The organism is Pedobacter sp. UBA4863 (genome assembly GCF_002399615.1).
Lineage (GTDB): Bacteria > Bacteroidota > Bacteroidia > Sphingobacteriales > Sphingobacteriaceae > Pedobacter.
The window spans coordinates 58,360-116,030 of sequence record NZ_DHDZ01000029.1 but is presented as its reverse complement, the minus strand read 5'-3'; the positions used below and the strand labels follow the sequence as shown (position 1 = coordinate 116,030).

The 57,671-nt window shown below is 37.1% G+C and carries 45 protein-coding genes (2 of these 45 only partly in view); 23 read left to right on the top strand and 22 right to left on the bottom strand.

Translation table 11 applies throughout. The features are described from left to right. On the bottom strand, nt 1-1,285 hold the beginning of the coding sequence (locus tag B3I52_RS05880; protein ID WP_293299506.1) for a SusC/RagA family TonB-linked outer membrane protein. The gene continues 2,027 nt to the left of window position 1, outside the view; only the first 1,285 of its 3,312 coding nucleotides appear in the window; the start codon lies at nt 1,283-1,285; the stop codon falls past the left edge of the window. Between the two features lie 383 nt (nt 1,286-1,668). Then, entirely contained in the window at nt 1,669-2,430 is a 762-nt protein-coding gene (locus tag B3I52_RS05875; protein WP_293299574.1) for a DeoR/GlpR family DNA-binding transcription regulator, read from the bottom strand. Nucleotides 2,431-2,578: 148 nt separating this feature from the next. Between B3I52_RS05875 and B3I52_RS05870 the strand changes: the two genes are divergently transcribed. The 3 genes from B3I52_RS05870 to B3I52_RS05860 all read left to right on the top strand — a co-directional run bounded on the left by B3I52_RS05870 (nt 2,579) and on the right by B3I52_RS05860 (nt 6,493). Then, nucleotides 2,579-4,171, top strand: a complete 1,593-nt coding sequence (locus B3I52_RS05870; protein ID WP_293299505.1) for a glycerol-3-phosphate dehydrogenase/oxidase — start codon at nt 2,579-2,581, stop codon at nt 4,169-4,171. 22 nt (nt 4,172-4,193) lie between these two features. Further along, nucleotides 4,194-5,678, top strand: a complete 1,485-nt coding sequence (gene glpK, locus B3I52_RS05865) for a glycerol kinase GlpK (protein WP_293299504.1) — start codon at nt 4,194-4,196, stop codon at nt 5,676-5,678. Between the two features lie 86 nt (nt 5,679-5,764). Next, nucleotides 5,765-6,493 (top strand): MIP/aquaporin family protein, encoded by a 729-nt coding sequence (locus B3I52_RS05860; RefSeq protein ID WP_293299503.1) that lies wholly within the window; start codon nt 5,765-5,767, stop codon nt 6,491-6,493. An 18-nt stretch (nt 6,494-6,511) separates the two neighbouring features. On the opposite strand, the gene B3I52_RS05855 is transcribed toward B3I52_RS05860, so the two are convergent. The 4 genes from B3I52_RS05855 to B3I52_RS05840 form a co-directional block, all read right to left on the bottom strand. Then, nucleotides 6,512-8,293: an ATP-binding protein gene (locus B3I52_RS05855; protein ID WP_293299502.1), complete on the bottom strand. Its 1,782-nt coding sequence runs from the start codon at nt 8,291-8,293 to the stop codon at nt 6,512-6,514. A gap of 279 nt (nt 8,294-8,572) precedes the next feature. Next, complete coding sequence (locus B3I52_RS05850; protein ID WP_293299501.1) at nt 8,573-9,460, bottom strand: CPBP family intramembrane glutamic endopeptidase; 888 nt, start codon at nt 9,458-9,460, stop codon at nt 8,573-8,575. Further along, nucleotides 9,453-9,896, bottom strand: a complete 444-nt coding sequence (locus B3I52_RS05845) for an NUDIX domain-containing protein (RefSeq protein ID WP_293299500.1) — start codon at nt 9,894-9,896, stop codon at nt 9,453-9,455. The genes B3I52_RS05850 and B3I52_RS05845 overlap by 8 nt, the downstream gene beginning before the upstream one ends. Beyond that, nucleotides 9,893-10,870 (bottom strand): cation diffusion facilitator family transporter, encoded by a 978-nt coding sequence (locus B3I52_RS05840; RefSeq protein WP_293299499.1) that lies wholly within the window; start codon nt 10,868-10,870, stop codon nt 9,893-9,895. The genes B3I52_RS05845 and B3I52_RS05840 overlap by 4 nt, the downstream gene beginning before the upstream one ends. A gap of 453 nt (nt 10,871-11,323) precedes the next feature. Between B3I52_RS05840 and B3I52_RS05835 the strand changes: the two genes are divergently transcribed. Further along, complete coding sequence (locus B3I52_RS05835; RefSeq protein WP_293299498.1) at nt 11,324-12,520, top strand: pyridoxal phosphate-dependent aminotransferase; 1,197 nt, start codon at nt 11,324-11,326, stop codon at nt 12,518-12,520. Between the two features lie 126 nt (nt 12,521-12,646). Here the strand turns inward: B3I52_RS05835 and B3I52_RS05830 are convergent, their stop codons facing one another. Further along, nucleotides 12,647-13,891, bottom strand: a complete 1,245-nt coding sequence (locus B3I52_RS05830; RefSeq protein WP_293299573.1) for an ABC transporter permease — start codon at nt 13,889-13,891, stop codon at nt 12,647-12,649. A gap of 451 nt (nt 13,892-14,342) precedes the next feature. Here B3I52_RS05830 and queA point away from each other — a divergent pair, with 451 nt between their 5' ends. Together queA and B3I52_RS05820 are read left to right on the top strand one after the other, a co-directional pair. Then, entirely contained in the window at nt 14,343-15,392 is a 1,050-nt protein-coding gene (gene queA / locus B3I52_RS05825; RefSeq protein WP_293299497.1) for a tRNA preQ1(34) S-adenosylmethionine ribosyltransferase-isomerase QueA, read from the top strand. A 121-nt stretch (nt 15,393-15,513) separates the two neighbouring features. Next, a complete protein-coding gene (locus B3I52_RS05820) occupies nt 15,514-16,191 on the top strand; it encodes a 2-C-methyl-D-erythritol 4-phosphate cytidylyltransferase (protein ID WP_293299496.1) in 678 nt (225 codons plus the stop codon). Between the two features lie 71 nt (nt 16,192-16,262). Here the strand turns inward: B3I52_RS05820 and fabF are convergent, their stop codons facing one another. From fabF to gatB, 4 genes are all read right to left on the bottom strand, one after another. Continuing rightward, nucleotides 16,263-17,501 (bottom strand): beta-ketoacyl-ACP synthase II, encoded by a 1,239-nt coding sequence (fabF, locus tag B3I52_RS05815; RefSeq protein WP_293299495.1) that lies wholly within the window; start codon nt 17,499-17,501, stop codon nt 16,263-16,265. 224 nt (nt 17,502-17,725) lie between these two features. Then, on the bottom strand, nt 17,726-18,415 hold the full coding sequence (locus B3I52_RS05810) for a response regulator transcription factor (RefSeq protein ID WP_293299494.1): 690 nt from the start codon (nt 18,413-18,415) through the stop codon (nt 17,726-17,728). 98 nt (nt 18,416-18,513) lie between these two features. Continuing rightward, on the bottom strand, nt 18,514-19,632 hold the full coding sequence (locus tag B3I52_RS05805) for a TlpA disulfide reductase family protein (protein WP_293299493.1): 1,119 nt from the start codon (nt 19,630-19,632) through the stop codon (nt 18,514-18,516). A 71-nt stretch (nt 19,633-19,703) separates the two neighbouring features. Next, nucleotides 19,704-21,170, bottom strand: a complete 1,467-nt coding sequence (gene gatB, locus B3I52_RS05800) for an Asp-tRNA(Asn)/Glu-tRNA(Gln) amidotransferase subunit GatB (protein ID WP_293299492.1) — start codon at nt 21,168-21,170, stop codon at nt 19,704-19,706. A gap of 254 nt (nt 21,171-21,424) precedes the next feature. On the opposite strand from gatB, the gene B3I52_RS05795 reads away from it, so the two are divergent. Beyond that, nucleotides 21,425-21,835, top strand: a complete 411-nt coding sequence (locus tag B3I52_RS05795; RefSeq protein ID WP_293299491.1) for a hypothetical protein — start codon at nt 21,425-21,427, stop codon at nt 21,833-21,835. A gap of 62 nt (nt 21,836-21,897) precedes the next feature. Here B3I52_RS05795 and B3I52_RS05790 read toward each other — a convergent pair whose 3' ends face one another. Both B3I52_RS05790 and alaS read right to left on the bottom strand, forming a co-directional pair. Beyond that, nucleotides 21,898-22,464, bottom strand: a complete 567-nt coding sequence (locus tag B3I52_RS05790; RefSeq protein WP_293299490.1) for a hypothetical protein — start codon at nt 22,462-22,464, stop codon at nt 21,898-21,900. Between the two features lie 12 nt (nt 22,465-22,476). Next, entirely contained in the window at nt 22,477-25,179 is a 2,703-nt protein-coding gene (alaS, locus tag B3I52_RS05785; RefSeq protein ID WP_293299489.1) for an alanine--tRNA ligase, read from the bottom strand. A gap of 191 nt (nt 25,180-25,370) precedes the next feature. Between alaS and B3I52_RS05780 the strand changes: the two genes are divergently transcribed. The 8 genes from B3I52_RS05780 (at nt 25,371) to B3I52_RS05745 (ending at nt 36,451) form a co-directional block, all read left to right on the top strand. Further along, nucleotides 25,371-25,706: a MerR family transcriptional regulator gene (locus B3I52_RS05780; protein ID WP_293299488.1), complete on the top strand. Its 336-nt coding sequence runs from the start codon at nt 25,371-25,373 to the stop codon at nt 25,704-25,706. Between the two features lie 87 nt (nt 25,707-25,793). Further along, nucleotides 25,794-26,597, top strand: a complete 804-nt coding sequence (locus tag B3I52_RS05775; RefSeq protein ID WP_293299487.1) for a hypothetical protein — start codon at nt 25,794-25,796, stop codon at nt 26,595-26,597. Continuing rightward, the gene (locus tag B3I52_RS05770) at nt 26,587-28,629 is read left to right on the top strand and encodes a helix-hairpin-helix domain-containing protein (RefSeq protein WP_293299486.1); all 2,043 of its coding nucleotides are present in this window, start codon (nt 26,587-26,589) and stop codon (nt 28,627-28,629) included. Before B3I52_RS05775 ends, B3I52_RS05770 begins: the two co-directional genes overlap by 11 nt. A gap of 134 nt (nt 28,630-28,763) precedes the next feature. Then, a complete protein-coding gene (locus B3I52_RS05765; protein WP_293299485.1) occupies nt 28,764-30,851 on the top strand; it encodes a ComEC/Rec2 family competence protein in 2,088 nt (695 codons plus the stop codon). A gap of 4 nt (nt 30,852-30,855) precedes the next feature. Further along, nucleotides 30,856-31,632, top strand: coding sequence for an enoyl-CoA hydratase/isomerase family protein (locus B3I52_RS05760; RefSeq protein WP_293299484.1), 777 nt, complete (start codon nt 30,856-30,858; stop codon nt 31,630-31,632). 19 nt (nt 31,633-31,651) lie between these two features. Further along, nucleotides 31,652-32,332 (top strand): hypothetical protein, encoded by a 681-nt coding sequence (locus B3I52_RS05755; RefSeq protein WP_293299483.1) that lies wholly within the window; start codon nt 31,652-31,654, stop codon nt 32,330-32,332. Between the two features lie 166 nt (nt 32,333-32,498). Next, a complete protein-coding gene (locus B3I52_RS05750) occupies nt 32,499-34,283 on the top strand; it encodes an LTA synthase family protein (RefSeq protein ID WP_293299482.1) in 1,785 nt (594 codons plus the stop codon). An 8-nt stretch (nt 34,284-34,291) separates the two neighbouring features. After that, a complete protein-coding gene (locus B3I52_RS05745; protein ID WP_293299481.1) occupies nt 34,292-36,451 on the top strand; it encodes a S9 family peptidase in 2,160 nt (719 codons plus the stop codon). 154 nt (nt 36,452-36,605) lie between these two features. Here the strand turns inward: B3I52_RS05745 and hemF are convergent, their stop codons facing one another. From hemF to B3I52_RS05725, 4 genes are all read right to left on the bottom strand, one after another. Next, nucleotides 36,606-37,499, bottom strand: coding sequence for an oxygen-dependent coproporphyrinogen oxidase (gene hemF, locus B3I52_RS05740; RefSeq protein WP_293299480.1), 894 nt, complete (start codon nt 37,497-37,499; stop codon nt 36,606-36,608). A gap of 460 nt (nt 37,500-37,959) precedes the next feature. Further along, nucleotides 37,960-39,186 (bottom strand): MFS transporter, encoded by a 1,227-nt coding sequence (locus B3I52_RS05735; RefSeq protein ID WP_293299479.1) that lies wholly within the window; start codon nt 39,184-39,186, stop codon nt 37,960-37,962. A gap of 70 nt (nt 39,187-39,256) precedes the next feature. Continuing rightward, complete coding sequence (gene corA / locus B3I52_RS05730; RefSeq protein WP_293299478.1) at nt 39,257-40,375, bottom strand: magnesium/cobalt transporter CorA; 1,119 nt, start codon at nt 40,373-40,375, stop codon at nt 39,257-39,259. 24 nt (nt 40,376-40,399) lie between these two features. Then, nucleotides 40,400-41,002 (bottom strand): WbqC family protein, encoded by a 603-nt coding sequence (locus tag B3I52_RS05725; protein ID WP_293299477.1) that lies wholly within the window; start codon nt 41,000-41,002, stop codon nt 40,400-40,402. Nucleotides 41,003-41,038: 36 nt separating this feature from the next. Here B3I52_RS05725 and B3I52_RS05720 point away from each other — a divergent pair, with 36 nt between their 5' ends. Continuing rightward, on the top strand, nt 41,039-41,908 hold the full coding sequence (locus tag B3I52_RS05720) for a lysophospholipid acyltransferase family protein (protein ID WP_293299476.1): 870 nt from the start codon (nt 41,039-41,041) through the stop codon (nt 41,906-41,908). Between the two features lie 32 nt (nt 41,909-41,940). After that, complete coding sequence (locus B3I52_RS05715; RefSeq protein WP_293299475.1) at nt 41,941-42,954, top strand: glycosyltransferase family 2 protein; 1,014 nt, start codon at nt 41,941-41,943, stop codon at nt 42,952-42,954. Nucleotides 42,955-43,058: 104 nt separating this feature from the next. Here B3I52_RS05715 and mscL read toward each other — a convergent pair whose 3' ends face one another. Continuing rightward, entirely contained in the window at nt 43,059-43,496 is a 438-nt protein-coding gene (gene mscL / locus B3I52_RS05710; RefSeq protein ID WP_293299474.1) for a large conductance mechanosensitive channel protein MscL, read from the bottom strand. Nucleotides 43,497-43,620: 124 nt separating this feature from the next. Between mscL and rpoN the strand changes: the two genes are divergently transcribed. Continuing rightward, nucleotides 43,621-45,093 (top strand): RNA polymerase factor sigma-54, encoded by a 1,473-nt coding sequence (gene rpoN / locus B3I52_RS05705; RefSeq protein WP_293299571.1) that lies wholly within the window; start codon nt 43,621-43,623, stop codon nt 45,091-45,093. A gap of 34 nt (nt 45,094-45,127) precedes the next feature. Here the strand turns inward: rpoN and B3I52_RS05700 are convergent, their stop codons facing one another. The 3 genes from B3I52_RS05700 to B3I52_RS05690 all read right to left on the bottom strand — a co-directional run bounded on the left by B3I52_RS05700 (nt 45,128) and on the right by B3I52_RS05690 (nt 50,251). Beyond that, on the bottom strand, nt 45,128-46,063 hold the full coding sequence (locus B3I52_RS05700; protein WP_293299473.1) for a PorP/SprF family type IX secretion system membrane protein: 936 nt from the start codon (nt 46,061-46,063) through the stop codon (nt 45,128-45,130). Nucleotides 46,064-46,095: 32 nt separating this feature from the next. Further along, nucleotides 46,096-49,638 carry a gliding motility-associated C-terminal domain-containing protein gene (locus B3I52_RS05695; RefSeq protein WP_293299472.1) on the bottom strand — a complete coding sequence of 1,181 codons (3,543 nt, stop codon included), beginning with the start codon at nt 49,636-49,638 and terminating at the stop codon, nt 46,096-46,098. A 157-nt stretch (nt 49,639-49,795) separates the two neighbouring features. Continuing rightward, nucleotides 49,796-50,251 (bottom strand): response regulator, encoded by a 456-nt coding sequence (locus B3I52_RS05690; protein ID WP_293299471.1) that lies wholly within the window; start codon nt 50,249-50,251, stop codon nt 49,796-49,798. Between the two features lie 122 nt (nt 50,252-50,373). Here B3I52_RS05690 and B3I52_RS05685 point away from each other — a divergent pair, with 122 nt between their 5' ends. Genes B3I52_RS05685 through B3I52_RS05665 form a run of 5 tightly spaced genes read left to right on the top strand, consistent with a single transcriptional unit; the run spans nt 50,374 to nt 57,017 of the window. Continuing rightward, nucleotides 50,374-52,698 (top strand): Rv1355c family protein, encoded by a 2,325-nt coding sequence (locus B3I52_RS05685; RefSeq protein ID WP_293299470.1) that lies wholly within the window; start codon nt 50,374-50,376, stop codon nt 52,696-52,698. Further along, on the top strand, nt 52,685-53,410 hold the full coding sequence (locus B3I52_RS05680) for a hypothetical protein (protein WP_293299469.1): 726 nt from the start codon (nt 52,685-52,687) through the stop codon (nt 53,408-53,410). The genes B3I52_RS05685 and B3I52_RS05680 overlap by 14 nt, the downstream gene beginning before the upstream one ends. Continuing rightward, on the top strand, nt 53,400-55,517 hold the full coding sequence (locus tag B3I52_RS05675) for a 7TM diverse intracellular signaling domain-containing protein (protein ID WP_293299468.1): 2,118 nt from the start codon (nt 53,400-53,402) through the stop codon (nt 55,515-55,517). The genes B3I52_RS05680 and B3I52_RS05675 overlap by 11 nt, the downstream gene beginning before the upstream one ends. 8 nt (nt 55,518-55,525) lie before the next feature. Then, complete coding sequence (locus B3I52_RS05670; protein ID WP_293299467.1) at nt 55,526-56,605, top strand: hybrid sensor histidine kinase/response regulator; 1,080 nt, start codon at nt 55,526-55,528, stop codon at nt 56,603-56,605. Further along, complete coding sequence (locus B3I52_RS05665) at nt 56,595-57,017, top strand: response regulator (protein ID WP_293299466.1); 423 nt, start codon at nt 56,595-56,597, stop codon at nt 57,015-57,017. The genes B3I52_RS05670 and B3I52_RS05665 overlap by 11 nt, the downstream gene beginning before the upstream one ends. A 68-nt stretch (nt 57,018-57,085) precedes the next feature. On the opposite strand, the gene B3I52_RS05660 is transcribed toward B3I52_RS05665, so the two are convergent. Beyond that, a protein-coding gene (locus tag B3I52_RS05660) for a sulfite exporter TauE/SafE family protein (protein WP_293299465.1) crosses the window boundary here: on the bottom strand, nt 57,086-57,671 show its 3' portion. 113 nt of this gene lie beyond the right edge of the window; 586 of the gene's 699 nt are visible here — the last part of the coding sequence; the start codon falls outside the window, past its right edge; its stop codon occupies nt 57,086-57,088.

The window sequence follows — 57,671 nt, the reverse complement described above, 5'->3', positions numbered from 1 at the left end:
CTAAACCTGTATTGGGTACAATCCATTCACTGCTGCTATGACTAGCAGATAAACGCATACCCACTCCCTTATGAGTGCCATCTAATGTAACAGAATTAGACTGCTCAAAACCTGTTATAAAAAAAGCATCTACAGGGTCTTTGTAAGAAACAAATGGAGATAATTCGGTACTCCTAGCTTTGGTAGCTGGATCATACTGATAAACCATCATTCCTTGGTTTAATCTTGGTCCATAAGCAGCACTCACTCCACCCACACCCCAAGTATAGGTAGAAGTTCCATGATTACCCATACCATACTCTGTCTGTCTATCAGGCTTTCTGTTTACATCTTCCCAAGCACTGTTAGAAGTAATAGTTATACCCAAAGTCTTTTTATCTTTAGATGCCGACTTTGTAGTGATAACTACAGCACCATTTGCGCCACGCTGTCCATAAAGAGCAGACGCTGCAGGCCCCTTAAGCACTGTAACACTCTCAATATCTTCCGGATTTAAATCATTTAAACCACTACCAAAGTCTACCGGCATAATATCACCACCCGTACCATAGGCACCACCGCCGGTAGCGGCAGTCCTCCTAGAACTACTAGAAGCTACAACTCCATCAATCACGATTAAAGCCTCATTGTCGCCTGTTAAATTATTTTCTCCCCTTAGGATGATTTTATTCGAAGCCGCAGGACCACTGTTACGAACTAAATTCAAACCGGCAACTTTTCCCGATAGTGCATCAGTCCAGTTACTAGAGATTGCATTAGTAACCTGAGCACTGTCTATAGTAGTAGTTGCATAACCTAAGGCCCTTTCTTCTCTTTTTATACCCAACGCCGTTACCACTACGGTATTCAATTCGTTTGTCGAAGATTTCATTCTAATATTAACCCCAGTTTGGGCATCAGAAAAAGTTCTGGCAGAAGTGGTATAGCCGATCATACTAAAATTAACCGTTGCTCCTTTAGCAATAGTAATACTAAATTCACCCTTACCATCTGTTAGTCCTAATACTCTTTTAGAGTTATCAGTAATACTTACACCAGGAACGCCAGTATTATCGCTTTCGTCAAGCACGTTACCTTTTACTGTAATGTTCTGAGAATTTTGAGCCACAGCACCCTGTAAAAGCAAAAATTGAAAAAGCATAATAAAAAGCAATTTTACGCCATTTACCTTTTTAAACGATAGCCTCTTCAAAATACCAAATACAGAAAGCTGCGACTTGGGAATACTTTCGCACCCCGCGGCATGTCGGCACATGCTAGCCTTTTGAGTAGTTGTTTTGTCCATAATTAATTTATATCGGGTTATTTACTAGTTTCTAATTATAATTTTTCCCGATTGCCGCAAAACTAAGCTGCCTGTGTTAATTCTACATTAACTAGGCATTAACCTATTTTGAAACAATTCGCAATTACAATTAGTTTAGTTTTATATTACTAAACATTTCGCAATAATAATATAAAAACAAATTGAAACTAAATATAATTTTCAAATAATCAAAAAAAAATGAAAATATATTTTTTAAGACACCCTCAACACAATATTAAAACCGATACCATTAAAAATGCCAAATCAATTCGAAAGCAATAAGAAATGTTACGAAATCTAAAACACAAAAAAAGCACTACCTTTAAGCAGTGCTTTTCATCAACCTAATTACGCTAATGAAACTAAACTACTGTAACGGTAACTCCCAGCCCTTCCAAGTGATTGATCATCTGTTGAGAAATTCCTTTATCGGTAATGATATAATCTACATCTTCAAAACCACATATTTTACCAAAACCTCTTTTACCAAACTTAGTAGAATCGGCCAACACCACTACCTTTTGCGAAACCTTGATCATTTGGCGGTTCAAATGCGCTTCCATGGCGTTAGTAGTAGTAAATCCATGTTCCAAATCAATGCCATCTACACCTAAAAACAAGGTGTTAAAGTAAAAATCCTGCAAAACCTGCTCCGCATAAGAACCCATTACCGAGGACGAACTTTTACGAAGCAAACCACCCAACTGAATCACCTCGACCTCTGGATTACGCAAAAATTCAATAGAAATATTTAGAGAAGAAGTAACCACCGTCAAATTCAATCCGTTAGGAATGCTTTTCACAAAATAAAGTAAAGTAGTACCCGAAGCAACTACAATCGAGTCGTTCTCCTTTAACAGTTTTGCAGCAGCAGCTCCTATCCTGTTTTTTTCAGACGATTGCATCTTTTCTTTTTCGTTTACCGGCCTATCTACCGTATAAGGATTACTGAGTGTAGCACCGCCATGGGTTCTAAACAATAAATGTTTATCTTCTAGAAGTTTCAAGTCTTTACGAATAGTAACCGATGAAACCTTAAGCTGCTTACAAAGCTCTACCACATTAATGTATTGATCTTGCTGAATACGGTTAAGTATAAATTGATGCCTTTCGGCCAGTGTCATGCTCATAGCGTTTATATTTAACCGCAATTTAATAATTAATATAAATACCCTCGCCATTTTAGCAGATAAAATATTTTACCAAAGTATTTATGTATTTCGATTTTGATTACTTATAATTGCTTATTGTTTCGTTTTATTACCATAAATTATGCAAAGAATACATCAACATAACTTAATTAACAAATCTGAGTGGGACATTATTATCATTGGCGGTGGCGCAACAGGCCTCGGGACCGCTTTAGATTCTGCCAGTAGAGGCTTAAAAACGTTATTGATTGAACAAGCCGACTTTGCTAAAGGTACATCGAGCAGAAGTACAAAATTGGTACATGGCGGGGTTAGATACTTAGCGCAGGGTGATATAGCCTTGGTAAAACACGCCTTAAAAGAAAGAGGCTTGATGCAAAAAAACGCAGCGCACTTAGTACACAAAGAAGAATTTCTTATTCCTTGTTACGATTGGTTTTCGGTTGCCAAATACCTTATTGGATTAAAACTTTACGATTGGTTGGCCGGGCGTTTCAGTTTCGGTACTTCTAAATATTTTTCTAAAAGCGAAACCTTACATATTATGCCTGGCGTAAAAGAAACCGGTCTAAAAGGTTCGATACGCTATTTCGATGGTCGTTTTGACGATGCCCGATTAGCCATTAACATTGCTCAAACTGCACAAGAACAGGGCGCTACCTTAATTAACTACATGAAAGTTACCGATTTAATTAAAGACGGTGACCACATAAAAGGTGTAACCACCGTTGACACCATTACCAATGAAACTTTCACGGTATATGGAAAAGTGGTGATTAACGCTACCGGGGTATTTGTAGATGAAATTTTGCAAATGAGCAATTCAAAAGCGAAAAAGACTGTAAGACCTAGCCAGGGTGTACACATTGTACTTAAAAAAGAGTTTTTAAATAGCGATGCGGCATTAATGATACCACAAACTTCTGATGGTCGGGTACTTTTTGCAGTACAATGGCACAACCATTTATTGGTAGGCACTACAGACACGCCATTGAATGAGCACAGCCTAGAACCTAGAGCATTAAAAGAGGAAACAGATTTTATTTTAAACAACGCGGCAAGTTATTTTAAAACGAAACCTACAGAAAGCGATATTCTTAGCGTATTTTCTGGATTACGCCCATTAGCTGCCCCTACCGATGGCAATGCCAACAGCACAAAGGAAATTAGCAGAGATCATAAGTTAATGGTTTCGGCAAAAGGCTTAATCACCATTACTGGAGGCAAATGGACTACCTATCGCCGTATGGCAGAAGAAACCGTAGATTTAGCCATTAAAGAAGCTAAACTACCTTTTACAGCGTGCAAAACGGAACAGTTGTCTATACACGGTTGCGAAAATGCTATTGATACCAAGTACCTCAACATCTACGGATCTGACAGAGACCATATCGAAACCTTAATTAGCCAAAACCCAGCACTAGCACAGCAACTACATCCCGAATTTCCTTACACCCATGCAGAAGTAGTATGGAGCGTAAGAAATGAAATGGCCGAAACTGTAGAGGATATATTGAGCAGACGCCTAAGGGTATTAATAATTGATGCTAAAGCCGCCATAGCAATGAGCGCTACGGTTGCTGCAATTATGGCAAAAGAAATTAATGCCGATAAGCAATGGGAAGAGGAACAAGTAAAATCTTTTGCTAAATTAGCAGAAGGCTACACCTACAAAACCAAGAATAAAAAGGAAGAGCCTGTATTGGCAGAATAAAACTTCCGACCAAATATAACTTATGGGCAAATATATTTTATCTCTAGACCAAGGGACAACGAGTTCTCGTGCCATCATTTTTAACTATAGTGGCGAAATTATTGCCATTGCTCAAAAAGAATTTACACAAATTTACCCGCGGGCCGGATGGGTAGAACACGACCCGAATGAAATTTGGGTTACACAACTGGCCGTAGTTACAGAAGTAATTGCAAAAGCAGGCCTAACCCCTGCCGATATGAATGCGATTGGCATTACCAACCAACGTGAAACTACAGTGGTTTGGGACAGAAAAACTGGCAAACCTATCTATAACGCCATTGTTTGGCAAGACCGTAGAACCTCCGCATATTGCAACAGTATTAAACAGCAAGGCTATGCACCAACTATCCAAGAAAAAACCGGCCTAATTATCGATTCTTATTTTTCGGCCACAAAAGTAAAATGGATACTGGAAAATGTAGCTGGGGCCAAACAAAAAGCAGAAAATGGCGAACTCGCTTTCGGCACCATAGACAGTTGGCTAATTTGGAACTTGACCGATGGCAGGATACATGTTACCGACGTAAGCAATGCCTCCAGAACCATGCTCTACAATATTCGTTCCTTAGCGTGGGACGATGACCTACTTCAATTATTTGACATCCCTAAGTCGATGTTACCCCAAGTAAAATCATCTAGCGAAATATACGGAAGCACCACAGGAAATATCTTAGCAGCACAAATACCTATTGCCGGTATTGCTGGCGACCAACAATCGGCCTTATTTGGACAAATGTGCACACAGCCTGGCATGGTTAAAAACACCTATGGAACAGGCTGTTTTATGCTGATGAATATTGGTAAAACCCCAAAAACCTCGAGCAATAATTTACTAACCACCATTGCCTGGAAAATTAACGGAGAAGTAAATTACGCCTTAGAAGGAAGTATTTTTATTGCCGGTGCGGTGGTACAATGGCTACGCGATGAACTGGGCCTTATCCAAAAATCTGCCGATGTAGAACAATTGGCCCTACAAGTGAAAGACACACAAGGAGTTTACATTGTTCCTGCTTTTGCTGGTTTGGGCGCACCTTACTGGAACCAAGATGCCCGAGGAACCATTACCGGAATTACCCGTGGCACCAACAAGGCCCACATTGCCAGGGCAGCCCTAGAAAGTATCGCGTACCAAACCATGGATGTGCTGAATGCCATGCAAGCTGATGCAGCTACTCCCATTACCGAACTACGGGTAGATGGTGGAGCTACCGCCAATAATTTACTCATGCAGTTTCAGGCTGATTTGTTAATCTGTAAAGTAATTAGGCCAAAGGTTACAGAAGTTACCGCAATTGGCGCAGCATATTTAGCAGGACTGGCAACAGGTTTTTGGAAAGACATTGAAGAGATTAAATCTCAGTGGAAAATAGACAAAACCTTTACAGCTGATAACACGATTGACCCAAAACGCATCAAAGGCTGGGAAAAAGCGATAACGGCGGCTATTACAAATGCAGAGTAATAAACAGTTTGCAACCTTACAACCTTTCAACCTTCGAACCTTTCAACCTTTCAACAACAAAGCAAATACACTAATTCCTTTCACTCATGAATATTTACGTAGCAGAGTTTATTGGTACAGCCCTTATGATACTTTTGGGTAATGGCGTAGTAGCAAACGCTGTTCTTAAAGAAACCAAAGGCCATAATAGCGGTTGGATAGTAATTACCACTGCTTGGGCATTAGCAGTTTTTGTAGCGGTAATTGTAGCAGGCCCACATAGTGGAGCACATTTAAACCCTGCAGTAACCTTAGCACTTAGTATAACTGGCGCCTTTGAATGGGCAAAAGCACCATATTATATACTATCGCAATTAGGTGGCGCAATGACTGGTGCTTTATTAGTTTGGTTATTTTACAAAGATCATTTCGATGCTACCGAAGACAAAGGATTAAAGGCTGCGCCTTTTGCAACGGGACCGGCCATACCAAACAAATTATCCAATTTATTTTCGGAAATTACAGGCACATTTGTGCTAATATTTGTGATATTCTACATTGCTGGAGGAGAATTTGGCGCAGAAAAAACACCTATTGGTTTAGGTTCTCTTGGTGCATTACCCGTAGCTTTTCTTGTTTGGGTAATTGGCTTAAGCTTAGGTGGAACTACTGGCTATGCCATTAATCCGGTTAGAGATTTAGGCCCTCGAATTGTACATGCACTTATCCCAATGAAAGGCAAAGGGAATAGTAACTGGGGATATGCCTGGATACCCATAGTTGGCCCCATAATAGGCGCTACACTAGCGGCATTATTGTATCTTTTTTTAAAATAATCTATCACCAAAATTACGTTAAACAACATACTTACGCAATTCTTCAAAAAGATCATTCGGATGAAATGGTTTAGAAAGGTACCCGTTCATGCCCACTGCCAACACCTCATCTGCCACTTGGCTATTTACTGTTGCCGTTAATGCAACAATTGGGATAGCGGCCTTTAAAGCATGGCTTAAATTTCTAATTTTTTCAGTGGTCTGGTACCCATCCAGTTCTGGCATATACAAATCCATCAAGATCAGGTCATAATTTTTTTCGAGGTGCATTGCTAGCGCTACAGAACCATTCTCGGCAATATCCGGATCAATACCAAAACTATTTAATGTTTTTTTAATTACCATTGCGTTAACCATATTGTCTTCTGCAACCAATATTTTCATGGCAGAAAGGTTGGCCCTATCCTCTTCTCCTTTTAAATTGTTGCTAGTTAATGCTGCTGCCATTTCATAGGCATAAGAAATATTAAAAATAAACTTAGCACCCTTACCAATTGCACTTTCCACCTGTATATCGGATTGATGCAGAGCTAAAACCCTGCGTACAATGGCCAAACCTAAGCCCGTGCCACCATAATTTCTATTGGTACTGCTAGAAGCCTGCACAAATTCTTCGAACACCTCTTGTTGCCTACTTTCTTCTATCCCAATACCCGTATCTTCAACAACAAATTTTATTCTTAATTCGTTGTTGGTTATTTCTGCTATGCTACATACCAGTTTAACGCTGCCTTTTTCGGTAAACTTAATCGCATTGTTTAGCAAGTTTAAAAGCACCTGTGTTAAACGTGTAGGGTCGCCAATTAAGGTAAGTTCCTTTAACCTACCGGCAACATCAACCTGAAAATCCAAATGCTTTTCAGTAGCTTTTAACTTTGTACAGGCATAAATATTAGCTACCAGACTCGAAAGATTAAAAGGCGTACGCTCTAAGGATACCATATCCAATTCAAGTTTATTAAAATCTAATACATCGGTAACTAAAGCAAGTAGATTTTCGGCCGAAAATTTCAACACCGATAATGTTTCTTCTTGGTCTTTTCGTGGATCTTGGAGCAGTAGTACGTTGGTTAGCCCTATTACGCCGTTTAATGGCGTACGCAGTTCATGAGACATGGTCGATAAAAAACTCATCCGTACGTTAGACAAGTGTTTAATTTCTTCTACTGTTTCATTTAATTGTTCATTAATAACATTGAGCTGATTTTTAGTGTTGGTTAATGCCGCGATATTATGCTTAAAAGCCTTAAAAAAATAGTGATGTAGGAAGGCTATAACTGTAAAATCGAAAATCAAGATAAATAGATAAATAGGTCTAGATATAGTTTGAGGGGCACTGCCCAAAACAAAATAGTTATTACCTGTAAAAGCAGCATCAAGCAATACTGGAACCATATTAACAACAGCATAAAGCCAACCCCAACGGTGGCCATGCATATAAAACCCTAATGCCGAAGCCAACCAAATGTACTGTAAAGTAGCGGCATTAATGCCCTGCACAAAAAACAGCAAGTTTGCCCACACCCCCATTAGGGTAATCAGCATTAAAACCAGGTGCGATATAATTCTCCAAGAATTAAAGCGGTATAAGATAAAAAACAGTACAGCAGAAAATAGACAGATTAAGCTTGCCCTAACCAACTGCGGTATTTGCTGGGTATAAACATAGGCCGCCATTAATAGCAAACCAAGAAAAAAATGAGCAATTAAAAAATAAACTAACATAAGCACCCTAGCTTTGTTGATTGGGTCTAATTCCTTATGCGCAATTGCTTTAATTAGATTTTGTAAACGGAGCATCTTTACAGTATTATGGTATTATGCTAAAATACATATTGCAAGCCAATATCTAATATCAGAAAAGTATAAATATTTAAAAACCTCCATCCAATAATTAAATGCCTTGATGCTATTTAAGTTGGTTATTTTCTATAGCACAATGCGAGCATGATTTAATAAGAGATAAGCTTTTGCAAAAGCCTTGCTTTTTAATTACTAACATAGCACTTTACGATGTCCTATTTCAACAAATTTAACACTAAACCAGGGTGCCCCATGAAAATGGTTACGGCAGCTTAACTATTGTTCATTAAGTTGCTCATCTTCATCTAAGGGCGATATAGACTTTCTAAAAAAATCGGGACCGAATTTATAAATACGAAAGCCGATAAAGGCCAACAAGAAAAACGTACAGAAGATAGAACCTTCTAGCCCAAATTCGCCACCAGAAAGATAAGTGGGCCCCACAGGTGTAGCCTTTGTTAGCCCCGTTATTTTATTACCGCTTACAGGGTAGCCTAAAACAATGGCCTGTATAAAATTCCATGCAAAATGCACCCCTACCGCCCAAGCTATTTGCTGTTTTTGTAAAGTATAAATGGCAAAAAGCATTCCTGCTAAAGTAATATTTATGATGCCTAGTACACTAAGGTTCGGATTTGCAAAATGAGCTAAGACAAACAACAAACCATTTACAAAAACGGCAAACCAAAAAGGATACCGATCGGCCAGAACTTGTAATGGGTAGCTTCTAAACAAGAACTCTTCAAATACCGACACTAAAAGAAAATATACCAAATACAAACAGAGCGTTTGCCATGAAAAGGCTATTTTTACAAAAATTACGTTACCGTTTAAATAGAGTAAGACCGCACAGAGCAACATTATTGCAACACCTGTACCTACACCTTTAAAAAATTCTGGAAGCACAGATTCCTTTCTAATGAAAACACTGTAAAAGCTAACGCTAGGAAATAACTTAAATATCATTAAAAGAGCACTCAATACAATGAGCACCAAACTCACCTGAACCAAAATATCTTTTAGTAACAGATTAGAAATAGATGGCAAAAAGTTAAATTGCGCTATTAATCCAAAGGGAATGGTACATAACAGCAAAAAGAACATAAATAGCCAAACTCTTAAAATTGGAGATAGGTAATAGCCCAGCTTACTATTTTCAATCATTTACAAAAATCTCCTTTAAAAGTTTTACAGCGTACTTATCTGTTTTAAAAGTAACCTCTTCTTCCGTAATTTCACTTATTTTCTTCCACCTAAAACATTGGCTTAAACCTTCATCAAAATCAAAAAGCTTACATTTAAAATTCAATTGCAATGGCTTTAAAGGTTTTACCAAATAATAAACACTAATAACCTGACTGTCGTTAAAAGAAGATTTTTCGTAAAAATCAGTTGTATAAAAATGGCTAACCACTTCAATTTCTGCGTTGCATTCTTCTACAAACTCACGTTTTAGGCCATCTATCAAACCCTCGCCAAATTCTAAACCACCTCCCGGAAATTTTGTAAAATAGCGTCCTACTTCAAACTCATCGCTTAATAGCACTTCTTGTTCATCGTTAATTAGCAGGCCGTAAACCCTCACGTTAAAATAGCTCATAAACTAAAATGCTTTTGATTTTTGGTTACATTATCCATATCCCATTTAATTTCTCCGGTAAATGTTTCTTGCCTTACCCTACAATCTAACATTTTACAATAATGACAACAAGCGGGCAAACACGGATCTGCATGAATAAATAATTCCGTTTTGTTATTAACGGTTTGGTTAATCATCGCATCTATGCTCGAAATTTCTTTATGAACCGCATTCAAATCAAAATAATAAGGCAAGGTAATGTGGCAATCTATGTGCAAGTCGGCACCGTATTGTTGCGCCCTTAGGTTATGTACATCTATCCAACTTGCTTGCCTGTTTTGCTGTAAAGCCTCTACTACTTCTTTTACTAGCTCTAGGTTACTTTCATCCATTAACCCCCCAACAGACTTACGCGTAAGCTTGTAGCCATTATAAACAACGTAAATTCCTATAAAAACAGAAATCACACTATCTAACCATAAAACCTGCGTAAGCTGAATAACGAGAATTCCTACCACTAAACCTGCACTACTTATGGCATCGGTCAACAAATGTTTTCCATCTGCCTCTAGCGTTAACGATTTGTTGTTTTTCCCCGTTTTAACAAGATATAAGCCCATTACTAAATTAACGACACCAGTACCGGCAATAATTATTGCACCGTTGTATAAATCTGAAACTTCATTACCATAAAACAAGCTATAAGTAGATTTTATGAGGATAACGATACCGGCAATAGCGATCAACACACCTTCTACAAAAGCCGAAAAAAACTCTACTTTTCCATGCCCATAAGGATGGTTTTCGTCTTTGGGCAAAGTAGCAAGGTAAATACTATAAAAAGCGAAGGCACTAGCCAATACATTTACAATACTTTCGGCAGCATCGGTAAGGATTGCATTAGAATTGGTAATAAAAAAAGCAATAAACTTAGCCAGCATTAGCAAAATACCGGCACATAACGATAGTAATATGGCTCTTTTATTGGTGGTCAAGACGATGTGTTTTACGATTAGCAAAACTACATTAATTGTATAAAACATTTCGATTTTAGTGCCGAAAGTTTTGTGCATTTAGCCACAGCACTTGTCCCAATTACGGAATGAACAGGCTTTCATTGTTTTTAGACCAAAAACATTGCCTTTAAATTCTGTAAATTTAATTTTCTAGAACTTTTATACGCATATCATTAGGGTAGCTGCGTGCTTGGCAAAGATGCCAAACAATACAACGAGCTAATAGACGGCTCCTACGTATAATTCAGTAGCTTATGGCAGCTTTGTTTTTGCAGCTGAATAGTTTTCAATTAGCCCATAAGGCGTAAACGCTTAAGGCATTAACAAATTACTAACAAAACCTTGTAAAATTTAAACAAATGCCATTAAAAAACATCTTTTATTAGGGCTTTATAAAGAAGGTTTTTATATTTGCTACCTCACAGAAACATCATGAGTATTTTATCAGACAGAATAAATAACCTTTCAGAATCGGCTACCCTAAAAATGACCAAATTGGGTCGTGAATTAGCTGCAAAAGGCGTAAACGTAATTAGCCTAAGTGTAGGCGAGCCAGACTTTAACACTCCGGAACACGTAAAAGAAGCTGCAAAAAAAGCACTAGACGACAATTTCACTCGTTACTCGCCAGTACCGGGCTACCCAGATTTACGCCAAGCTATTGTAAACAAGCTTAAAGCAGAAAACAACCTTGATTACGATATTTCTCAAATCGTTGTTTCTACAGGTGCAAAGCAATCGCTTTCTAACGTTATTCTTACGTTAATTAACCCAGGCGATGAGGTAATCATTCCTACACCTTATTGGGTTTCTTACTCTGAAATGGTAACCCTGGCCGAAGGTAAATCGGTATTCATCAACACTTCTATAGAAAGCGATTTTAAAATTACGCCAGCGCAACTAGAAGCGGCAATTACGCCAAAAAGCAAGTTGTTCATGTTCTCTTCGCCAAACAACCCAACAGGTACCGTTTACAGCAAAGATGAACTAGCTGCTTTAGCAAAAGTATTTGAAAAACATCCAAATATATTCATCCTTTCTGATGAGATTTATGAGCATATCAACTTTGTTGATCAACACGAATCTATCGCACAATTCCCAAGCATCAAAGACCGCGTAATTATTGTAAATGGTTTCTCTAAAGCTTTTGCAATGACAGGATGGCGCTTAGGTTACATTGCTGCAAGCAAAGAAATTGCCGCTGCTAATGATAAACTACAAGGACAAACCACTTCCGGAACTTGCTCTATTGCGCAACGTGCAGGTATTGTAGCTTACGAGCAAGGTTTAGACACCGTAAATGAAATGAAAAAAGCGTTCGCTCGCCGTCGTCAATTAGTTTATGATTTGTTGAAAGACATTCCAGGTGTAAAAACGAACTTACCAGAAGGTGCATTTTATTTCTTCCCAGAAATTAGTTCGTTCTTTGGCAAGAAAGATGCAGATGGCAATATCATCAAAAACTCTTCAGATTTAGCACTCTATTTGCTTAACGTTGGCCATGTGGCAACCGTAGGCGGCGATAGTTTCGGTAACGATAACTACATCCGCTTGTCTTATGCCGCATCAGACGAGAGTTTGGTAGAAGCCTTAAGAAGAATAAAAGAAGCACTAGGCAATTTACGCTAGTAACCACATTAAAGATAAAAGAAGCGTCCCAATTTTACATTGGGACGCTTCTTTTATTAGTGCTAAACACAAAAGATATTCTTTGCTAGCGAAAAGCTTACTTTTCTTATCTAAAATTTATGTTAATTAACTTCTAATTGCCTCTACCGGATCTAACCTAGAAGCCGAATAAGCTGGCCAAAAACCAGAAACCATACCAATAGCTACCGAAACGCCAATGCCCAACATCACGTTGCTTAAGTATAAAACTACTTTAAAATCGGTAAAATTGGACACCAACAACACGCCTATATAAACAATAGCTAAACCGCACAAACCACCCATTAAACAGAGTACAACAGCTTCGAAAATAAATTGCAATAAAATAAAGTAATTTTTGGCCCCTAACGATTTTTGTATGCCTATAATATTGGTCCGTTCGCGTACCGACACAAACATGATGTTAGCAATACCAAAACCGCCTACTAAAATAGAAAAGCCGCCAATAATCCAACCGCCAATATTTATACCATCAAACATCATGTCTAATTGATTAGAGAGCATGGTCGTTTTATTTAACGAAAAGTTATCTTCTTGCCCGGGGCTAATACGTCTAACGGCACGCATTTGCCCTAACAACTCGCTTTCCACTTCTTCAAAACTAACATTATCCTTCCCCCTAACCGTAATTTGCGGGTTATATCTTTCGTTATTGATATCGAAAATACCCTTGGCAAAAGCCATAGGGATAAGTACATTTTTATCCTGCGACATGCCCATCATATCCTCGCCCTCTTTTTTGAAAACTCCAACTACGGTTACCCTGCGGCCCATCACTTTAATTTGCTTACCTATGGGGTCTGCGCTTCCAAATAAGCCTTCAGCTATTTCAGCACCCAATATACAAACAGGCGTACCCGACTTTCCTTCATTTTCGGTAAAGTACCTGCCATTTTCAAATTCTAAATTCCAAGTTTGGTCGTACTCTTGGGTAGCAGCATTTAAAATTGCTCCCTCTACCGAACTACTTCTATATTTAACTGTTCTATTACTTGCCGAAATTTCAAAACATACCCCTTTTGCGCTTTCCATCCGCTCTTTTAACAGCAAATAATCTCTATACGATGGTTCTGGGCGGTTTACATATTTCCACCATGGGAAACTATCGCTAAAAATCCATGGCCATTTTTGTACAAATAAAGTATTTGAGCCAAGCTTATCTACACTTGACTGTATTTGGTTACGCATGGTATCTACCGCAGTAAATACAGCAATAATGATAAAAATACCAATGGTAATGCCCAATAGCGAAAGAGAAGTCCGCAGTTTATTTTGTCGCAGGGCGTCCCAAGCAAACCTGAAGCTTTCTCCGATAAGTTTAAAAACTAATATCATAATGTTTAGACCAAATGTACTTAAAAAGGTTACACCTAAGTAAGTGAAAAGTAAAAAGGTAAAAGTAAAAGTTTTGCGAGCCGCCCCTAAAAGTGCATTATAACCCAAACTAAGAGCCTATTTAAATAAATAGCATACACAAATAACGCGTTTGACATGGATGACAAATACTACTATTAGGTGCAGAAAACGGCGTACCAATCGTCCGTATATATTTGATTGACTAAAATTAAAACAGGCGCTAAGCTTTAGGAATTGAATTTATAAAAAACCTAAAACCATACGTTTGTTATCTTACTGATATTTAATTGCAAAAAGAGAATATTAATTCGTAAATTTGCGCCCTAATTTAGGGTATCAAAAGCAAGTTTTAGTTAGGAGCTATCCCTGTAAGATAGACTTTAAGCAACTAGCCCTTGCCAAGATCATAAACAATTAAAAATTACACATGAAATTATCTCAATTTAAGTTCAACTTACCCGATTCTCTTTTAGCTAATGATCCTGCTGAAGAAAGAGACGAAGCCCGTTTAATGGTTTTACACAAAGACACTGGTAAAATTGAACATAAAATCTTCAAAGATGTTTTAGGCTATTTTGATGATAAAGATGTAATGATTCTTAACAACACTAAAGTTTTCCCTGCCCGTTTATATGGCAATAAGGAGAAAACCGGTGCAACTATAGAAGTATTTTTACTACGCGAACTAAATAAAGAATTACGTTTATGGGATGTTTTGGTTGACCCAGCTCGTAAAATCCGTGTAGGAAATAAATTATATTTTGGAGACGACGATTTATTGGTTGCCGAAGTGGTGGACAACACTACATCGCGTGGTCGTACTATCCGTTTCTTATTTGACGGTACTGATGAAGAATTTAGAAGAAATGTAGAGATTTTAGGCGAAACTCCACTTCCAAAATACATTAAACGTAAAGCTACAGAGAAAGACAAAGAGCGTTACCAAACCATTTTTGCTAAACACGAAGGCGCTGTAGCTGCTCCTACTGCTGGCTTGCACTTTAGCAGAGAGTTAATGAAACGTTTAGAACTTAAGGGCATTGATTTTGCAGAAGTTACCTTACACGTTGGCCTAGGCACTTTCCGCCCGGTTGAGGTAGAAGATTTAACCAAGCACAAAATGGATTCAGAGCAATTCATTATCGAGCAAAAAGATGCAAACATTGTTAACAAAGCACTTGAGGAAAAGAGAAGAATTTGCGCTGTAGGTACTACTTCGATGCGTGCTATCGAATCGGCAGTTTCTGCTAACAAAACTTTGAAAGCAGCTAATGACTGGACCAGTAAGTTTATCTTTCCTCCTTATGAGTTTAGTATTGCTAACTCGATGATTACCAATTTCCATACTCCAGAATCTACTTTACTAATGATGGTAAGTGCTTTTGGTGGTTACGAAAATGTAATGAATGCATACGAAGTTGCCGTAAAAGAGAAATATCGTTTTTATAGCTACGGCGATGCGATGCTGATTATCTAGCAAAAAAGTATTTAGTAGTTAGTGTTTAGTTAAACAGCTATTTGCATACTAAACTAATCACAAACCAGTTATTATTACAACTGTCCTAACTACTAAATACTAATATCTAAATACTCAAAAGATGAAATTCTATGCAATAATAGTAGCTGGTGGCGCTGGCAAAAGAATGCAAACTGCAATAGCCAAACAGTTTTTATTGCTTAACAATAAGCCTGTAATAATGCATACATTACAGGCTTTTTATATTTCCGAAATTAGACCAGAAATTATATTGGTATTGGCCAAAACCGAGCATCAGTACTGGAAAGATTTATGTTTGAAATACAATTTTGATATTCCGCACACCTTGGTAGAAGGAGGCAAAGAACGATTTCATTCGGTTAGAAATGGTTTAATGACTATTAAAGAAGATGGTATAGTTGCCATTCACGATGCTGTTAGACCGGCAGTTAATACCAGTTTAATTACGCAAACGTTTCAAATAGCCTTAGAGGCCGGAAATGCGATTCCTTGTGTAAAACCAAGCGATTCTATTAGGAAACTACAAGAAAACTCGAGCAAAATTGTTAATAGGGACAAATTGGTATTAATACAAACCCCACAAACCTTTGAACTAGGACAATTACGAAAAGCTTACCAACAACGCTATTCGTCTAAATTTACAGACGATGCTTCTGTGGTAGAAGCGGCTGGATACCCTATTAATTTGATAAATGGCAGCCGAAATAACATCAAAATTACCTACCCAGAAGACTTAGAACTAGCATCGTTTCTATTGAAAAACAATATCATATCCTAATTTTGGCTCCCTGTGCAATAAGAAAACCTGCTGAAAAATAACCTCAACAGATTTCCCTATCCATTTATATTTTACAGTTCTTTAAATACAACGGTACTGTTATGCCCGCCAAAACCAAAAGCATTACTCATTGCCGTTTTTACTTCTTTATGTACAGCTTCATTAAACACCAATTGCATTCCTACCGGAATTGCTGGATCTGGCTCAACTACATTGATGGTTGGGGGTATCACATTATCGTTGATGCTCTTAATGGCAATAATAGCTTCAATAGCTGCTGCTGCGCCCAATAAGTGACCAGTCATAGATTTAGTAGAACTGATGTGCAAATTCTGTGAAGCACCAAAAACCTTGTAAGCTGCATTTAACTCCGCCAAATCTCCAACAGGAGTAGAAGTAGCATGAAGATTTAAATAATCTAACTCTTCTGGTTTAACATTAGCTTCTTCCAGTGCTAAATTCATTGCTTTAGCCGCTCCAATTCCCTCTGGGTGTGGCGACGTAATATGGTAAGCATCGGCAGTCATGGCAGCGCCCACTACTTCTGCGTATATTTTTGCACCTCTCGCCTTAGCGTGTTCGTACTCTTCTAAAATCAAAGCTCCCGCACCTTCTCCCATCACAAACCCATCCCTATCTTTATCAAAAGGCCTGCTTGCAGTTTGTGGGTCGTCATTTCTGTGCGACATTGCTTTTAAAGCCGCAAAACCACCGAAAGACGCTGGCGTAATACCTGCCTCAGAACCACCCGTTACAAACATTTTTGCTTTCCCCATTCTAATGTAGTTAAAGGCATCCATAATGGCGTTGTTACCCGTAGCACAAGCAGAAACTGGCGTATAATTAATTCCTTGTAGGCCAAACTTCATCGAAATTAATCCCGATGCCATATTTACCAATAGTTTTGGAATGAAGAACGGATTGAAACGTGGATTATAATCGCCTGTTACATAGTTTTCAACTTCGGTTTCGAAAGTTTGCATCCCTCCTTGTCCGCTGCCCCAAATTACACCAAAATCAAACGGATCTATGGTAGTTAAGTCAATACCGCAATCTTCTATGGCTTGTGCGGCGGCATATAAAGCATACTGCGTAAATAAGTCTGTACGCTTAATTTCGTTTCTGTCTAAATGTTCGACTGGATTAAAATTCTTCACTTCGCAAGCCATTTGCGAACGGAAACGCGAAGCATCAAACCTGGTAACGGTTTGGCATGCGCTTTTACCTTCCACAATATTCGTCCAAAAATCGGCTACGTTATGCCCCAACGGATTAATAGTTCCTAAACCAGTAACTACAACTCTTTTCATATCCTTATCTATTGTTTAAGGGCGCAAAGTTCGCATTTAGCAGCAATTAAATGTCTTTAATTTCTAATTATTCTAAAAGCATCCCACAAAAAACTGAAAAACAATTAAATAACAAAACCTGTATTGACAAAGGTATGCCATATTTTACGGACTAAAGGTTTTTCGACCCAGCAGAAAGTCTTATAAAAAACGAAGCCCCGATTTTCATCGGGGCTTATGATATCTTAAGAAAGTTCAAACTTGTAGCCTACTCCTTTAACGGTAGATACATAATTCTCACCTAACTTTTCTCTTAATTTTCTAATGTGTACATCGATGGTTCTGTTGGTAACCACTACCGAGTCTTCCCAAATATTTTTCAGGATAGATTCTCGCGTATATACCTTGCCCGGTTTTGATGCCAACAAATAAAGTAGTTCGAATTCTTTTTTCGCTAAAACTACTTTCTCGCCACTTTGGTAAACTAAATAAGATTCGCGGTCAATAACCAAATCTCCTATTTCTACTTTGTTCTCCACCACTTCGGTACCGCTAGCATTGCGGCGCAGAATGGCATTAATACGACTAACCAAGGCCCTTGGCTTAATTGGTTTAGCAATATAATCATCTGCTCCTACGTTAAAACCTGCTATTTCCGAATATTCTTCACTTCGGGCAGTTAAAAACACCATGAACGTATTTTTAAACTCTGGGATTGCCCTCATTAAACGACAGGCTTCAATACCATCCATCTTAGGCATCATAATATCCAAGATGATTAGATCTGGCTGAACCTTTTTTGCTACGTTAATACCTTCTTGACCATTACTGGCCAAAAACACCTGATAACCTTCTTTTTTAAGATTATACTCAATTAATTCGAGGATATCTGGCTCATCGTCAACAATTAATATCTTCTGCTTAGTTGTACTCATGGTAGTTTTATTTGTTGCGAAAGTAGGCATACAATTATAACAATTGGTTAAAATGAAGTTAACAAATTGTTAAGACTAACCTATAGCTTAACATAAACTTAGCGTTTTGGTAAATTATTCCTTAAAAAGATATCCAAATCCGCTCCTCTTAAATCTCTAGCAATGATTTTACCTTGTGGGTCTATGAGAAATGAACTTGGAATAGCTTCTACCTGATAAAGCCTAACGGTAGCGCCTTCAAAATCGCCCAATTCTCCTGCCTGATCCCAGCTTAAATTATCTTGCTTAATGGCCTGTGCCCATGCTGCCTTATCTTTATCTAAAGAAATGCCTAAAACAGTAAAATTTCTGTCCTTATAAGTTTGATATGCCTTTACTACATTAGGGTTTTCTGCCCTGCAAGGCCCACACCACGATGCCCAAAAATCTAACAACACATATCTCCCTCTGTAATCGGCCAATTTTATCTCTTTACCATCTATGCTTGGAATGGTAAAATCTGGCGCTATTTGTCCCACTTGTACAGCCTTTAACCTCATCACCTTTTCTACAAAATTCTTTACCGCCAAATGTTTCTTTAAACCCGCACCTACCTGTTCTGCATAATCTACCATTGCTTTTTCATTGCCTTGTGGGCTAACTAAGCTAATGGCATAAAAACTCACTAACGATTTACTGTTGTCCATTGCAAACTTTATCATGGCTTGGTTAAGATCGTACATGGCGTTGTTATATATCGGCGACAGTTTTTCCAATAGTTGCTCTCTTTGATCTGGGTTAGCAGCTACTTGTTCATCAAACTGTTTGCTTACGTCAAAAATCTTCTGCTGAAACTTAATTCTTACGTCGTTAAACTCGGCCAACTTTACGGCATCTTCTGCCCCATCAATGGTATAATGGCGATTTTTATCATTTACATCGGCAGTTATCTTTACTTCATCGCCATTTTTAGCAATTACGATGTATTCATTATCAAGGTAATTAACCCTAAAAAAATCGGCTTCTGGCTTGGTATTGGTAAACTTAAACTCGCCATTTGCAGATAAGTTTGTAGAGTCTAACAATACCATGCTATTGTTAGCCATGCCATAGAGGTAAACTTTATTTTTTGCTTCTGCGTTGGTTAATTTACCATTAATCGTAAATCTTGTTTTATCCCTACATGCTGTAAATATGCTAATGGTTGCTAGTAGTAATACTACACTTAGTTTCTTCATTTTAAGGAGTGAATTTTAAAGGAGTGAATGATTTGAATAACAGGAAATATCTTCGGACATTGTATTTCCAACTATTTCAGTTTGTCTAAAATTAATTCGTTTACTTTTTTTGCATCGGCTTTGCCTTTGGCCAGCTTCATTACTTCGCCAACAAACAAACCTAAAACGCCTTTTTTACCTTTTTTGTATGCTTCTACCTGTGGTTGATACTTGGCCAACACCTCATCTATCAATGCCTCAACGGCATCAACATCTTCCACAATAATTAGGTTAAGTTGTTTGGCCAAATCTGCCGCATTAACATTAGCCGTTTTCTCTAAAGCTGGCAGCAATGTTTGGATAGCATTTTGTTGCGAGATTTTCTTTTCATCAACCAAGTTAATGGTTTGTGCCAATTGAGAAGGTGTAAGGCCATAGGCAGTTATGCTTATTTGTTTCTCGTTCAAAATTGCTCTAATACTGCCCAACAACCAATTTACCAAACTTTTCTGGTGGTTAACTTGCGTTTTAGCCTCGTTGTAGTATTGGTATAAATCTTTATCATCGGCTAAAACGGCTGCTTCGGAAAGGCTAATACCTAAATCGGCAACTAAACTTCGGGCTATTTCTTTTGGCAAAGTTGGCATGTCCAATTTAACCTGCGCTAACCACTCTTCAGAAATGATTACTGGCGGCAAATCTGGATCTGGAAAATAACGGTAATCGTTAGCTTCTTCTTTGCTACGCATTGGCGAGGTTGTACCTTTATCTGCATCGAAGTTTAGGGTGCTCTGAATAATTTCGCCACCATCGCTCACTATTTTCACCTGTCTGTCAAATTCAAAATCCATCGCTCTTCGCACGTTACGAATAGAGTTTACGTTTTTCACTTCGCAACGTGTACCGAAAGCTGTCGTGCCTTTTTCACGAATAGAGATATTGGCATCGCAACGTAAAGAGCCCTCTTCCATATTGCCATCACTCACGTTTAAAAAACGCACCAATTGCCTAATTTCTGTAAGCAAAGCTGATGCTTCTTCAGCGCTACGAATATCAGGTTCGGTTACAATCTCTATTAATGGCACACCGGCACGGTTCAAATCAACAAACGAGTATTCTGCATCTTGGTCGTGCATGCTTTTACCCGCGTCTTCCTCTAAATGGATGCGGTTAATGCCAATTCTTTTCTCGGTACCATCGGCCAATTGCACGTTAATAAAGCCATTTTTGCAAATGGGGTTATTGTCTTGCGTAATTTGGTATCCCTTTGGTAAATCTGCGTAGAAATAATTTTTCCTATCGAAGAAATTATATTGATTGATTTCGCAGTTTAAAGCTAAACCAATACGCATTGCTTTTTCAATAACTTCCTTATTTAATTTAGGCAAAGCTCCCGGTAAGCCTAAAGAAACGGCAGAAATATGCTCGTTTGGTTCTGCACCAAAAGCAGCAGAATCTGAACAAAATATTTTAGATTGTGTATTTAACTGAACATGTATTTCTAAACCCGAAACAAGCTCGAAATTACAGGTGTCTTTTGCGGTAATTGTTGTACTCATAAAGTCAAATGTCCGATATCGGAAGACCGAAGTATAGTGTTTCTAATTTCACAAATATAGGGATTATCTATGGATGAATACTTTTTTTAACCACAGATGCACAGATTTATGGATAAATAATCTTAGCGAATTAACATCTGTGCAGCTGTGGCCAAGATCTATTTGAATGTATCAATACTATAGCATAGAGAGATGCTGTACCTAAATGGCACGGTATTCGTATAGCTTTTAACGACACACAAAAACTAAATGCTATGAAACGATTAATTCTGATGTTTGCCGTTGCTATAGTAGCAACCACATTACAAACCGCAAACGCTCAAGTAAGCTTAAATATTAATATTGGCTTACAACCTAATTGGGGCCCACGAGGCTATGATTATGTAGAATATTATTACATGCCCGAAATCCGCACCTATTACCATGTTCCTTCTAAGCGTTATGTTTATTACGAAGGCCACAATTGGGTGCACAGAAAATCGTTGCCTAAAGCTTACAGAGGTTATGATTTATACAGGGGAAGAAAAATTGTAGTGAACGAGCCTAGGCCCTATTTAAGACACAATGTTTACCAAACCCGTTATGTAGAAAAATACAGACATGATAATGGTAAACACAAAGGTTGGCATAAAGAAAAAGGAAGAAAAGGTAGAGATAGGGATTAAATTACATTTTTAGAAATACAACATCAATAATAAGGCCCTGAAAATTTCGGGGCCTTATTATTTTAAAATCTTTTACCTATAGTTATGCCCACACGGGGATATAACTCAATCTCTTCTTCATTATGTTGATTGAAGAACCTTCCAACTCCGTAAGATATCTCACCGACAAAACCATTCTTGGTTAAAAATTTGCCACCAATCGCCGCACCCATACCAACATTCCATCTCACACTATTTCTCAGCGTTGAAAAACCATAGTTACTGTCATAATAGTAGTTATACCCTTTAGTTTGCATTAAGGCGGCATTGGCTTCTATAAAAAACCCAGATGATTTCTTGGCATTTCCAAAATATATTCGATAGTAGGGTATAAAACCCAATTTGTATTCTATATCCTCATCTAACCCTAAGGAAACCGACAGGCCAAGCCCTGTATTATTTTCAAAAATTCTTTCGTAAGATATTTCTGGCATAGCCAAAATACCCATTAAAAGATTTAATTTAATTTCGTTCTTGCCGCTTATATTTTTATCTATAGCGGTACTATCTGTATTACTTTTAGTGTCTTTTTGAGCAAAAGCCGCGTATGTAAAACACAGCAGCATTAGCGTTAATAGATTTTTCTTCATTTTATGGTTTTGTTATAAAAATGTCTTTGCTTTTTCAATTGCTCTGGCCATTCCACTCGCATCTTTACCACCCGCTGTGGCATAGAAAGGCTGGCCACCGCCACCACCTTGAATTTCTTTAGCCAGTTCTCTCACAATCTGCCCTGCGTTGTAACCTTTCTCTTTTACCAATTCATCATCAATAGCTACGGTAAGTTGAGGCTTACCATCTATTACTACACCTAACACCAAGAACAAGTTCTGTACTGCTCCTTTAACTGCATAAGCCAACGTTTTTACAGAATCAGCATTTGGCAAATCAACGGTAGTAGCTATAAAGTTTACGCCATCAATATGTTGCATTTGGTTCTCTAGATCGGTTCTTAATGCAACGGCTCTCTCGGTAATGCTTTTTTCAATCTCTTTTTTAAGTGCGCTATTATCCTCGATGATCTTGCCTAAAGCAGAAACAAAATCTTTCGGATTATTCAACAAAGCCGTTAAGTTCTTCACTAAATCAAAATGTTCGCGAATAACCGCGGCAGAACGTTCGCCGGTAATGGCTTCTATTCTACGCACACCAGCGGCAACTGCACTTTCAGCAGTTAGTTTAAAAAAACCAATCTGTCCGGTAGCTTTTACGTGAGTTCCGCCGCAAAGTTCTTTCGAAAAATGGTCGTCGAAAGTGATCACACGAACAAAATCTCCGTATTTTTCGCCAAACAATGCCGTTACACCGCTATCAATAGCTTCTTGATAAGGTACGCTTCTTTGCTCTTTTAAAGGGATATTCTCTCTTATTTTCTCGTTAACGATGTCTTCAATCTTATTTAGCTCTTCGTCGGTAACCTTAGCAAAGTGCGAAAAATCGAAACGTAAGTAATCTGAATTTACCAAACTACCTTTTTGATTGACGTGAGTACCTAAAACTTGCTTCATTGCAGCGTGTAACAAGTGTGTAGCCGAGTGGTTATTTTCTGAAGCTTTACGTTTATCTTCATCAATAACTGCCCAGAATTTACCATCTAAATCAACCGGTAAGGTATCTGCAAAATGCACAATCACGCCGTTCTCTTTCTTAGTATCTGTAATTTCTACCCAAAATTGACGACTATGGTCTTCCAACCTACCGGTATCGCCAACCTGACCACCGCTCTCTGCGTAGAAAGGCGTTTGAGCCAAAACAATTTGATATTGCTCTTTGCCTTTAGCAGTAACCTTTCTGTATTTGATGATTTCCGTTTCTGTTTCGGTTAAATCGTAGCCAACAAATTCAGTTTCCCTGTCTTCGTTCACAAGTACCCAATCGCCAGTATCAATAGCTGTTGCCGCACGAGAACGATTTTTTTGAGCAAGCAAAGCTTCGTCAAATTTGTCGATGTTAATTGTAAAGCCTTTTTCTCTAGCCATTAGCTCGGTTAAATCAACTGGAAATCCGAAGGTATCATATAATTGAAATGCAAAAAGACCAGGAACTACATCTTTCACACAAGCCTCTTCATCCATCTCAGGAATAGAAAAAGCAACAGATTTATTTTCCAATGAAGTGTTGTGAGTCGCAATAAAGCTGTCAAACAAGTCAATTCCTTTAGCCAAAGTCCTCAAAAAAGAAACCTCTTCCTCTAAAACTACTTTTTGCACAAAATCTTTCTGCAAATACAACTCATCGAATACGCCATTAAACTGATTAGCTAATACTGGTACCAATTGATTTAAAAACGGTTCCTTTAAATTCAAGAAAGTATAAGCATAACGCACCGCTCTACGTAAAATACGACGGATTACATAACCAGCTTTATTGTTAGAAGGCAATTGACCATCTGCAATTACGAAAGAGATGGCACGAATATGATCTGCCATTACACGCATTGCCACAGCTTCGTTCCACCCTTTTTCGCCTGGTTCGGCATTGCCTATATATTCAAAACCAGATTTTTCTGAAATAAATTTGATTAATGGTGTAAAAACATCAGTATCGTAATTAGAAGTTTTGCCTTGTAGCACACGTACCAAACGCTCAAATCCCATTCCCGTATCTACGTGTTTGGCCGGAAGCGGTTTTAAAGAACCGTCCTTTAAACGGTTAAACTGCATAAATACGTTATTCCAAATCTCAATTACTTGCGGGTGATCGGCATTTACCAACGACTTTCCTTTGCCATCGGCACGTTCTTGGGCGGTACGACAATCCACATGGATTTCAGAACATGGCCCACAAGGTCCTGTATCACCCATTTCCCAAAAATTATCTTTCTTATTGCCTAAAACAATACGATCTTCTGGCACAAACTGTTTCCAAAGTTCAAAGGCTTCGGTATCCATTGGCAAGCCCTCTTTTTCATCTCCTTCAAAAACCGAAACGTACAATTGGTCTTTAGGGATCTTGTAAACTTCTGTTAACAATTCCCAACTCCAAGCTATGGCTTCTTTTTTAAAATAATCGCCAAAACTCCAGTTGCCCAACATTTCGAACATGGTATGGTGGTAAGTATCAATACCTACTTCTTCTAAATCGTTATGCTTACCCGACACACGTAAACAACGTTGTGTATCAACCACACGTGGGTATTTCACAGCGGCTTCTCCTAAAAACAAGTCTTTAAACTGGTTCATTCCGGCGTTGGTAAACATCAATGTAGGGTCGTTTTTTACCACAATTGGTGCCGATGGCACGATATGATGTCCTTTGCTTTTGAAAAACTCTAAAAAGGCCTGTCTTATTTCTTTCGCTGTCATTTTTATATAGGGTTTACAAGGTGTAAGGTGTAAAGCATAAGGCTTAAGTTTACTAACCTTAAAACCCTAAACCTTACACCTCAAACCATTCGGAGACAAAATTATAATTTTATTGTGGTTTTTTGCTAAAATCGGGCTACATTTGAACACTTTAAGTAAAACCTACAATCGTTTAATAATCAGTACAAAATATGCCATACAAAGAAAGAGAAATTAATAAAATGTATTACACGATGGGCGAAGTGACCGAAATGTTTGAGGTGAATGCTTCGCAGATTAGGTTTTACGAAAAGGAATTTGAGGTACTAAAACCCAAGAAAAACAAAAAGGGAAATCGTCTTTTTACCCCAGAGGATATTGAGAATTTGAAAATAATTTTTCATTTGGTAAATGATAAAGGTTTTACGTTGAAAGGCGCTAAAGAGCACATGAAGAGCAACAATGGCGAAGTAAAGGAAAATCAAAAAATTATAGATTCGCTTGAACGTTTAAAAGGCTTTCTTTTAAAACTTAACGAGGAGATTTAAAAAGTCTGTAGATATAACGTATTATTCTCTCATTTCAAAAATCAATCATTCGAAATTATTTACTAAATTGCTTTCACCAAACAGCCTATGCGTAAAATTTTACTCGCTTTTATTTTGTCTTTTTTTATAATCGATACCTTTGGCCAATACAACCAAGGGGCCCGATTAACGGCTATGGGCAACGCTAGTGCTGCTGTAAACGATATTTGGAGCTTAAATGCCAATCCAGCCGGAATTACGGGACAAAAATCTGCAACTGCGGCTTTAAACTACGCCCGTTATCTTTTTGGCGATGAACTGAGCGAGCAAAGTTTTGCCTTTGTACTACCTTTTAACACTAACTTTGCTGGCCTAAGCATTAATCGTTATGGCATTAGCGAACTTAGTGAAATTAAAGCCGCTCTTGGCTTAGCGAAAAAATTTGGAGAAGATTTGTCAATTGGTGTTAAAGCTAACGTGCACCAAATTAAAATTACCAATTATGGTAATGCAACTACATTTTCGGTAGATGCTGGTGTAAACTATACCGTGAGCAAACAGATTGGTTTAGGCTTGTACGTTAACAACCCTTCTTCGCAGAAATATAAAACCACCAATGTACAAACCTATATCCCTACAACTGTTAATTTTGGCGCAACTTACACACCTTCTAACAAACTGGTATTGGCTGCTACGGTTGCTAAAGATTTTGAACGAAAATTTGATGTTAGCGTAGGCGTAGATTATAAATTTTACGAATTACTGAGTTTACGTGGCGGCTTAAGTGCAAAGCCTTTCAAGCAGTACTTCGGCATTGGTTTAAATTACCAGAAACTGATGGTAGATATTGCGGTAGAAAGTCATCCACAAATTGGTTATACCCCTCAAATTGGCCTGTCTTATGCGTTTTAAACTGCTATTTATCATTACTTTTTTACTGATTGGTTTTGCAGCCAAGGCACAAACACAAGAAGATCAATTAATTAAGGACTTAATTGAAAGTATTGCAGAAAATTTACCAGAAGATTATGACCTTTCCGAGCTTCAAGATCGTTTAACCTATTACCGAAACAACCCCATTAACCTTAATAAAACTAATGCCGAGGAACTAAAAACATTGGTTTTTCTTTCTCCTCTTCAAATTAGTAATTTATTTGAGCATATTAGAAAAAACGGTAAACTGATAGACCTTTTGGAATTACAAAGTATTGCCGAGTTTGATGTAGTAACCATACAACGCCTAATGCCTTTTGTAACCTTAGAACAAAATGCTATAGTTGACAAAATAACCGGGCAAAACCTATTAAAATACGGCAATAACGATTTAATTGTACGTTATGGCCGCGTTATAGAAAAATCTAAAGGCTATACCGATTTACCCGGAAGCAGGTACTTGGGCACACCAGACCGATACTTGTTTAGGTATCGCTACACTTATTCTAACCGTGTTTCTGCCTCATTGGTATTTGAGAAAGATGCAGGCGAGCACTTTTTTAACGGGCCTAAACAAAAACCGTTCGATTTTCTTTCGGGGCATATTGCCCTATTAAATACAGGCAGGTTTAAGAAAATTGTAATTGGCGATTATAGCATGCAATTTGGACAAGCATTAACGCTTTGGTCGGGCTTTTCTTTCGGCAAATCGCCAGATATTACTGCCGTTGCCAAAAGGGATGTAGGCTTAAGGCCTTATACCTCTGCCAACGAATTTGCTTTTCTACGTGGTGCCGCAGCTACAGTTGGTATTGCCAAAAACATCGACTTCTCTCCTTTTGTCTCGCATCGAAAACTAGATGCCTCTTTAGGCACCAACGCCAATGGCGAAAAAACCATTACCACAATTAACGAAACGGGCCTGCACAGAACCCAAAACGAAATAAACAATAAGAACACTACCGAACAAATGGTTTATGGTGGTGTACTGCAATATAAAACCAATGCCTTAAATATTGGCGCAATAGCCTACCATACTTCATTTAACAGAATATTTGTGCCCGGCTCTTCACTATACCAAAAATTCAATTTTAATGGCAAAGAACTAACCAATATAGGTGCGCATTACAGTTATACTTACAAGAATTTTTATTTCTTTGGCGAGTTTGGAAAATCCTTAGATGCAGGTTTGGCCTATGTAAATGGCGCATTAGTTAGTTTATCATCTACGGTTTCTGCCGTAGTTTTGCATAGAAACTACCAAAAAAACTATCATAATTTCTTTAATCAGGCAACAGCCGAAGCCAGCGAAGCGTTTAACGAAAAAGGCTTTTATGCAGGCTTAAATATTAACCCGTCTAAAGTATGGAGTTTCCAGTTATATGGTGATTATTTCAATTACCCATGGTTACGTTTCAGAGTAGATGCTCCATCGGAGGGCTATGAGTTTTTGGGTCAGGTTACTTATTCTCCTACCAAAACTTTTAAAGCTATTCTACGCTTTAAATCTGAAGTTAAGCAACAAAACACCAGCTTAACGGTACCGTTTAACTACCTCGATAACGTAAAACGAGAAAATTACCGTGCCGATGTAAAATGGGCCGTTGGCAAATCATTCAGCTTCCAAAACCGTGTAGAAGTGGTGCAATTTAAAAAGGGTGCCGGCAATGCCGAATTTGGTTATTTAGCTTATCAAGATGTAAGTTACGATCCACTTTCATCAAGGCTATCTGGAAATATAAGGATTGCTTATTTTAACACAGCTTCTTACGACAGTAGAATTTATGCTTACGAAGACGATGTACTTTATAATTTTACCTTTGGCTTGTACAACGGAAAAGGATTAAGAGGTTATGCCAACTTGAAATATAGGCTGGCCAAAAAACTAGATGTTTGGGGCAGGTATGCACTTTACAACTACGAAAACGTAGAAAAAGTTGGTTCTGGGCTAGATGAAATTGGAGGAAAAATGAAATCGGAAATGAGGATACAGCTTCGATACCAGTTTTAGTAATAGCTCGGAGATATTATGTTATAATAAAAAATAAAAATTTTAACACTAAATTTAAAGTAAACTTCTGTTTAAGAAGTAGATATTAACTGGGCTATAAAAGTTAAATCGTTAACTAACCACCATACCATGTTTTGATATTCAAGGCAGAAATAGTGTTCGTGAAAATTATTTTGCCTTTTTGCTTAGGCATTGTACTAGGTTATTGCTTTCAAATCCCGCAACTATTCCAATTATCGGCCATTCTACTTGTATGCTTTATTACACTTGCGGCCAGTATCAATATCTTCTATAAAAAGGTTAAGGGATGGAAATTTAAACGACAAATTGCTAGTTTATACTACCTGTTATTTTTCATCTTGGGTACATTTGCGACACTATTCCATACCGACTTTCTACACAAGAATTACTTTGCAAAAAAACAATATCAACATTTAAAAGTATGGATAAACAACGAACCATCACAAATTAATGATATTTTAAGGTTTGAAGTAGCCGTAACCAATGGCTATGCCAATAACGAGGTGAAAAACTGCAGTGGAACGTTACAAATAGCCCTGAAATTAGACAGCCTATCCCCCATTAAGCTCCGCTATGGCGATGAATTACTTATTTCGGCCAACTATTTACCGATAGAACCGCCCTACAACCCAGCAGAGTTTGATTTTAAGCAATGGCTAGCTTCCAAAAACGTGTACCACCAATCTTTTATTCGGCAAGAACAACTGGTTAAACTGGCCAGCAATAAAGGAAATCCAATTATAGCTTACGCTTTAACCCTTAGGCAACAACAAGTAGCCATTTACCGAAAGTTAATAAAAGACGACGAAGCATTTGCGGTAGCATCTACCCTAATTTTGGGTTACCGAGCAAATTTGAGCAAAGAAACTTTAGCGGCCTACAGCAAAACAGGAACCATCCATGCACTATCTGTTTCGGGTATGCACGTTGGCATTATATACCTCATGCTCAACGCCCTGTTATTTTTCTTAAACCGTAATCGTGTGTTGTTGGTAGTAAAAGTAGTTCTTATTATTACATTAATTTGGTACTATTCCTTGCTTACGGGCCTATCTTCGTCGGTACTGCGCTCGGCCATTATGCTAAGTGCCTTTATTATTTCGAAACAAATTGGACGTAGCACCAACAATTATAACATTTTAGCCTTTACGGCCTTTATATTGCTGGCCTATAATCCGTTTTACCTTTGGGATGTTGGTTTTCAACTCTCCTTCTTGGCAGTATTTGGCCTTATTTACCTCGAGCCTAAAATTCACAATTGGTTGTATGTAAAAAATTATTTCCTTCATAAAATTTGGAAACTAATGTCTATAAGTTTAGCAGCACAAATAGCAACCTTACCACTCAGCATTTATTATTTCCATCAGTTTCCGGTATATTTCATTTTAGGCAACTTGCTCATCAGCATTCCTATTGTTGTACTCATGTATTTAGGCATCAGCATTCTATTATTAAAGCTATATCTACTTGCACCCATATTTGAGTGGTTAATTACCCTTACCAACAATATTTTAAAATGGATTGCCGATTTACCTTTTTCTGGAATTACCCAGATTTGGATAGCAAAATGGCAATTGTTCGTCTTATGCTTGTTAATCGGTCTGTTCGTTATAGGCTTTACCTATCGTAAAAAACAATACCTATTTTACGGGCTAGCCATGTTATTATTGTTTCAAGCAAGCCTTAGTTATCGTAAAATAATTAACTTTAAACAACAGCAAATAGTTTTTTACAGTTTACGAAAAAACTATGCTGCCGCGTTTATAGCAGGCAATACAGCCATTTTATTAACCGATTTAACCGCCGATGATAAAAACTTTGAGTTCTTTGTAAAACCATCTTTAGACCAAAGGCACATTAATCATATCCAATTTGTAAAATGGGAAGATGATTTTAAAACACACCATTTTATAAAACAACAGCACCTGATCACCTACCTCAACAAATCTATATTACTGATAGACCACTCCATCAATTACAAAAAAATTGAGCAAAACCCCAGTTTCGATTTTGTTTGGCTACACCAAAACCCAAAACAAAAGATAGAAAACTTGTACAAGGAAGTAAATTTTTCGAATTTGATTATAGATGCAAGCAATAAAGATTATTTAATTGCTAAGTTTGAAAAAAAAGCAGACAGTTTAAAAATAATCGCTCATGTACTAAAAAAACAGAAAGCGGTAAGCCTAAACCTTAATTAAGCTCATGGAACCATTGGTACTTTACCAGAGTAATGAACGCATTGCCAACATTACCATTAATAGGCCTGAAAAAAGAAATGCCTTAAACCCAGCCTTAATTGCCGAACTCACCAACGCTTTTTTAACTGCACAGCATGATGAAAACGTAAAAGTTGTGGTACTAAAAGCAAACGGAGAGGTTTTTAGTGCCGGTGCCGATTTGGCATACATGCAACAATTACAACATTTTTCTTACCAGGAAAACATACAAGATTCTACCGCTTTAAAAAATCTTTTCGAAACCATACGAACCTTATCAAAGGTAGTTATTGCACAAGTTGAAGGGCATGCTATTGCTGGTGGTTGCGGATTAGCTACTATATGCGATATAATTTTTGCTGTACCCGAAGCAAAATTTGGCTACACAGAGGTTAAGTTAGGTTTTGTACCAGCCATTGTGAGCTGCTATTTAGTACAAAAAGTAGGCGAAACTATTGCTAAAAAACTATTGCTAAGCGGCGATTTGTTTACAGCAGCTGAAGCATTGCAAAATAATCTCATCACGAGTGTAACAAAAGCAGAAGAAATTAATCAAATTGTAGATGATTTTGCAGTAAATTTGAGCAATAGCGCTTCTGGTAATTCTTTAATGCTAACTAAACAATTAATTAACCAAACAACCAATACATGGCTCGATAATTGTTTAAACAATGCGATTGAAGTAAATGCCAAAACGAGAGAAAGTCAAGATTTTAAAAAGGGAATTGCTGCTTTCTTAGCAAAAGAAAAAATTAAATGGTAACTAAACTTAAAAAAACAATATGATGTTCAAATCGGTAAAAACAGGGCTTTTAGCTGTTATTTTAGTAGGTTCGGCAATAATTGCTAACGCTCAAAAAAAACTTGCACAAGGCACAATTATTTATGGCGTAGAGTATAGTCTTCCGCCAGAGGCAGCAGCAATGGCTTCTCAGCTTCCTAAAGAGCAAAAAGTAAAATTTAATGGCAACTTACTTCGTATAGATATGGAACAAGGGCCAGCTGCCATAGGTATTTTAAAAGATTATGTTGAAAATAAAGGCCTAATGCTTATTGATGTACCAATTGCGCAAATGCAGTTTGCGGTAAAAATGAGCAAAGAAGATATCAATAAAGCAGAAGCTGCTTCGCCTAAGCTAAGCGATTTTAAAGCTACTGGCGAAAAATTAAAAATAGGCAATTACAATACTGAAAAATACACCTATAAAGACGACAAAGGTGGTAACTACGAACTTTGGGCCACTACAGAAGTTGAATTGCCCGCAGGCTTTTCGGGCGAGCAGTTTAAAGGTGTTAAAGGTACTTTAGTGAAATATACTACCTTTCAAAATGGCACAAAAGTAACTTTAACCGTTAAAAATATTACCGAAGACAAAGTTGGTCCTTTCTCTTTAGAAATACCTAGCGGTTACGAACTTAAAACCATGGAAGAAATTATGGCAATGCAAGGCGGCGGACAATAAGAACATACGCCAAAGGCATTTAAACCTATAAGCCCACGAACTTAAATCGTGGGCTTTTTTTATGGCTTTTTTACTAATTTAGCACCTCATGTTTAAAAGTCTAACTTTCTTTGTCAGATACCTTATATTTTGGCTGCTCTATTTTGCTGTCGATAGGTTCCTTTTCATGTTTATCTTCCATGTAAAACTGAGAGGTATTCCACTGTCCGAAAAGTTGGCTACCTATTATCACGCCCTCCGACTAGATCTATCTACAGCGGCCTATATCACGGTAATTCCTTTGTTAGTTTACACGTTCAACTACTTTAGTGGTAAAGAAAAAATTAACTTTAATTGGGTACGCTATTACAACGCCGTATTACTTGTGCTTTTCAGCATCATCTCGGTTGCTAATTTTAACATTTACCGAGAATGGGGCAGTAAAATAAATTCTAGAGCAATAGAGTTTGCCATCCTTACCCCTAACGAATCGTTAGCCTCTGGTGCCTCTTCCCCTATTTCGCTTACTATATTTATTCTACTCATCTTACTAACAGTTGGTTTTTACCTCAATTTTATACTTATAAAGCGGCAAATTATCTTTGTTAAAACACCAATTAGAACAAAAATTACTATTGCCCTACTGTTTTTAAGCTTTAACTTCTTGCTTATTCGCGGAATTAGCGCTACGCCCAATTCGCAAAGCATGGCCTATTTCTCTAATCATCAAATTTTAAACCATACGTCTTTAAACACAATTTGGAATTTGGTATCGAGTATGTTGTCAAGTAACCAAGTAAACAAAAATCCTTATCGCTATTTTGATCAGAAACAGGCTGATTTAACTATTAACCAGTTATATCACGTAGAAAAAGACAGCACTACTGCCATATTAAACACCAACAAACCCAATGTAGTGGTTTTTATTTTAGAAAGTTTTACCGCCGATTTGACCCAAAGCCTGGGAAATGAACAAGGAATTACACCTAATTTAGACAGTTTGGCAAAAAATGGCGTGCTCTTTAGCAACATATATGCCACCGGAAATCGCACAGACAAAGGTTTAATTGGTTCTTTGGCCAGCTTTCCAACACTTGGTATCGCAAGCATGGTTAAATGGCCCGATAAGATGCAAAAAATTCCTGCGCTTAGCCAGAAATTCTACGAGAACGGCTATCAAACCTCGTTTTATTACGGCGGAGAATCTGAATTTGACAACTATAAAGCATTTATATTAGGACACAAGTATAAAAAGCTAGTAGATAAAAATAGTTTCAAAAGCAATCAAATAAATCCACAATGGGGCGCTTATGATGGCTGGGTATTTAACAAACAGCTAAGCGATGCCAACATTAGCAAACAACCTTTTTTCTCTACCATACTGTCATTAACCAACCACGAGCCATTTGACCTACCCGTAGCTTACAAATTTGGCCAAGCAAATAATACGCAAAAATTTAAAAGCACGGCATTTTACACCGATTCTTGCATTGGCAGTTATTTAAGCGAGGCCAAAAAACAGCCTTGGTATAAAAACACCTTATTTGTATTTATTGCCGACCATGGACATTCGTTACCAAAGGCCAAGCACGAAATATACGAACCGCAACGTTACCATATCCCCCTTATATTTTATGGCGATGTAATTAAAGAAGAGTTTAGAGGTAAAGATTTTAACCAAACCGGTAGCCAATTAGATTTATCGGCTACGCTTTTGGCGCAGCTAAAAATAAACAGTAAAGAGTTTAAATGGAGTAAAAACCTTTTAAACCCTTATTACAGACATTTTGCTTATTTTAGTTGGGATAACGGTTTCGGCTTCATAGAAAATGGCCATACCGTAACTTTTGATAATTTTGGAAAAAGCATACTCTATAATAGTAACCCAGAAGATGCTAAAAAAACTAACGAAATTTTAACACTCGGAAAATCTTACCTTCAATCAGTTTATCAGCAATTTATAAACCTATAATACCAAATATGAAAATCGGAAAATTAATTTGGGCATTTACCTGCGCTGTTGTTATTTGCGGTAGTGCCAAGGCTCAAAATGTAAATTGGGCTAAAGATGGTAACAGTTACTACCAAAACATAGCCGGAGAAATTGTAAACATTACCCTCCCAAAAAACGAACGTAAAACAATAATTAGCACCAGTTTACTTACTACGCCAAACGGCAATACCATTTCGGTTCGAAGCTTTCAGCTAAACGACGATGGAACCAAGGCACTAATTTACACTAACAGTAAAAAAGTATGGCGTTACGATACCCGTGGCGATTATTGGGTGGCCGACATGACCAATAACACCCTAACACAAATAGGAAAAGACAAACCCACCTCATCGTTAATGTTTGCTAAATTTTCGCCCGATGCCTCTAAAGTGGCTTACGTTAGCGGGCACAACATTTACGTAGAAGACCTAAAAACGGGTGCTACCAAAGCCCTAACTACCGATGGTACCACCAGGTTAATTAATGGTACTTTTGATTGGGCTTACGAAGAAGAATTTGATTGTAGAGATGGTTTTAGATGGAGCCCCGACGGAAAATCTATCGCCTATTGGCAAATAGATGCCCGTAAAATCCGTAATTTCTTAATGATTAACAATACAGACTCTATTTACGCCTATAACATTCCGGTAGAATACCCAAAAGTGGGTCAAGATCCATCGGGTTGCAAAATTGGCGTGGTTGATATAGCAACAGCAAACACCACTTGGGTAGCCGTACCGGGCAGCTCGGTGCAAAACTATATCCCGCGTATGGATTGGGTACCAAATAGTAACAACATCATCTTACAACAACTAAACAGAGAACAAAACGTAAGCACTATTTTCTTGGTAAACGCCACTACAAAAAATGTGAGCGAAGTTTATAAAGAAAGTGATAAAGCCTGGATTGATGCCATTGATAAATTTAACTGGATCAACAAAAACAAAGAATTTGTACTAAAAACAGATAGAGATGGCTGGGCACATTTATATCGCATTAATATTGAAAATAAAAAAGCTACATTAATTACCAACGGCAATTACGATGTAATGAGCCTAAATTTGATAGATGAAGCGAACAACACCGTTTATTTTAGCGCATCGCCAACTAATGCCATGCAAAAATACCTTTATAAAACAAAGTTAGACGGTAAAGGAAAGTTAGAAGCGGTAACCCCATCTGTATTGCCAGGTACCCATAACTATAATATCTCGCCAACCGGTGCCTTTGCCCTACACAGTTATCAAAGTGCTACGGTAAGACCAGTAAACGAATGGATGAACTTTAAAACAAACAATCCTTTGTCTATGAATGGCAGCATTACTAACCAAGTGGGCAGCCAAGCCGCAATTAAAAACAAAGTAGAGTTTTTTAAGGTAACTACCGATGACGGCATTGAGTTAGATGGCTGGATGAAAAAGCCAGACAACTTTGATAGAACAAAGAAATATCCAGTAGTTTTATACGTTTACGGCGAACCAGCATCGGCAACTGCGCTTGATACTTGGGGTGCTGGCAACAACTTCTTGTACGCTGGCAATATGGCAAAAGATGGGTACATCTATATCTCTATGGATAATCGTGGTGCGCCAGTGCCTAAAGGTAAAGACTGGAGAAAAGCAATTTACAAAAACATTGGCCAGCTAAACATACGCGACCAAGCTTTGGGAATGAAAAAACTACTTGCCACCAATAGCTTTATGGACAAAGATAGAGTAGCTGCTTGGGGATGGAGCGGCGGTGGCTCATCTACGTTAAACTTGTTGTTTCAATATCCAGACATTTTTAAAACTGGCGTTTCTATTGCACCAGTTGCCAACCAATTAACCTACGATAACATTTACCAAGAAAGATACATGGGCACTCCTTTTCCTACTACAGCTGCCTACGTAGCTGGCTCGCCGGTTACATATGCCAAAAACCTAAAAGGAAATTTGTTATTGATACACGGCACTGGCGATGATAATGTGCATTATCAAAATGCGGAGATGCTAATTAATGAATTAGTAAAACATAAAAAAACCTTTCAATTAATGAGCTATCCCAACAGGTCACATAGCATTAACGAAGGCGAGGGCACTACCGAGCATTTAAGGTTAACCTTCACTAAATTCATTAACGATAATTGTCCTGCTGGAGGAAGATAATAAAACAATATTATCATTTCGACAGCCTGCTCAGACTATTCGGAGAGGAACAAGAACAGATCAATTATACATTAAAAATCCCTACTAGCTAAACATTAGTAGGGATTTTTATTTTTCGCAACCTCGTAGATTTCTACCTACAGTAGGAAACATATTATAACCAATCAATACCTTTTTTTAATAAATTGATGGTTTTTTCTTCTTCGCTTGCTGGCTGGGCCTGTGCATTATAATGCCATTTTGCAGTTGGTGGCAAGCTCATTAAAATACTTTCTATTCTGCCGTTAGTTTCTAAACCAAATTTGGTGCCCGAATCGTACACCAAGTTAAACTCGGCATACCTGCTACGGCGTAAATACTGCCATTCTTTATTGAAATCGTTATACGCTTTATCCCTGTTTCTATCAATTAACTCGGTATAAACCGGTAAAAAGGTATTGCCTACCGCTAACGAAAAATCCAATAGCTGATCATAAGATAAATCGGTATTTTCTGGCTTAAGCCTATCGTAAAAAATACCACCTATGCCCCTAGTTTCTTCCCTGTGCTTAATAAAAAAGTAGTCGTCTGCCAATTGCTTAAAGCGAGGGTAAAAATCTGCCTTAAACTCATCGCAAGCCTGCTTTAAATGGTAGTGAAAAAATCTAGCATCTGTAGGAATTACATAATGCGGCGTTAAATCAATACCGCCACCAAACCAGCGTGTTTGTTCATCCATTTCAAAATAACGGATATTCATATGGATGATGGGTACAAACGGATTTTCGGGATGTAAGACAATAGAAACTCCGGTAGCAAAAAACTCATCATTTTCTACTTTAAACGATTTTTTAACGGCCTCTGGCAACTTACCATAAACTGCCGAAAAATTAACGCCCCCTTTTTCTATTACATTACCATGCTGTATTACCCTAGTACGTCCGCCGCCGCCGCCATCTCTTTCCCATAACTCTTCTACAAACAAACCTTTACCATCGGCTTCTTGTAAACCGGTACAAATACTATCCTGAATTTGTCTATAGGCTTCAGCCACTTTATCTCTAAACATCTTCTTCTTTAATTATAGCATCAAATTTACACCTAATATAGGGCATTAGCCAAACCCAATAACAGATAGTACATTAGATTGACATTGCCATTTTAAGATGACAAATTAGCTTAAATAGCAAGGCGTGTTAAGACAAACATATATTTATTGCGCTGATAGAGATAAAAGTTTTTTTAACCAATTTAGCACTAATCATCAAACTAAAGACGAATAGCAGATAACGCAAAAAGCTAGATTTACCCTCCTTACAACCCGTCAAAAAGACGATACGAACAAAATAATTACCCTAGAAACTACAGGCAGCACTTTAACCAGCGACGTAGCAACAACGGAGGACCGACGGTAGACCGACGGTGAACCAGCATACCCAAAACGACAAACACGCCAAAAACCGACAGATACAGACAATTTACATTTTTAGCGCCCATTTAAGCACTAAAGCCCCGAACCATAGCCAATTTTATTCCTCTACGTAATCTAAATCTTTATTAAAAGTTTCTTTTAGCTGGCTTAGGGCTAATAAAGCTATCGCGATGCAAATTGCACCAACCACGAAAGCACCTTGCAAAATCCCCATTTTCTCTTTAAAAAACTGAAATCCGGTGGTGATGGCAATTAATGAACCTCTGATGAAATTAGGGACAGTTGTGGTAACTGTAGCTCTTAAATTGGTGCCAAATTGCTCTGCGGCAATGGTTACAAAGGTTGCCCAATACCCCGAAGCAAAACCTAAAAATAAACTGAGTAAAATAAAACGCTCTGGTGTTAGGCCATAAGAATTTAGGTAAACCACTATTGCTACCCCTGTTAACAATAAAAAAAAGAGCATTACCTGCCTTCTAGACTTTAGCATTTGCGCCAGCAGGCCAGCCACCACATCTCCAATAGCAATACCTATGTAGCAATACATTACCCCCTTGCCTGCATTTAAAACCCCAGTAGCATTTAGGGCTTTACCAAATTCTGGCGAAAATGTAATGAGCACGCCTACTACATACCATAAAGGCAAGCCAATTAAAATACAGTATAAATAAGTTTTAAACCTGTTCCAATTATTAAACAGCATAAAAAAATTGCCTCTTTTTATGTTTTCGTTGGCGGTAGTTTCTTTAAACATACCCGATTCTGCTAGGCCTATACGCAGTATCAATAATAACAAACCCATACCGCCGCCAATAAAATAACTGGTTTGCCAAGTAAAATGATCTCCAACAATTGCGGCCATTACCGCACCTAACAAGCCTACCCCAGCAACAATCATGGTACCATAGCCCCTATTTTTCTTGCTCATGGTTTCGGCCACCAAGGTAATACCTGCACCTAGTTCGCCCGCCAAGCCTACACCTGCTATAAAACGAATAATTTCATATTGCGTAACGGTAGTAGCAAAACCATTGGCAATATTGGCTAGCGAATAGGTAATGATAGAGCCAAACAGCACACTTAATCTTCCTCTTTTATCGCCCAGTATGCCCCATAATAAACCACCTACCAACATCCCAAACATTTGGCTGTTCATGATAGCTGCGCCTATCTGCAACATATCCGTATCGGCCACGCCTAAATCTTGCAAGCTTTTTACACGTACTACAGAAAAAAGAATTAAATCGTAGATATCTACAAAATAGCCTAAAGAGGCTACCAAAATAATTAAAGCAATGTTTTTATTGCTTGTTGATTGATCCATTAATAGTTTAGTTTGCTAAGCTGAAACTACAAAAAAATCAAAATAAAAAATGCTGCAATTATGATTTTTTTCAACGAAACCAATTTTTACGCCAAAAAAAGATAATCTGTACCACCGCTATAAAAGCCATGATGAGCAATGTATAGGCGTAGCCATGCTCTTGGTAAAGTTCGGGCATATTATTGGGCATTACTTTTCCTGTAACAGGGTCTTGTTTGGCAAAATTCATCCCATAAATACCAGCAACAAAAGTAAGCGGAATAAAAATAGAAGAAATAATGGTAAGTACTTTCATAATTTCGTTCATTCTATTACTGATAATAGATAAATACATATCTATATTGCTCGATGCAATTTCTTTCATGCTTTCTACCATTTCCATTAACTGCACGGTATGGTCATAAGCATCTTTAATAAACATTTTAGTCTGTTCAGCAATCAACGCACTGTCGCTCCTAAGAATATCGTTCATTTTATCCCGCTCTGCCCAAACTACTCTTCGTAGGCTAATTAGGTTTCTCTTCACCTGTTGAATTTCGTACATTACCATCTTATCTGGACGTAACAATAGCCTATCTTCAATCAAATCCATGTTTTCGTTCCAAGTATTGATAATTGAAAAATAGGAGTCTACTACCATATCCATTAGGGCATACATTAAATAGCCAGAGCCGCCAGTTCTAATATTGCCCTTACCTTCTTTTAATCTATTTCTAACGGCTTCCAAGCAATCGTCGTAGCTTTCTTGAAAAGTGTACAAAACCTGCTGCGTTTGGATTATTGAAAATTGCTGATTTTCTAATTCTCCTTCGGTATTGATGCGCAGCATTCTACTAATGGCAAAGTTATAGCCGCTATACTCTTCAAACTTAGGGCGGTGGTATGTTCTGGTAATATCTTCTAATACCAGTTTATGTATTTTTAATTCATCGCTAAATACCTTAAACATTTCTGCAGATTTTAGCCCTTTTAATTCTACCCAATAAAAAGTATCTTTTCGATTAGTTTTCGCAGAAATTGCTTTTAAGCTTTTCAATTCTTCGATTTCAAAGTGCTCCGAATTATAGCTATACAGCGTAATTTTAGGAGGCAACGAATCTTCGGCGATATAAACAAAACCCGGAGTTGTGCCTGGTGCGGGCAACTCGTATTTCTTCTTTCTATTTTTAAAATGTAAAGGTTTTGCCATGAATTGTTCTTATGCTTATTTACATTAAAAGTAGCTTTTAGCCTGTGGGCCTTGGTTAAAAAGCAAATCTACAATGCTTAAATTAGGGATAAATTCGTTTCTGTCGCTAAACACCTGAAAATAAGGCTTTGTTTGCACAAGAGGAACTTCCTTTTTAGTCAGCACACTTCTATAATCTACCGCTGTATCGGTTTCGTAGCTTTTGGTAGTAGTTAGCTGGTTAGTTAATTTCAACTGTGTAAACAACCATGAAAGCATGTCATAGTTATAATCGAAAAGGTATTCGTATTTCTTTTCGTAGAACGGCGCTAACCCATCTTCGTAAAACTCGAAATAGGCCGAACTACGATAACAGGTTTGCATGCTTAACCAATGCAAGCGCTGCCAACGATCTTGATAGCTAATTTTAACATCTTTGTAAGGCGTGTGGAGTTTAGAACCTTTAGTGATAGGCACTACCATATCTAAACTTCCGTTTGGCGAAGCAATGGTTGCTCTATTTCTATAGGTCTGTTTCGGGAAATGTTCGAACTTTTCTAAATCAAATTCAAAATTATTCTCTTTTAAAAGTGTAAAATAACTAACTGGCGGAAGATAAAATAATGGAAATATAGCTTGATTTTGCATCTGATATTTTAAGTTTGCAATTCAGTTGCCAAATTAATGATTAAAAAAGTCTTTTTACACATCGGGATATTTTTTTTACAGCTCTTATCGTTTCTTCCGCTGTGGTTTTTATTGGGTATTGCTAACATTTTATACTACCTCATCTATGATGTGGTTGGCTACAGGAGAAAAGTAGTCCGCAAAAACCTCCACCAATCCTTTCCTGAAAAAAGTATCTCAGAAATCATCAAGATTGAAAAGCGTTTTTATAGAAACTTGACAGATATTATGGTTGAGATTATAAAAATGAACTCAATAAGCAAAGCTGAAGTTTTGAAAAGGGTAAAAATGAAGAACTTTGAGCTGGCCGAAGATTATTTTAAACGTGGAGAAAGTGCTTTGGCATGTACAGGACATTATGGCAATTGGGAGCTGTGCATGATGGCCGTTGGCTTGAAATTTTCTGCAAAACCTTATGTAATTTACAAACCTATTAACAATAAGGTGTTCGAAAACTGGTTTAATGCACTTAGAACTAAATTTGGAAACATCTTTGTACCAATGAAACAAACGCTGAGAGAGGTGGTAGCCACCAAAACAGCAACTACCTTGTTTTGCTTTGCTAGCGACCAAAGCCCCAGAGGTAGAGATGCCCACCATATCCTCACTTTTTTAAATCAGCCAACGGCCGTACTGCTAGGTCTCGAAAAAATTGCCTTACAAACCAATAGACCGATCTTTTATTTTGAAGTAAAAAGAATTAAACGGGGATATTATGAAATTGAATGTATTCCGATGTGCTTAAACCCAAAGGAAACAGAGAAATTTGAAATTACGGAACAATTTTTCGAACACTTAACGAAAACTATTGAAAAAGAACCTGGAGATTGGCTATGGAGCCATAGACGCTGGAAAATAAATGAGTAATCCTCCTTTTTTAACTTTATATCTTAACATTTATGGAACCTAGCGTAGCTGTAGTAATTTTAAACTGGAACGGACAAACTTTCTTGGAACGCTTTTTACCAAGTGTTGTAAAAACAGCTTACAATAACCTGCAAATCATTGTGGCCGACAATGCTTCCACGGATCATTCTATTGCTTTTTTAGCACAACATTATCCCGCTATTAAAGTTATTGTTAACGATAAAAATTACGGTTTTGCAGCAGGTTATAATAAAGCGTTAACAAAAATAGAAGCAGATTATTTTGTGCTGCTAAACTCAGATGTTGAGGTACCAAGCAATTGGATTGAACCTGTAATAGCACTAATGCAGAGCGATGTCACTATCGCTGCTGCTCAGCCAAAAATTAAATGGCAACAAAATAAAAGCATGTTTGAATATGCGGGTGCCGCTGGCGGATTTATAGACAGTTATGGCTTCACATTTTGCAGGGGTAGAATATTTGACGAGGTAGAAACCGACCAACAACAATACAACAGTAATATGCCCGTATTTTGGGCTAGTGGCGCAGCGCTATTTATCAAAAGTAAAGCATGGAAAGAAGTAGGCGGTTTAGATGCCGACTTGTTTGCCCACATGGAAGAGATTGATTTATGCTGGCGCTTAAAGAACAAAGGGTATCAAGTAGTTTGTTGCACCGATGCAGAAGTTTACCATCTTGGCGGCGGCACGCTCAATGCCGGTAGTCCGTTTAAAAACTACCTTAACTTTAGAAATAACTTAATCATCATGCAAAAAAATTTGCCATTTGGCGAAGCTTGCATAAAAATATTTATTAGGCTATGGTTTGATCTGGCCGCATGGTTTCAATTTGCCCTAAAAGGTAATTTTGCCTTTGCATTTTCTATTAACAAGGCGCATGCACATTTCTTTGGCGCATTTTTTAAAACGGCAAAAAAACGTAAAGGAGTATTAAAACCGCTCAATACACATCAAGGTGTTTTTAAAGGAAGTATTGTTTTTAAATATTTTTTGGGTGCTAAAAAATGGTTTAGTGAAATTGTTTAACACTAAAAAAGGGATGCCGAATAAATCAGCATCCCTTTTTTTATATCTGCGGTAAACACCTGCTTAGGCACTTACGCTTCGTCTAAATTTAAACAGCTTTTAAATTATTTATTCTTTAACAAATCTCTAATTTCGGCAAGTAATACCTCTTCTTTTGTTGGTGCTGGTGGCGGAGCAACGGCTGCTTTTGCTTCTTCTTTACGTTTTAATCCATTAATTCCTTTTACCATAATAAATATAACTAATGCTAGTAAGAAGAAATTAATTGCAACCGTAATAAAACTACCATAGGCAAAAATTGCAGCGCCATCAACTTTTCTTGCATCTACCAACGCAAGACCATCAGAAACTTCTCCCCTAAGCACTACATAAAGATTGCTAAAATCGGGCTTGCCAATAATAGCAGCAACAACTGGCATCACTAAATCATTCACTACACTATCTATAATTTTGCCAAAGGCTCCGCCAATAATCACACCGACAGCCAAGTCCATTACATTGCCTTTTATGGCAAACTCTTTAAATTCTTTTACAAATCCCATAAATTTCTGTTTTTAAATAAGTATTAATTTTTAGTAAACTTAATCAAAAGAACATTAATTAATCAAATTAGACAACAAAAATCTAAAGCATTTGCGTATTTTTGAAAACTTGTTACTCTTGTCTATGCTTAAACAACACCTTCAACAAAAGTTATTACAAAAACTATCGCCCCAACAAATTCAATTCATCAAATTGTTGCAGGTTCCAACTGTAGCTTTAGATACGCGTATCAAAGAAGAATTAGAAGATAATCCGGCGCTCGAAGATTCGAGCTTAATAACGTTAGATGAGCCTAAAGGCGAATACGACGACCTACAAGATGGTGAAGATTTTAACAACGATACTTCGGAAGACAACACGCTTGACGAGTTTAACGTAGATGATTATTTACAAGATGATAGTACGAATGATTACAGTACATCATACAACAACGGCGATGACGAGGAAGATAAAAAAGAAGCACCAATAGCTATTGAAACTACTTTTTTTGAGAGTTTGCAACAGCAATTAGACCTAATTCCACTATCTGATCAAGACTTTGTGGTTGGGCGACAAATTATTGGAAGCTTAGACGACGATGGCTACTTAAGAAGACCCATTACTTCCATGATTGATGATCTTGCCTTCTCTCAAAATGTAATGGTAGAAGAAGAAGATGTTTTAGAAATATTAAAATTAATCCAAAGTTTTGATCCTGCCGGCATTGCCGCTAGAGATTTGCAAGAATGCCTTTCTTTACAGCTTAGAAGAAAAGATATTAACAACCCTCTTATAAAAAAAGCAATAGAAATTGTAGAATTTCACTTAGATGAATTTACTCGTAAACATTACGATAAGTTAGAAAAAGCTGTTGGCTTAAATAGCGAAGAACTAAAAGAGGTGGTGGCCGAAATTCTTCGTTTAAACCCCAAACCTGGCGATTCTAATCAAGTTACCACCAAGCAAATGCAAATCATCCCCGATTTCCATATTAGTAATAACGATGGGGTGCTTGTACTTACCTTAAATGCCAGAAATGCACCAGAATTACGTGTAAGCAGATCTTACATGGACATGTTTGAGCATTATGACAAAGCTGCACAAAAAGACAAAAAGATGAAAGAAGCTGTGCAGTTTGTAAAGCAAAAACTAGACTCTGCAAAATGGTTTATCGATGCCATTAAACAAAGACAACAAACCTTGCTTAAAACCATGAACGCCATCATGCGCTATCAGTACGATTATTTCTTAACTGGAGATGAGCGTAAGTTACGCCCTATGATTTTAAAAGATATTGCCGATAAAATAGGAATGGATATTTCAACGGTATCAAGGGTGGCCAATTCTAAATATGTACAAACAGAATTTGGAACTTTCTTACTAAAATCATTTTTCTCTGAAGCTATCCAAACAGAAAGTGGAGAAGAAGTTTCTAATAAAGAAGTAAAGAAAATTTTGGAAGACTGCATTGGCAAGGAAGATAAACGTAAACCGCTTGCCGATGAGCGATTAACAGAAATTTTAAAGGAGCACGGTTACAATATTGCCCGAAGAACGGTAGCAAAGTATAGAGAGCAAATGAATATTCCTGTGGCTAGGTTAAGAAAAGAACTTTAACATTAAACACCACAGCCGCCGTTAAGCACGGCAACTAAAACAATACTTTTAAACTTAGCTCGTGAGATCCTGAAGAAACCGTCTTTAATGCCGAAGTGGTATAATCATAAGCGTAACCTATGCCAACCATATTTGCAACGTTAAAGCCAACATTGCCAAAAAAAGCATCATTTTTACGGTAACCACCCCCTATCCAAAAGGCATCTCTGTAAGCGAATTTTAAATTCAGATCAAAAGCTTTAGGCAAAGGGCTTACTACTTTGAGCATCACTGATGGTGTTATCGAAAAATCGTTATTTATCCAAAATTTATATCCGGTTGTAACAAAATAATGCGCTACATCTTTCCCTGTATTAAAGCTTCCATCAAAAGCTATTTTGTTTTTAATAATTTGTTGCATGGAAGCACCAAAATAAAAAGATGAAGTATAAAAATACAGCCCGGCGTTTAAATCGGGTGTAATTTTATTAATCTCTCCAGAAGCACCTACTACCGGATCATCGGCCTCGTCAAACACCAATGATTGTGCATTTATCCCTAACCTATTTGCACCTATGCCTACCCCAAAAGAAAAGTTAGACCGATCGCCAATTGCCAAATGATAGGCATAGGTTAAATTTCCGGTAACCCGATTTAATGGTCCAGTTTTATCCGTAAGAAACAACACTCCAAAGCTATGATGAGACATAGAGGCCGTATAATCGAACATATCGTCTTTAGATTGTGGTTCGGTAACACCTAAATCACTACCCCGATAATTGGCCATATCGCCTCCAAATGAAACAGGCGTACTAAACGTAAAGTAGCCTGTTTTTGGGGCATCTTTTAGTCCTTGCCATTGCGTACGCATACCTAACCTTACATCCATCCCATTATTTAAACCAGTTACAGCAGGATTTAATACCGACATATTTTGTAAGTATTGTGAATAATGTGGTTTTTGTTGCGCTAACAAACTACTGCAACACATTAAAATTATATACCAAAGGATACAGCTCTTTCTCATCTTAAAATCGTTACGGAGCCAGTATATCTTTTTCTTCCATTATTCGGTTCAATAATGTAATAATAAACTCCTAAAGGTAAATCAATTCCATTTAACTTGCCATCCCAAGGGGTATTATAAGGAGATGCCTCAAAAACCTTCTGCCCATAACGGTTAAATATAACAATACTTCCTGCGTTAAACGTTTCTAGGTACTTAATATTCCAAGTATCATTTTTTCCATCGCCATTTGGACTAAACACATTTGGTATAAGAGGGTTTTCATGAACTATTACAGTTGTTTCCATTACTATTTCGCAACTGTTAGAGGTAATACTTAGCGTATATTTTGTAGTTTTTTCGGGCTTAGCGATAGGGTTTAAAATATTATCGGCACTTAAACCCGTAGCAGGGCTCCATTTATAGCTAAGGTTTGTTCCTGTAGCCTTTATGTCTATTAACTTTTGGCCGCCCAATAAAATATTAAGCTCTGTTGGTAGCGGCGTTATTTCTGGAAGTTTATCTACCTTAATGGTGATGCTCTTTTCTTCCGTACAGCCATTATTTGTATTGTACGTGCATTTAATATCAAAACTACCAAAACCACTTATTTTTGGATCAAAAACGCCTGTAGGAGAAACGCCTATCCCAGAAAAAACATAAGTACCTGGCACATTATTCTCGTCTTTTGCTATAAGTTGAACAGCGTCTGCATTTTCACATAAAGGCGGTATTGTTTCGAATTTTAAAGTAGGGGCTGGATATACACTTACAGTTATAGGGGAAGATTCTGTAAAACAAAGTTGCCCAGAGTATGCTCTCATCACTACTTTATAATCTGTTTTAACAGCTGTATTTGGATATTTATGGGTATAAATTTTACCAAAAGAAGGACTATTATCTGTAACAACGGTATTTGTGCCTCCTACTTTGTAATCAAATATCCATTCTATTTTAGTGATGTTGCCAAAGGCAATAGTGCTTTTATTTTCAAAAGAAATTACTGCATTAGCGCATAATTTTGTAGGGGTTTTAACTTCGAAAATAGTATTGGGGTTACTGCCACTAATTACTACTTGTTTAGTGATGGTAACTGGGCAACCTTGCGCCGATATACCAGTTAATTTAACTGTATAGGTACCCGATGCAGTATATTTATGCGCAGGGGTTTGACGTGTTTTTTGCACCAAATCGTTTGAGCCATCGCCAAAGTCCCATAACCACGAGATGACATTTCCTTTAACAGCCGTTGCTTCATATTCTACTACATCGCTAACACAAGCAGCCGGATCTTTAAAAGAAATTTCTGGAGTTTCATAAATGGTTATCGTTTTTTCTAAGGTGTCGGCACAACCACTAGACGAAACAGAAATAAGCCTTACTTTATAGTCGCCGGCAGCCTTATAAGTACTGGTGGTAGATTTTTCGGTTGACATTGGTGTTCCATTGCCAAAATCCCAAGTTTGCGAAACTATAGATGAGTTAACAAATGTACTCTCGTTGTTAAACTGAATATTAGCATTGATACAAAATGGTCCTACTGCTGTAAAAGCAGATTTTGGCGGTGTAAGTATCTTTATAGTTTTAGTAATCACAAGGTTGCAGCCCAAATCGGTTACTACGTTTAAAGTAACTGTCTTTACTCCAACTGTGGTATATTTATGCTTAGGGCTCTGTAAATTAGAGGTTTTCCCATCGCCAAAATCCCAGCTCCAACTGCTAATATTACCCCCGCTTCTAGGAGAACTATCGGTAAACTGAACATCAGTGTTTACACAGGCTTCTGTTGGCATGTTAAAATTTGGAGAAAACACATCAAAAGCAGTAAATATTTCTTCATCAACGGCACATATTGCCGCAGCAGGCTTTTGGATTGTGGCTCTTAATACATAGTTTCCGGCAACTGCAAAATATGTTGATGGTAAAGCATAGCGATAAAGATAATAGGTTTGTCCATCCTCTACCATAGTGGTATAGCTTGGATGATCACTAATTGCTATTTTAGCCCCATTATTTAAGTTCCATGTAATTTTATCGGTTATATAAGGTAGTTTTAAAACAAAATCGAAATTAGTACCCAAACAAAAATTGGTTGCGGCAATACTGCCCCCAGTTGGAAATACTTGAATATTACTCTTTAGGTTTTTCAAATCTGTTCCGGCTAAATAAGCGTACGATTCTACATGTCCATATCCATAAGCAATGGCCACAAAACCACCACTTGCAATTAAACGATGTTGATCTGACGAATTTGTCACATCTACCACAGCATAACTATATTCGCTATTTGCTATTGGCTTAAATTGACTAGAGATGGTGGCTCCGTCCAGCGTAAAACCAGCAATATCTGCCGTTTTTATAATAATATTTAAATAATACTTAGAAATATTAGTCTTAACGCCAGCTACACTATTTAACCTAGAATAAACGGTAATATCTTTTAAAGTTTGTTCAATGGGGTTTAAAATAGTCATTTCGGGGTCGCCATTATAAAGCCCATTAGGAATTTGCCCTGCAGGGGTAACCGCAGGATTTGCCAGGTTACAGGTTTGCGATGTTTGATATTGCGCTACCGCAATGGGCGACGTTGCTTTAATTACATTGGGCGAAGTGGTGTAAAATGTAATTACACTGCCTTTGCTATAAGGATTTGAAAGTGGCGTACCATTTGCCAATGTGGTACTTCCGTTCACAGTAACTGTGGTATTATCTTCAGAAATGATAATTTTAACAATGTCTGTATTCCCATTCAGCGTATTATAAAAAGGAGCCGAAACAAAATTTTTGCCCCATACAGTAACTGGAAATAGTTGTTGATATAAATTATCTCCCCCACTGGGCAGTCTCGTATTTCCTTCTTCGCAATAAGCCGTCCAGGTATTTCCCGAATATACGGCTATTGGCGTACAGCCCGTAATTACTTTAATAAAAGTTCCCGTTAAATCATCAACAGCTTGGTATTGGTAAATATCGCCCTTGTTTAAAGTAATTTGAAAAGACCTATTTGCAGACCGCGAGTTAGTTCTATCGCCCTTGGTTGGAACAATTTCTACTACTGTTCCGTCTTTGGTGCCAACAATAGTAAACTCTGAATATACTCCAGCTGCTGCCCCACCTTTATTTTCCTGAGAGAACACATAATATTCTTGCCCAAGCGTAGAAGTTGGCAAAACCAATGTACCCCCGGTTCTGGCACTATTAGAAATTATCGAATATAGAGATATGGGCTCTGCGGTAGTAACGTTTATTCCCTTGTTAACCTCCTTGGTGTTTGAAGAGCCAATATAAACATTGTAATCTAGTGGGTTAATAAACACTACTGTTACCACATTGGCACTAATATTACCCGAAGAGATAGTTATGCCTCCAGAAGTTACTTTATAAGTGGTATTAATATCAGACGACAAGAACAGCGTCATTCTGGAGGTAAGCCCATCTCTATGGCCTGCATAAGCCACCCAAAAATCAGTGCCTTTATTAGAGGTAGATTGAGCAAAGATTTGATTTTTGCCTATCGAGAACATAAGCAGTAGAAAAATTATCAAAAATTTGCTTTTCATTTCATGTCAAAAATAGAAAATGGCATTAGGTAGTTGTTTGGGTTATATACCCGTAAATGTAAGCTGATTTTTGATAATTTTATACAGGTACAGCTAAATAAAAAATAACTGCGTAATCAATGTGTTTTCTAACTAGAAAACACATTGATTAAACACTTTATGAAAGTAAGTTTTGACGTGCAATAAACTCTAATTGTTGATTAGCAACTAAAAGCTTGGCCGTTAACTCTCTATTTTCTTTACGTAGCATATATATTTCAATTGCCTTATCTATATTAATTCTTAAATCTTCTTCCATCCATGGTTTTTGGATATATCTATATACCTGCCCCTTATTTATGGCGTCAATTACTGCATCTATATCGGTATATCCCGTTAAAATCATACGTATCGGTTCGGGATATTCTTCAAGAATAGAAGCTAAAAACTCCACACCAGTAGTTTTTGGCATTCTTTGGTCTGTAATAATTACCTGTATATCTTCTGCTTCTAATATTTTACGGCCTTCTTCAGCAGATTCTGCCGTAAAAACTTTGTACAATCTACGAAAGGTAGCCGCAAAGGCGCTCAGATTATGTGGTTCATCATCAACGTAAAGGATGTTCGCTATCATTTTTGTGCTAATAAAAAGTTAAAAATACTTTTTTATTGTAATTCTAAAAAACTAATTTAGTCTTTTAACTACGAAAAAACATTTTTTAATTTGAAAAATACCATCTTACAACATACCATCAAATGTACACACCAGGCACTTACTCTCCGTTGCATGTTCTCATAGCGCAGACAATTAAAAATCAAGATTTATACAAACCACTCTTCCTAAAACTTTCTAACACAGCAGATAAAGCTAAATTTGATGAGTTAATAAATAATACGCAAGGCTTACAGGTTTTTGATACTATTAAAGAGCAAGTTGCAGAGCTATTAAGATGTTTAAATCCACTAATTATATTTAGCCCAAAAGAGATATTGGAGCAAACTATTTCCAAAAAACTTGGCAATAGCGACGAATATGGTGTTTGGGTTTATTATCCCTGGTCTAACAAATTAGTTCATCTATTAGATGAAGAAGAATTTGTTATCGTAAGAACAAATCGTAATAAATATAAAATTACCGAAGAAGAACAACAACTCCTAGCCACTAAGAAAATTGGTATTATGGGATTATCCGTTGGCCAATCTGTTGCATTAACGTTGGCTATGGAGCGTGGCTTTGGCGAGCTTCGCATTGCCGATTTTGACGAATTAGATTTGAGCAATATTAACAGAATTAGGACAGGTGTACAAAATATAAAGCTCAAAAAAACCGTAATTGTTGCCAGAGAAATCGCAGAGATTGATCCTTTTTTAAACGTTGTATGTTACCATGATGGTATTACAGAAGAAAATCTAAATGAATTTTTAACAGGCAATGGTAAATTAGATTTATTAATTGACGAGTGCGATAGTTTCGATATTAAAATAAATGCTAGAAAAATTGCTAAAGAACTTCAAATTCCCGTATTAATGGAAGGAAGTGATAGAGGCACTATAGATATCGAAAGGTTTGATCTCGACCCACAGCGACCTATATTACATGGTTTAGTAGAACATCTAGACATGGAAAAATTCAAAGATCTAAAAACCTTTGATGAAAAAGTACCATATATAACAGCAGTTACAGGCCTGGAGACACTTTCACCTAGAATGAAAGCCTCTGCTGTTGAATTGATGGGAACTATATCTACTTGGCCACAACTTGCCAGTGCGGTAACTTTTGGAGGGGGTGTAAGTGCAGATCTTTCGAGAAAGATATTACTAAACAGCTTAAAAGTATCTGGCAGGTTCTTTTTAGATTTAGACGAGATGATTACAGATGCCCCTGCCACTCCTACTATTAAGGAAGAAGTGTTGGAGAAAAAAGCATTATCAACAGAAGCTATTGAAGCTTTTATAAAAGAGAACAACCTTTCTGTAGCAGAAGAGCTAGCAAAAGATCTTTCAGATACTGAGCTATCATATTTAATAGAAGCCGTTAAAAAAGCTCCTTCTGGCGGGAACAACCAACCTTGGAGGTTACACTATCAAGATAAAAAACTACATCTTTTTTTAGATGAAAGTACCGCATTAGCCTATTTAGATCCAGAGTTCGTATCTTCATACACCTCTATAGGATCGGCAATAGAAAACCTATTATTAGCGGCAGCAGCTAATAATCTAAAAGTAAACTGGAAACTAACCCCACAATTGGCTCCCAAACATATTGCCGTTTTTAGCTTTACTGACGGGGAAAACCCTAATGAAGAAACAGCTCTATTAGCAAAGCAAATTCCATTTAGACATACTAATCGTAAAATTCCGCAACGCACTGAAATCAGCGAAGAGGAAATCAATTATTTCACTGAACTAGTAAAACAAACCGAAGGAGCTAACCTAACTTTTGTAAAAGATACCGCAAAAATCAAAGCCCTATCTGAAATAGCAACTGTTACAGACTTATTTAGGATATTTATCCCCGAAGCTCACGAAGATTTTATTACCAGGGAAATGCGTTGGAGTGTTGAGCAAGCAAACCAAACAGAAGATGGCATAGGTATCCATACCTTAGATTTAAGTAACAATGACCAGCTAGGTATCCGTTTACTTCGTGATAGAAAAATGATTGATTTTCTACAAGAAATTAAAGGTGGCGGAGCCTTTAATAGACTACTTACACAACAGTTCATGAGCTCTTCGGCAATTGGTTTAATTACCATGCCAAGCTCCACAGTTTCTTCTTGGATAAACGGAGGAATTGCATCCGAAAAAATGTGGCTGGGAGCTACTGCAAAAGGTTTTCAAATACACCCCGTCAATGTACCTTTATTATTTTTTTATAAGAACTCTGTAGAGAAAAGCATAACTTTATCTGAAGAAAGAAAGCAATACCTAACAAAAGCAGAAAAAGAACTAAACCTTATTTTTGACAAGCCTGAGAACGAAACAAGCATGTTCATGTTTAGAATTTTTAGGGCTACTGCATCTCCCGAAAAAACCATCAGAAAGTCTAACGATAAAATTTTCTCCATTGGAAGAGCATAACTCAGAAATAAAGAATATCAATTTTACGGCTTTTAGAGCTGTTGATGATAGAGATGCCTGCATGCGCTTTGTTGAAGGGCATAAACGTGTTTTAGAGATTTTTGGCATTACACAAATTACTTCGGCCAAGGCAGATTGGGTGTTAAATCCAGATGTTTATGTAATGTTAGTTACCGATGCCGATACCGGTAAAATTTTAGGAGGAGGAAGAGTACATAAGGCAAATGGCATTAACAGATTGCCTGTAGAAGAAGCCGTAGGCTATATGGATGAAAAAATATACAAGTTAGTTGACGATCGTACGGAAGCAGGTACTGGAGAAGTGGCTGGTGTTTGGAATTCATTTGAAGTAGCTGGTTTGGGCATTGGAAGCTTATATTTAAGCATTGCATGTGTTGCCTATTCTGCTTTTGTTGGCATTAATTCTCTTTTTGGTCTTGCGGCACCCGCTACCTACAGAAATGTTTATAATGGTGGGTTTAGACCTATTACTGAATTGGGCAATAACGGCAAATTTTATTATCCTAAAGATGACATGATTGCCACAGTAATGTTTAATGAAGATACAATTAACTTACCTATTACAGTAGATGCACAAAAAAGCATTGGACTTGAGATGAGAAGAAAATTAATACATCATCATGAAGTAATTTCTAAAAAAGGAGATATAGTAAATTTAACATTCGACTTAACCAGACAAAATGCGAAATAATTTTTATCGTATATTTTTCTTTCTCTTTGCCGGCACCTTGCTCTTAACAAGTGGTTGTAAAACAGAAGATGCGAATAAAAGCTTTCCTTTTAAGGTTGAATATTTCAAAGATAAAACCAATAATTTAACTGTTAACGAAATAATTAATCAACCATTCGAAGAATATAAAAATACTGGCCTCTTTAACTTCGGTATAGAAAATGCAACGATCTGGCTAAAGTTAATTTCAACAAAAGAAAAAACATCCAATAGAGATGTTATTTATATTGAGCAGCCCAGATTTCAGGTGCATGAAATGTTTGATCAAAAATTAGTCAAAACATCTCTATTAAAAACCTCGTATAAATCTTACCAAAACGACCAAAGCATTGCCTTTTACCTCCCCGACACCATAAAAAAAAACGAAGTTCTATATTTAAAGCTTAAAGCTAACGAAGCATTCATTACCCGAATATCGGTTATTAAAGAAAGTGAGCTCGACAAAAAAAGCTCTTTTAAAGACATCATATTTGGCATATACACAGGGGTGATGTTAGTAATGTTTGTTTACAACCTGTTTTTGTTCATCATTGTTAGAGATAGAAGTTATGTTTTTTACGTTTTCCATATTTTATTTACTTGGCTCACTCAAATAACTATACAAGGGTACGGCCTAAAATATTTATGGAATACTAATTCGTTAATCAATGATTATTCTGTTGTAATATTTTCTGTAATAGGACTGGTTTTTGCCGTATTATTCTCCATGTCGTTTCTTAGCACCAAGATCTTCGTTCCAAAGATCCATCGCATGGTGGTTATATTTACAACAATAATACCTTTAAATTTAATTCTGCTCATCTTAACAAACAACTATATTAGCTTCATAGTAATGCAGCTATTTCTAATAGCAGGAGTCATTATTGCTTTAGCTACCTCATATTACGTTTATTTTAAAAAAAGGTACAGGCCTGCAGGATTTTATTTAGTAGCATGGTCTATACTTTTAATTGGAGCTATTCTTTTTATCTTGAAAGATTATGGTATAATACCATATAACAGTATTACGATATATCTACTACAAATCACATCAGCTATAGAAGTAGTACTATTGTCTTTCGCCCTCGCAGATAAAATCAACTATTTCAAGAAAGAAAATGAATTGGCACAGGTTCAAGCTTTAAATGCATCTTTAGAAAACCAAAGATTAATTAAAGAACAAAATATTGTTTTAGAAAGAAAAGTAAAAGAACGTACCGAAGAATTAGAAAATGCAAACGAAGCTCTTAATCTCACGCTGAACAATCTAAAATCTACACAATCGCAATTGGTAGATGCCGAAAAAATGGCTGCCCTTGGTCAGCTTACCTCGGGTATTGCCCATGAAATAAACAACCCTATAAACTTTGTAACAGCTAATGTTAAGCCACTACAATTAGATATAGACGATTTGAAAGACATCATCAAAAAATATGAAGACATCGATTTTGAAAAAGAGATAAAACCGCAAATTGAAACAATAGAAGCCTATAAAAAGCAAATAGATTTAAGCTTTATCAATAATGAAATCACTTCGCTCCTATCGGGAATTAGTGAAGGTGCAAAACGCACCGCAGAAATTATTAGAAGTTTACGGAATTTCAGTCGTGTTGATGAAACCGACATGAAGGCCATTGACCTTAATGAAGGGCTTTTATCTACCTTAGTGCTCATTAGAAATACCATTCCTGATAACGTAACCTTGATTAAAAATCTTGGGAACCTTCCTAAAGTAGAATGTATGCCCGGCAAAATTAATCAAGTTTTTATGAACTTGGTTTCAAATGCGGTACAGGCAATAAAAAGCAAAGAGGTACAAGCCGAAGAAGAGTTTTTAACCATAAAGAGCTGGTACGACAATCAGCAGGTTTTTATCAGCATTAAAGATACCGGGATAGGGATGACCGAAGAGGTAAGGCATCGTATTTTTGAGCCATTCTTTACCACAAAAGATATTGGCGAAGGTACCGGACTAGGTTTATCCATTGTTTTTAGTATCATAGAAAAACATAAAGGTCACGTAGAAGTTATATCAGAACCAGGAAAAGGAACTGAATTTATTATTATATTGCAGGTAAATATTTTATAGCTATTCAAATGAGCAACCCAACTGTACGCGTCTTATATATCGATGATGAAGAGAACAATCTTCAGGCATTTAAGGCCAGCTTTAGAAGGCAGTACGAAATTTATACTGCTATTTCTGCCGCAGAAGGATTAAAAATATTGAATAATATAGATATCCATGTGATACTTGCCGACCAAAAAATGCCAAACACTACCGGTGTAGAGTTTTTTAAGAGCATTAGCAACACTCACCCCGATCCCATTCGTATTCTTTTAACTGGATATACTGATATTGAAGCCCTAGCAGATGCGATTAATCATGGTGATATCTACAGGTATATTACCAAGCCTTGGAACGATCTAGAACTACATAACTCCATTAAAAATGCGTACGATGCCTATAAAGCCAAGATAGATTTACGTAACAAAATAACAGAGTTAGAAAAAACTAACGACGAGCTTAACCGTTTTATTTACAGCATTTCGCATGAGCTTAGAGCACCATTGGTATCGGTAATTGGTATTATTAACCTTGTAAAAATGGAAAACCTCTACAATTCTAGCGGTGAGTACTGGGGGCTAATAGAAACCTGTTCTAACAAGCTTGATTATTATATACAGAAAACATTACAGTATTATAAAAACACTAAAGATGTTCCAGATCATAGCGAAATAGATTTTAACCAATTAGTGGGAGAATTGATAGAGTTACATACCTACTCTGACAAAGACACCACATTTAATGTGAAAATTGACCAAGCTACTAAATTTGTAGGTGATGCTTTTAGAATTGAAGTGATATTTAGCAATCTCATTTCAAATGCCATAAAGTACCAAAAATCGAACGAACTTAATAAAACTGTAAACATAACCATAGACGTTAACGATTTTGAAGCCAATGTAAGCATTAACGACAATGGCTTAGGCATACTTAAAGAGCATCTAGAAAAAATATTTACACAATTCTTTAAGAGCAAAATGCATCACGGTAGTGGATTAGGCCTTTTCATTGTAAAAGAAGCCCTAAATAAAATTAACGGTACAATTAGCGTTAGTTCAAATGTTGAAGTTGGTACAACCTTTAAAATAACCATCCCAAATGCCAAATAGAACCGAAAAAGTGTTGTTGATTGATGATAATGACATTGATCTTAAAATCAATGCCAAGGTAATTAAGTTATCAAATTTTTTTGATGAAATTATTTTATGCCAATCAGGAGAAGAAGGATTAAACTATATTAATAAAAATCTTGATCACCCAGAACTGCTCCCTGATTTTATTTTATTAGATATTCAGATGCCAGAAATGGATGGTTTTGAATTTTTGGAAATATATAAGCACTTACCTAAAACGTTTCTTAACCACTGTAAATTAGCAATCTTATCGTCAACGCTAGATTTTGGCGACATTAAGAAGGCCGAAGCTAACCCATTGGTAATTAAACTCTTGAAAAAACCACTTTATCCGCATGAACTTAGGGAACTACTGGGTGACAAACATGTTTCTCTATCAGGAATTTAAGAGAAAACTTTAAACTCTATTTAAATAGTAATTGCGATTGCTTTAATACCAGAAAATAGGTGATACTGTTAATCACATTTTTCTACTGTACCATAGTTGGTATGTGTAGTGGGCGACAAAAATGGTATGCCCAAATTAGCAGAACGCATAATAAATATAATGCCCAAGAACATTGCAAACCAAGGCATTAATTTTTGACTATTAAACCTAAAGTATTTTTTAAGATAAACACCGCCTAATGAAATAAAAAGCATTAATGGGGTGGTGCCTAAACCAAACAACAACATAAAGGTAGCACCACTATAATAGGTAGCAGAATTAAGTGCAGTAGCTAAGGCCAAATAAACCATACCACAAGGAATTAAGCCATTAAGCATACCTGCAAACAAGCCCCACAGTGGTAATTTAAAAACTTTCCCCATCAGCTTACTAATGGGAACTACCATTTTTTGCTGTAACTTTTGTAGCGTAGCAACATATTTACCACTCAGTTGGGCTATGGTAAAAAGTATTAATATTATACCTATAATTAAACTTAATGTTTCTTGCTTCACAAAAATGGCGAAACTACTGCCAACCCAGCCAACTAATAAGCCAAGCAACACATAAACAGCTACCCTGCCCAGTTGGTATAACGATACTTGCAGAATATTA

What these genes read in the sequence shown, in the direction of transcription:
- B3I52_RS05775 (WP_293299487.1), top strand. Translation starts at nt 25,794, where the DNA reads ATGCGTAAAATTTTACTCGCTTTTATTTTGTCTTTTTTTATAATCGAT.
- gatB (WP_293299492.1), bottom strand. Translation starts at nt 21,170, where the DNA reads ATGAGTACAACAATTACCGCAAAAGACACCTGTAATTTCGAGCTTGTT.
- fabF (WP_293299495.1), bottom strand. Translation starts at nt 17,501, where the DNA reads ATGAAAAGAGTTGTAGTTACTGGTTTAGGAACTATTAATCCGTTGGGG.
- B3I52_RS05675 (WP_293299468.1), top strand. Translation starts at nt 53,400, where the DNA reads ATGCGAAATAATTTTTATCGTATATTTTTCTTTCTCTTTGCCGGCACC.
- B3I52_RS05720 (WP_293299476.1), top strand. Translation starts at nt 41,039, where the DNA reads ATGATTAAAAAAGTCTTTTTACACATCGGGATATTTTTTTTACAGCTC.
- B3I52_RS05715 (WP_293299475.1), top strand. Translation starts at nt 41,941, where the DNA reads ATGGAACCTAGCGTAGCTGTAGTAATTTTAAACTGGAACGGACAAACT.
- B3I52_RS05665 (WP_293299466.1), top strand. Translation starts at nt 56,595, where the DNA reads ATGCCAAATAGAACCGAAAAAGTGTTGTTGATTGATGATAATGACATT.
- B3I52_RS05700 (WP_293299473.1), bottom strand. Translation starts at nt 46,063, where the DNA reads ATGTGTTGCAGTAGTTTGTTAGCGCAACAAAAACCACATTATTCACAA.
- B3I52_RS05780 (WP_293299488.1), top strand. Translation starts at nt 25,371, where the DNA reads ATGCCATACAAAGAAAGAGAAATTAATAAAATGTATTACACGATGGGC.
- hemF (WP_293299480.1), bottom strand. Translation starts at nt 37,499, where the DNA reads ATGTTTAGAGATAAAGTGGCTGAAGCCTATAGACAAATTCAGGATAGT.
- rpoN (WP_293299571.1), top strand. Translation starts at nt 43,621, where the DNA reads ATGCTTAAACAACACCTTCAACAAAAGTTATTACAAAAACTATCGCCC.
- B3I52_RS05855 (WP_293299502.1), bottom strand. Translation starts at nt 8,293, where the DNA reads ATGCTCCGTTTACAAAATCTAATTAAAGCAATTGCGCATAAGGAATTA.
- B3I52_RS05755 (WP_293299483.1), top strand. Translation starts at nt 31,652, where the DNA reads ATGATGTTCAAATCGGTAAAAACAGGGCTTTTAGCTGTTATTTTAGTA.
- B3I52_RS05850 (WP_293299501.1), bottom strand. Translation starts at nt 9,460, where the DNA reads ATGATTGAAAATAGTAAGCTGGGCTATTACCTATCTCCAATTTTAAGA.
- B3I52_RS05735 (WP_293299479.1), bottom strand. Translation starts at nt 39,186, where the DNA reads ATGGATCAATCAACAAGCAATAAAAACATTGCTTTAATTATTTTGGTA.
- B3I52_RS05790 (WP_293299490.1), bottom strand. Translation starts at nt 22,464, where the DNA reads ATGAAGAAAAATCTATTAACGCTAATGCTGCTGTGTTTTACATACGCG.
- B3I52_RS05860 (WP_293299503.1), top strand. Translation starts at nt 5,765, where the DNA reads ATGAATATTTACGTAGCAGAGTTTATTGGTACAGCCCTTATGATACTT.
- B3I52_RS05835 (WP_293299498.1), top strand. Translation starts at nt 11,324, where the DNA reads ATGAGTATTTTATCAGACAGAATAAATAACCTTTCAGAATCGGCTACC.
- B3I52_RS05760 (WP_293299484.1), top strand. Translation starts at nt 30,856, where the DNA reads ATGGAACCATTGGTACTTTACCAGAGTAATGAACGCATTGCCAACATT.
- B3I52_RS05875 (WP_293299574.1), bottom strand. Translation starts at nt 2,430, where the DNA reads ATGACACTGGCCGAAAGGCATCAATTTATACTTAACCGTATTCAGCAA.
- B3I52_RS05745 (WP_293299481.1), top strand. Translation starts at nt 34,292, where the DNA reads ATGAAAATCGGAAAATTAATTTGGGCATTTACCTGCGCTGTTGTTATT.
- B3I52_RS05845 (WP_293299500.1), bottom strand. Translation starts at nt 9,896, where the DNA reads ATGAGCTATTTTAACGTGAGGGTTTACGGCCTGCTAATTAACGATGAA.
- glpK (WP_293299504.1), top strand. Translation starts at nt 4,194, where the DNA reads ATGGGCAAATATATTTTATCTCTAGACCAAGGGACAACGAGTTCTCGT.
- queA (WP_293299497.1), top strand. Translation starts at nt 14,343, where the DNA reads ATGAAATTATCTCAATTTAAGTTCAACTTACCCGATTCTCTTTTAGCT.
- B3I52_RS05795 (WP_293299491.1), top strand. Translation starts at nt 21,425, where the DNA reads ATGAAACGATTAATTCTGATGTTTGCCGTTGCTATAGTAGCAACCACA.
- B3I52_RS05750 (WP_293299482.1), top strand. Translation starts at nt 32,499, where the DNA reads ATGTTTATCTTCCATGTAAAACTGAGAGGTATTCCACTGTCCGAAAAG.
- B3I52_RS05770 (WP_293299486.1), top strand. Translation starts at nt 26,587, where the DNA reads ATGCGTTTTAAACTGCTATTTATCATTACTTTTTTACTGATTGGTTTT.
- B3I52_RS05725 (WP_293299477.1), bottom strand. Translation starts at nt 41,002, where the DNA reads ATGCAAAATCAAGCTATATTTCCATTATTTTATCTTCCGCCAGTTAGT.
- B3I52_RS05670 (WP_293299467.1), top strand. Translation starts at nt 55,526, where the DNA reads ATGAGCAACCCAACTGTACGCGTCTTATATATCGATGATGAAGAGAAC.
- B3I52_RS05690 (WP_293299471.1), bottom strand. Translation starts at nt 50,251, where the DNA reads ATGATAGCGAACATCCTTTACGTTGATGATGAACCACATAATCTGAGC.
- corA (WP_293299478.1), bottom strand. Translation starts at nt 40,375, where the DNA reads ATGGCAAAACCTTTACATTTTAAAAATAGAAAGAAGAAATACGAGTTG.
- mscL (WP_293299474.1), bottom strand. Translation starts at nt 43,496, where the DNA reads ATGGGATTTGTAAAAGAATTTAAAGAGTTTGCCATAAAAGGCAATGTA.
- alaS (WP_293299489.1), bottom strand. Translation starts at nt 25,179, where the DNA reads ATGACAGCGAAAGAAATAAGACAGGCCTTTTTAGAGTTTTTCAAAAGC.
- B3I52_RS05695 (WP_293299472.1), bottom strand. Translation starts at nt 49,638, where the DNA reads ATGAAAAGCAAATTTTTGATAATTTTTCTACTGCTTATGTTCTCGATA.
- B3I52_RS05805 (WP_293299493.1), bottom strand. Translation starts at nt 19,632, where the DNA reads ATGAAGAAACTAAGTGTAGTATTACTACTAGCAACCATTAGCATATTT.
- B3I52_RS05870 (WP_293299505.1), top strand. Translation starts at nt 2,579, where the DNA reads ATGCAAAGAATACATCAACATAACTTAATTAACAAATCTGAGTGGGAC.
- B3I52_RS05810 (WP_293299494.1), bottom strand. Translation starts at nt 18,415, where the DNA reads ATGAGTACAACTAAGCAGAAGATATTAATTGTTGACGATGAGCCAGAT.
- B3I52_RS05820 (WP_293299496.1), top strand. Translation starts at nt 15,514, where the DNA reads ATGAAATTCTATGCAATAATAGTAGCTGGTGGCGCTGGCAAAAGAATG.
- B3I52_RS05685 (WP_293299470.1), top strand. Translation starts at nt 50,374, where the DNA reads ATGTACACACCAGGCACTTACTCTCCGTTGCATGTTCTCATAGCGCAG.